Consider the following 56,487-nt stretch of genomic DNA (forward strand, 5'->3'; position numbering starts at 1 on the left):
CGCGGCGAGCAGGGGCCGGCCGAGCGCGCTGGCGACCGCGGCGGCGAGCGCGGTGGCGGCGCTGACCGAACCGGCGATCCGGATCAGCTCCAGCGAGGCCGCCGCGCCAGGCCGGCCCGGCCGGGCACCCCGACGCCGACCGGGCGCCGGAGGCCGCGGCCGCCGGCTGGGCGCCACAGAGCGCGGACAGCGACTGGGCATCGCCCGGCGGGAACGCCGACTGGACCGTGCACGGCGGACCCGACGACCGGACGGCCCCGGCCGGGGACGCCGGGTGGGCGCCGCACGGCGGGGACGCCGACTGGACGCCGCAGGGCGGACCGGCCGGTCACGGTGGCTGGGGGCCGCCGGCCGGTCCCGGCCCGGAGGCCGGCTGGGCCGGGGGCACGGCCGCCACCGCCACCCTGCCCGGGCCGCCGCCGGAGGGGGTGCGGATCGAGCCGCGTACCCGGCCCGGCGCCGGTGGCGCCGATCAGCCGCCGCCTCCGCCGGTCGCGCCGACCCCGACGCCGCCCGGTGGTTCCCCGCGGCGCTGGCGGATCGCCGTCGCCACGGCCCTCGTGCTCGCCGTCGCGGGCGGCGGTGTCGCCGTGGCGGCCCTCCGTCCCGACGAGACCCGGCAGGCCGGCGAGGCGACGCCGACCGGCGGGCCGGCGCTGTCGGCCGGCCCGAGCGGCGCGGCCTCGCCCGGCGCCGCGACCCCGAGCGCCGAACAGGGCCTCGGCGGCAAGCCGGCCGTGTCGCCGTCGACCTCCGCCGGCTCCGTCCCGGGCTTCGCCGGCACCCGGCTGACCCTCCCCGGCGCGTCGATCGGCGTGCAGAACGGGGAGACCTTCGGCCAGGCACTGAGCCGCTCCGACCGGACCTTCGGCAAGCTGCGGATGGCCCGGGTCTTCTTCCCCGGACTCCCGCCGGCGTGGAACGGCAGCCGGGCCGACGTGGTGGACCGGACCGTGGTGGTCTCCTTCAAGGCCTCCCCGCAGGAGATCAACTCCGGCAAGCACGACTCCCGGCTCGCCTCGTGGTTCGCCTCGATCCCGCGCGAGCACAACGTGTACTGGTCGTACTTCCACGAGCCGGAGGACGACGTCGAGCGCGGCGCCTTCACCACGGCGGCGTACCGGACGGCCTGGAAGCGGGTCGCCGGGCTGGCGAACCGGGCGAACAACCCCAAGCTGATCAACACGCTGATCCTGATGTGCTGGACGCTCGACCCCAAGTCCGGGCGCAGCTTCGACGCCTTCTACCCCGGCGGCGACGTGATCGAGACGCTCGGGTGGGACTGCTACAACTGGGGCGCCAAGTGGAAGCGGTACGCCTCGCCGCAGGAGATCTACGGCGAGATGATCAGCAAGTCCAAGGCGCTGGGCAAGCCGTGGGGCGTCGCCGAGACCGGCAGTGACCTGGTGCCGGGCGACTCCGGCAGCGGCCGGGCGACCTGGATCCGCTCGATGACCGGCTTCCTCAACGGCCAGCGGCCGGAGTTCGTGGCCTACTACAACCAGGTGGTCAGCCAGGGCGACTTCCGGCTGCTCGACCAGCCGAGCATCCAGGCGTGGAAGTCCTTCTGCGTGGCCTGACCCCACGCACGGAGACGGGCGGGCGACCGGCTGGTCGCCCGCCCGTCGCGCGTACGGCTCAGATGCCCCGGCCGCGCTTGTGCAGCGTGCGCAGCACCCGGTCGGCCTGCACGGCGCGGCTCGCCACGGCCAGCGCCAGGTAGGCGCGCGGCTCCCGCGGGTTGCGGGCCAGGGTGCGCCGGGCCCAGCGCACCGCGTCCCGCCGGTTGCCCATGGCCGCCTGGGCGAAGGCGATCTGCCCGGCCACCCGGGCCTCGCCGTGCGGCACCGTGGCGAACTCGGGGTAGCGGCGCAGCAGCCACTGCAACGCGGTCGAGATGGTCTCCCAGCGCTGCGCGAAGTAGGACCGCTTGTGCCAGCGGACCAGCACGTACGGGCTCTCCACGTTGACCAGCGGGGCGTACCGGGCGGCCCGGAGCAGGAACTCGTAGTCCTCCGCGTAGCTGCCCGGGATCTGCTCGTCGACCAGCCCGATCGCGTCGAGCAGGGCGGCCCGGCGGATGAGGAACGTGGACGGGTGCAGCTCGGTGAGCCGGTCGCGGAGCAGCGCCTCCAGCGACACCCGGGACCGGTCCAGCGAGCGGTCCACCGTGCGGTCGTCGTAGCTGACCCGGATGCCGCAGCTGACCAGCGCGCCGTCCGGGTGCACGTCGAGCGCGCCGAGCTGGGCGGCGAGCTTGCCCGGCAGCCACTCGTCGTCGTCGTCGCAGAACGCGACCAGGTCGCCGGTGGCCGCCTCGATGCCGGTGTTGCGCGCCCCGGCCAGCCCCGGGCTGCGGGTGTTGGTGATGACCCGGACCCGCCGGTCGCCCCGGTCCAGCTCCAGCGACCGGTCCGGCTCGGACTGGTCGTAGACCACGACGGCCTCGATCAGGCCGGGGTGCGCCTGGCTGAGGATCGCGTCGAGCGCCGCGCGCAGCAGCTCCGGACGGTCCCGCGTCGGTACGACGACCGAGATGCTCGGCCCACTCATGCTTTCTCCACGGACTCGTCGGATCCCCGCTGGCCCAGGTAGCCGTAGCGGACTCGGAAGGGGAGCGTGGCCAGGCTGACCACGGCCCGGCTGCGGCGCGGCAGGCGGCTCCGCCACGCCTCGTCGCGCCGCACGGTCAACGGCCCACCACTGAACCGCAGCGGGTTGCCGGCGATGCTGTGCGCCCGGAAGGGGGCGGCGGGAGGATCGGTGAGGACGCGCAGCGCCTCCGGGTCGTCCGGCAGGTCGGCGAACTCGCGCAGCCGGCGGACCGTGCCGGCCGGGTCGGCGGTGAAGTCCTCGTAGCGCAGCCGGAGCACCTGCGCCCGGGTGGCGAGCAGGTGGAACGCGGCGTTCTGCGCGGTCCACAGCTTGCTCACCTCGAACGGCGAGAAGGTCGGCATGAAGTCCTCGCCGTCGACCACCTCGGGCCGGCGCACCTGCTTGCCCCAGGAGTAGGCCACCGCCCGGCTGTCCCGGACCAGGTGCAGCACCCGCAGGTCGAGCCCCTCGGCCCAGCGCAGCGCGAAGGCGAGCGAGGCGTGCTTGCTGGAGTCGACCACCACCCGGGCGCCGGTCGCCGCCAGGGCGGCCCGGTAGATGCGGGTGTAGAGGTCGGCGTAGCGGCGGACGTCGGCGAGCTGTTCCGCGGAGAGCGAGTTCTTCGCCAGCCGGGGGATGTGCCGGGTGCGGTCGACCCGGTCCTTGAGCGCCAGCACGTCGTCCCGGTCGACGGCGGACCAGCCGCCGAAGGCCTGCTCGCCCACCTGCTGCCAGAACGGGCAGGCGGTGAAGCGTTCGCCGCAGCCGCACCGCTCGTCGGCGCCGAGCGCCCGCTCCCAGAGGTGCACCACCTCACCGACCGCGCACACGTCGGCACTCTGCGCCAGCAGCAGCTCAAGCAGGGTGGAGCCGCTGCGGCCCAGGCCGCCGACGAAGAGGACGCGGGGCTCGGCCGGCTCCGCGGCGCTCACCCGCGCCGCCCGCCAGCGCGCTGGCGGACCCGGCGGGCCACCAGGTTGTCGATCACCGCGCCGACCCGGGCCACCGCCTCGGCGCGCGGATCGGGCCGGCCCGGGTCGGCGGCGAGGACGAACCGGGCCGGGTCGGCCAGCCCCTCGTCGAGGGCGCCGACCAGTTCGGCCTCGGACTCGCAGAGCCGGACCATGCCGGCCGCGCCCAGTCGCCGGGCGAAGAGCTGCTGGTGGTTGTCGACGTGCTCGTCGTGGATCGGGTCGCGGGGCACCACGATCGGCAGGTGGCCGGTGCGCCGGGCCTCGGTGATGGTGGCCGGGCCGCCGTGGCTCACCACGAGGGTGGCCTCGGCCATCGCCCGCTGGAGCTCCTCGTGGCCGAGGAACGGGGTGGCCTCGGGCAGCGCCGGGGTGCGGCTGTGGCCGTACTGCAGGACGAGCCGGACGCCGGGCCGGTCGGCGTGCCAGCGCTCCAGCCAGCCCACCAGCCGGTCGAACCGGTGCACGTCGGTGCCGACGACGACCAGCACGAACGGCGCCCGCCGGCCGTCGCGCTGCCGGGGCAACTCAACGCTCACAGCAGGTTCCCCACGACGGTCGCCTCCGGGTACATGCGGCGCTGCTCCTCCCACTGCACGAGCATCGCGGAGAGGAAGGGGCGGCAGAGCCGGGCGGTCAGGGTCGCGCTGTCGATGCGGTCGTAGACCTCGATGTAGACCGTCGGGATCCGGCGCAGCCGGGCGGCGACCACGAACGGCAGGGCGACCCCGGCGCCGGTGGTGACCACGGCGTCGACCCGGCGCCGGCGGATGACCTTCAGCGCGAGGAAGGCGTTGCGGACCAGGTTGCGGACGTTGCGCGTGGTGGGGTGGTGGGCCCAGACCACGTCCTCGCCGGCGAGCAGCGAGCGGGCGTCCGGGGTGTCGAAGGTGACCCACGCCCGACGGCGCCCCTGGTACCACGGCTCCAGCGCCAGGAGCTGGGCGAGATGCCCACCACTGGAGCCGACCAGCAGGACCTCACCCGAGCCATCGATTGACCCGCTCACAGAACGTCCCTCCCGTACGCCGCGACCGCGCCCGGATTTTCGTGAGTGACCGTCGGGCGCGTCATGACAACCTACTGGCGCGGGGGTGGACAACTGAAGGGGGCCGTTGGATGGATCCCGCCCACGGGTCGGATCACCCGGGAATCCCGTCACCGGGATCCAGCCGGGCGCGCGACAGCCGAGGTCAGCCGGGGTACGAGCGGCATGACGGGCCGGGCCGACCGCACCGGGGGTCATGTGTCAGGATCTCGTCACCGCTCCGCACGAGGATCGACGGCGACGTCGATCCCGGGGGCAGGTCGGGCCCCACGCCGGGAAACCCGCCGAATGGCCAGCGCCGATCGGCCATATCTACGCGGGCTGCCTACACGTGGGCAGGCTTACCGGAACGGGAGCAGACTTTCCCTCATCGTTCGGATCGGGGACACTCAAGGTCACGGTCAGGTCCAGCTGTGCCGTGGACTGCCCGGCTCGGTCGAAAGGGAGCGACAGACTCTGATGCCCTCACCCCGTTTGGCCGAGAGCGACTCCGACGGTCTTGCCCTCATGGCCTACCTGGGCTGGCTGCGCCGCCGTTGGTGGATCCTGCTCCTCGCCGCGGTCCTCGGCCTGGCCGGCGGCCTGGCGGTGAGCCAGCTGCAGCACGCGCGCTACACGTCGAGCACCTCGCTGCTGGTCCGCCCGCTCAGCGCCGGCGCGGAGAGCAACCCCAACGCCAAGGTGAACCTCGACACCGAGGCGCAGGTGGTCCGTTCGCTGGTCGTGGCCGAGCGGGCCAAGGGCCTCATGAAGGTCGGCACCGGGTCCGACCAGCTGGTGAAGTCGGTGACCGTCACCGTCCCGCCGAACAGCCAGATCCTCCAGGTGGCCTACGAGGCCGACAGCCCCGCCCAGGCGCAGTCCGGGTCGCACGCCTTCGCGCAGGCCTACCTCGACCTGCGCAAGGCCACCGCGCAGAAGGCGCTGGAGAACGAGACCACCGCGCTCAAGCAGCAGATCGCCGACGTCAACAAGCAGCTCAGCGCGGTCGCCGGGCGGATCGCCGCGGCGCCGGCCAACAGCCCCGAGCGGGAGCGTGCCGAGGCCGACCGCAACGTGCTGACCAACCAGCTCACGTCGCTGAACAACCGGCTCAGCCCGCTGCTCTCCGCCGAGAGCGATCCGGGCGAGATCATCTCGGACGCCCGGCTGCCGGAGAGCCCCAGCTCGCCGAACCGGACCTTGAACCTGGCCAGCGGCATGGGCGCCGGCCTGCTGCTCGGCATCGTGCTGGCGCTGGTGCTGGACCGGCTCGACACCCGCATCCGCCGCGGGCGGGACATCTCCGACCGGGTCGGCCTGCCGCTGCTGCTGGAGCTGCCGGCGCGTACCCCCTCGCTGGCCGTGCTGCCGGCCACCCACAAGATCTCCCGCGAGCTGGGCCGGCTGCGCAACGTGCTGCTCTCCGCGGTGCCCGAGCCGGCGCAGGCCGGTCGCGGGCGTCAACTGCTGCTCTGCGACGGCTCGGCCGGCTCCGCCGCCGGGTTCGTGGCGGCCAACCTGGCCGCGGCGTACGCCCGCACCGGCCAGCAGGTCGCGCTGATCACCACCAAGCCCGACTCAGCGCTGAGCAGCATCACCGGCGTGGCCGAGGGGCGGCACAGCCTCGCCTCGGTGCTCCGCCGCGACGTGCCGGCGCTCAAGGCGCTGGCCCCGCTGCCGGGTCTCGGCCAGCTCCGGGTGCTCGTCCCGGGCGACCTGGACGCCGAGATCGAGCTGCCGGTGTCCGGCCTGCTGGAGATCCTGCACGAGCTGTCCGCGCGCTTCGACCACGTGCTGATCGAGACCGCCCAGCCGACCCTCGCCGTGGAGGCCCAGGCGCTGGGCCGGCACGTCGACGCGGTGATCGTGGTGGCCGAGACCGGGCGGACCCGCAGCGGCGAGATCACCGCCGCGCTCCAGCAGTTCGAGCAGGTCAACGCCCCGGTGATCGGCGCCGTGCTGGCCCCGCGCCTGCCCGCCCCGGCCCCCGCCACCAACCGCCCGGCGGCCCCGGCCAACCGGCCCAAGCCCCGGCCGGGCCCCGGCCAGTCCGCCGAGTCCACCATGGTGCTGCCGCGGATGCACCCGTCCGAGTCCGGCGCCTCCGCCGGGACGGCGAAGCCGCCCGCACCGGGCAAGGCGTCGGTCAAGCCGCCGGTGCCGGGCAAGCCGATGCCGGTCAACGGCAGCGGTGGCACCTACCGGTCCCGGGGCGACGGCGACGGCCGCAGCTACGCCCTCGACTCGGGCGAGGACCTGGGGTGAACCGCCGGCAGATGCTCCGCTCCGCCCTCGCCCCGGCCCTCCTCGTCGGCCTCGGCACGGCGTGCAGCGAGCCCCAGTCCAGCACGGGCAGCGTCGACGTGGTCGACCCGGGCAACGCCCCGGCGACGCCCGCGCCGAGCCCGACCCCGAGCCTGCCGGCCGGCCCGCTGACCGGCGCGCCGGTGAGCGCGGCGCCGCTGGCCGGCCGGCAGGCGGTCGCCGTGCCGCTGCGGGTCGGCCCGTCGACCACCCCGGCCGGGCTGGACGCGGCTGACCTGGTCTACGCCGAGTTCGCCGAGTCCGACACGCTGCACCTGACCGCGGTGTTCCAGTCCCGCGACGCCGCCAAGGTCGGCCCGGTCACCGAGATCCGCCCGGTCGACATCCGGTCGGTCGCCGTGCTGCGTCCGTTCGTCGGCTACGCCGGCGGCCCCACCGGCTTCCTCACCCAGTTCGAGAAGTCCGGGCTGGCCGGGGTCACCCCCGACGACGGCGACGCCATCGACGACGGCTACACCTCGACGGCCGCGCTGCTCAAGGCCGCCCCGAAGGGCGGCCAGCCGCCCACGCCGGCCCTCGACCACGCCACCGACGGCGCCGCGCTGGCCGGGCGGGACCTCGTCCCGGCCACCGAACTGTCGGTCGGCGTCTCCGGCGGCCCGCCGATGGTCTGGCGGTACGACCAGCAGAAGTCGCTGTGGGTGGGCAAGGTGGGCACCGCCACGGTGACCGCCGCCTCGGTGATCGTGCTGACCATGGAATACCGCACGCTCGACGTGCGGAACCCGTCGCCGCGGTCGCTGCCGTCCGCGAACGTCTTCGGCGAGGGCGCGGTGGTCGCGGTCTCCGGGCCGACCAGCGCGAAGGGCCGGTGGCGCAAGCCGGGCCTGGGGATGGTCTGCACCATCGCCGACAACGGCGGCGACCTCATGCACCCGCAGCCCGGCAACGCCTGGGTCATCTACGCGCCGACCACCGCCAAGGTCAGCGTGAAATGAGCACCGTCACCCCGCCCCGCCCGGCGCGCGGGTCGGCCCCGTTCGGCGCGGCGGTCCCGCCGCCCGCCGGGACCCGGCTCGCGCCGGTCGTGGTGCGGCCGAAGGGCTGGTCACTGCGGTTGCCCACGGCGTGGCCGCTGATCGCGCTCTTCGTGCTCTACCCGCTGTGGTGGGCGCTCGGGGTGTCCAGCTTCGTCTTCGTCATCTTCGCGCTGCCGATGCTGGTGCAGTTGCGCCGCCGGAGCCCGGTCCGGGTGCCGCCCGGCTTCGGGATCTGGCTGCTGCTGCTGCTCTGGGTGGTCCTCTCCGCCGCGATGCTCGGCCTCACCGCGCCCAACACCCTTCCGCCGGGCGGCGGCGGCCGGTACATCGGCTGGGCCATCCGGCTGGCCAACTACGTCGCCATGACCGTGGTCATGCTCTACGTCTACAACCTCAGCGAGCGGGAGCTGTCCCGGCGCCGCATGGTCCGGCTCTTCGGGTTCATGGGCGTGGTCGTGGTGATCGGCGGCTGGCTCGGCTCGCTCTTCCCGACCTTCGGGTTCATCGCGCCGCTCCGGTTCATCCTGCCGCACTCGATCGCCAGCCAGCCCTTCGTCGCCTCGCTGATGGACGTCAAGTTCGCCCAGGTCCAGCAGGTGCTGGAGGGCGAGGCCAGCTCGCCGCGGCCGTCCGCGCCGTTCGCCTACACGAACTCGTGGGGCGAGAACACGGCGATCCTGCTCATCTGGCTGATCGTCGGCTGGGTGGTGCTGGGCAAGCCGCTGCGCCGGGTGGCCGGCGTGGCGATCGCGCTGGCCGCGATCTTCCCGATCATCTACTCGCTCAACCGCGGCCTCTGGATCGGCCTCGGCATCTCCGCGGTCTACGTGGCGGTCCGGCTCGCCCTGCGCGGCCGGATGGTGGTGCTCGGCGGGCTCGCCCTGGCGATCGGGCTGATCGGGGTGCTGATCGTCGCCACACCCCTGAGCCGCACCTTCGACGAGCGATTGCAGAACGGGCACAGCGACGACATCCGCACCACCCTCTCCGAGGGCGCGGTCGCCGCGGCCAACCACTCGCCGGTGCTCGGCTACGGCGGCAACCGGGCGTTGATCGGCAGCAACCGGTCGATCGCCATCGGCAAGTCCGACGACTGCAAGCAGTGCGGCAACCGGGAGCTGGGCAGCAACGGCCAGCTCTGGGCGCTGCTGGTCGGCCAGGGCTACGTCGGCGCCATCGCCTACAACGGCTTCTTCCTCTTCTGCCTCTGGCGCTACCGGCGCGACCACAGCGCCATCGGGATCGCCGGCAGTCTCGTGCTCATCCTCATGCTCTTCTTCCAGTTCACCTACGGGGCACTGGAAGCCACCCTCGCCTACGGCCTGATCTCGGTCGCCCTGCTCGCCCGCAACGACCGGCTCCGCCGGGCGCTCGCGCCGGCGCCACCTCAGGGCACCGTGGCCGGGCTGCGGGCCCGACTGGAAGCAGCCGGTAATCACTGATGGTGTTCCGCGTACCTCCGGACGGCGACGGCCGCTCGGCCTACCTCGGTGAGCTGGCCGGGCTGATCTGGCCCGAGCCGGCCGAACCCGCCCTGCGCAAGGGGGGCGGTGGCTGGGTGGTGGTGCCCTCGGCGTCCCGCCCCCGGCTGCTGGTGCCCACCGGCTCCGGCCGGGCCGCGGCGAGCGCGGTCCGGCACTCGACCGAGGCGGTCGGCCGCAAGGCCAGGCTGGTCCGGCAGGGGCTGGCCACCGCGTTCCGGCTCGGGCTGGGGCCGCTGGTCTTCCGCGACCGCCTGGTGGTGACCGGCGGCGGGCTGGACGCGTACCTGGCCGAGGTGCTGGGCGAGCCTGCGCTGGTCAGCCTGCACATCGGGCCGGCCCGGGCGAACCGCAAGCCGGTGCTGCAACTGCTCGCCCCGGACGGCCGGGCCCTCGGCTACGCCAAGCTCGGCGTCGACCCGCTGACCCGCGCCCTGGTCGACGTGGAGGCCGCCGCGCTGCGCCGGCTGGCCGACCTGCCGCTCGGCCCGGTCACCGTGGCCGGGGTACGCCACCACGGCGACTGGCACGGGCACGCGCTGCTGGTGCAGGAGGCGCTGCCGGTGCGGCTGCCCCGGGCCACCCCGGCCGCCGCCGGGGTGGCCGAGCGGGCGGCCATGGTGGCGGTCGCCGGCTGTCTCGGCGTACGCCGGCGGTCGTGGGCGGGGAGCGAACACGCGGCCCGGCTGGCCCACGCGGTGGACGCGCTCGGCGCGCGACCGGAGGCCGGGCGGCTGCGCGCGGTGCTCAAGACGGTCGCGGACGTGGACCCGACGGTGGCCTTCGGCACCTGGCACGGCGACTGGAACGGCGGCAACGCCGCGGTGCTGGCCGACGGCCGGGTGCTGGTCTGGGACTGGGAGCGGTTCGAGGCGGACGTGCCGGTCGGCTACGACGCGCTGCACCGGGCGGTGCAGACCGCCATCGGCAACGACGGGGTGGAGCCGACCGAGGCCGCGCGGGCACTGATCGCCGGGGCGGACCGCACGCTCGCGCCGTTCGACTCCGAGGGCCGGAGCGCCGACCTGGTCGCCGTGCTCTACCTGGTGGAGCTGGCGGCACGCTATCTGCGGGACCGGCAGGCGGAGGCGGGTGCGCGACTGGGGCACGTCGACGCCTGGCTGCTGCCCGCCGTGGAGGAGCACCTGGCCCGTCGGGCCGGGTGAAAGTGAGGAGTGGGGACGTGACGGTGGCCAAGGAGCAGGCGCTCCGCGCGGTGAAGTCGGTGAGCCGGACGGTCGGTCGGTTGACCGCCGGGTCGCGGATGGTGCCGGGATTCCTGATCGTGGGGGCGCAGCGCTGCGGCACCACCTCGCTGTTCAAGACGCTCTCCCAGCACCCCGGGGTGCTGCCGCCCGCCTACCACAAGGGCGTGCACTACTTCGACATGGACTACCGCCGGGGGATGAACTGGTACCTCGGGCACTTTCCCACCACCGCGAAGGCGGAGGCGGTGAAGGAGCAGGTCGGCGTCCGCGGGATCACCGGCGAGTCGAGCCCTTACTACATGTTCCACCCGCTGGCCGGGCGGCGGATCGCCAGGGACCTGCCCGGGGTGAAGCTGCTGGTGCTGCTCCGCGACCCGGTGGAGCGGGCATACTCGGCGCACTCGCACGAGCTGGCCCGGGGCTACGAGACGGAGCCGGACTTCGAGCGGGCGCTGGCGCTGGAGGAGGAGCGGACGGCGGGCGAGCGGGAGCGGATGACCGCCGACCCGACGTACGCCAGCCACCACCTGCAGCACAACGCGTACCTGGCCCGGGGGCGGTACATCGAGCAGGTGGAGCGGCTGGAGGCGCTGGTCGGCCGCGACCGGCTGCACGTGATCGACAGCGACGACTTCTTCGCCGACCCGCGGCCCTCCTTCGACGCGGTCTGCGACTTCCTCGGCCTGCCCCGGTGGGCGGACATCGCCTTCGGCAAGCACAACTCGCGGTCCCGCTCGCCGATGTCGCCCGAGCTGCGGGCCCGGCTGGAGGACCACTTCGCCCCGTACGACGAGCGGCTGGCCACCTGGTGGGGACGCGTGCCGTCGTGGCGGCGGTGACCCGGGCGGACGCCGGCGGCACCCCGACGCTCACCGCACCGGCCGGCGGGCCCGGCGCGGGCCTGGGCGGCGCGGCGCGGCAGGGCTTCGCCAACCTGGTCGGGGTGGGCCTGGCCGCGGTGGCCGGCTTCGGGCTGAACATCGTCATCGCGCGGGGCTGGTCGGTCCGCGAGGCCGGCATGTTCTTCGCGGCCACCAGCGCCTTCATGATCGCCGCCTCGGCGGCCCGGCTCGGGACCGACGTGGGGACCGTCTACTTCGTCAGCCGGCACCGGACCCTCGACCAGCGGGACCGGATCCGCGGCACGATCCTGGCCGGGCTGCTGCCGGTGCTGGCGGTCGGCGCGCTGCTCGGCCTGGCCGGCTGGCTGGCCGCCCCGGCGCTGGCCGAGGCGACCATGCCGGAGGCCGGCCCGGGCGGGGTGACCGCGCTGCGCATCCTGCTGGCCTTCGTGCCGCTGGCCGCGCTGAACGACTACGCGCTCGCCGCCTGCCGCGGCTTCGGCCAGATGCGGCCGCTGCTCACCGTGGAACGGCTCGGCCGCACCCTGGTGCAGTTCCTGGCCGTGGCGGTGGCCGCCTGGCTCGGACTCTCCGCCACCGTCGCGCTACCGCTGGCCTGGGTGGTGCCCTACCTGCTCGCCGCGGCGGTCGCGCTGGCCTGGCTGGGCCGACTGGTCCGCCGGGCCGGCCGGCACGTGACCCGGCCGGTGCCGGCGGGCGAGCTGGTCGGGCCGTTCTGGCGGTTCACCGGGCCCCGCGCGGTCAGCAGCCTGGCCGCGATCGTGGTGCAGCGCCTGGACATCGTGCTGCTCAGCGCCCTGCGCGGGCCGGCCGACGCGGCGATCTACACGGCGGCGACCCGGTTCCTGGCGCTCGGCCAGCTCTCCAGCGTCGCGCTCTCCAGCTCGGTGCAGCACCGGCTGGCCGCCGCCTTCGCCCGCGACGACCGGGCCGAGGCGCGGCAGCTCTACCAGGCCGCCACCGGGTGGCTGGTGCTGCTCTCCTGGCCGGCCTACCTGATCTTCGCGGCGTTCGCCACGCCGATGCTGGCGCTGTTCGGCTCCGGCTACGGCGGCGGTCGCCGGGTGGTCGTGCTGCTCGCGCTGACCATGCTGGTGGCCACCGGCTGCGGCATGGTCGACATGGTGCTGAACATGGCCGGCCGGACCGCCTGGACCTTCTACAACGCGATGGCCGGCACGGTGCTCAACGTGGCGGCCAACCTCCTGCTCATCCCGCGCTACGGCATCCTCGGCGCCGCCCTGGCCTGGACCGTCTCCATCCTGGTCACCAACCTGGTGCCGCTGGCCCAGCTCTGGTGGTCGATGCGGCTGCACCCGTTCGGGGCCGGCACCCGGGCCGCGATGGCGCTGGCCGTCGCCGCGTTCGGCCTGCCGCTCGGGGCGGCCCGCCTGCTCGACGCCCCGGTGCCGGTGCTCGCCCTGGTGGCGGCCGGCGGCGCGGCGGCGTACCTGGCCGGCGCCTGGCGCTGGCGGACCACCCTGCACCTCGACGCGCTGCGCGCGCTGCGGCGGGGCCGCAACCGCGCCGGCGCGAACCCGGCCGCCCAGTCCTGACCCGTTCCTGCGTACCGATGGGACCCCGATGACCAGCAGCACGCCCCTCTCCCCGCACTCCGGCCTGTCGACCGTGAAGGCCGCGAAGCTCGCCGCCGTCGGTCTGCTGGCCGACCGGAAGGAACGCCGGGAGCTGGAGCGGCCGGTGGAGGCCGCCAACCGCAGGCTCAGCCTGAAGGTCGAGCGGCCGATCTTCATCCTCGGCGCGCCCCGCTCCGGCACCACGTTCCTGGGCAGCTGCGTGGGCGCCCTGCCGGACGTCTCCTACCACTTCGAGCCCCGGCTCACCAAGGCCGTGGCCCGCTGCGTGTACGAGGGGAGCTGGACCCCGCAGCGGGCGGCCCGCTACTTCCGCGGCTACTACGGCGCGCTGCTCGCCGCCTCCGGCCACGGCGGGCTGCGGTTCGCCGAGAAGGACCCGGAGAACTGCTTCATCGTGCCGTTCCTGACCGAGGTCTTCCCGGACGCGGTCTTCCTGCACGTCTACCGGGACGGCCGGGACGTGGCGGTGTCGCACGCGGAGCAGCCGTGGCTGAACGCCGCCTCGACGGGCACCGGCCGGAGCGGCCGGGGCGGCACGCCGTGGGGCGCCGCGCCCCGGTTCTGGGTGGAGCCGGAGCGGCGCGAGGAGTTCAGCCGGGTCTCCGACCTGGGTCGCTCGGCCTGGATGTGGCGCCGCTTCACCAGCAGCGCGCTGGCCCAACTCGCCGACCTGCCGGCGGAGCGGGTCCGGCACCTCCGCTACGAGGACATCGTGAGCCGCCCGGCCGAGGCGGCCGAGGTGGTCGCCGACTTCCTGGAGGTCGGCGACCCGGCGGGGCGGGAGGCGCTGCACGCCCGGTTCGCCAAGGCACGGCCGAACTCGGTCGGTCGCTGGCGGCAGCGACTGGCCGAACAGGACCTCGCCGACGTGCTCGCCGAGGCTGGGCCGCTGCTCAGGGAGCTCGGCTACACCGTGTGAGGGCCGTCGCGCCGGTAGAGTGCCAGGGGTCGCCCGCCCGTCCCGGCGCGCCGCCCCGCTGACGCGGGGCCGCCGGGGCCGACGACCGTGGGGCCGGCGACCATCCTGGGGAGAGGTTGCGGTGGTACGACGGTTACGACGGACGATGGCGGCCGTGTTCGCCCTGGCCTGTCTCGTTCCGACGCTGACGGCCTGTGACTTCGGCTCGACCGACGGGCCGAAGGGTGGCACGACGGCGGCGGCGCCGCCCCCGCCCACGGTGACGCCCCGGACCGCCCCGGTCCGGACCACCGGGCGCGGGCCGGAGCTGCCGGAGAAGGGCGCCTGGGTGGGCGCCTGGGTCAAGCCGCAGTTCCACAACGCCACCGGGCGGGCGGCCGCGTTCGACCAGTTCAACCGGGCGGCCGGCGGCGAGCTGACCATCGCGCACATGTTCCACGAGTGGAACGAGGCGTTCCCGGGCGCCACCGAGCGGGCCTTCCAGTCCCAGGGGAAGCTCCAGATGATCTCCTGGCAGGGCACCGACACCCGGTCGACGGTCAGCGGCGTCTACGACTCGCTGATCCGGCAGCGGGCCGCGGACGTCAAGGAGTTCGGGGTGCCGGTGCTGCTGCGCTACCGGTGGGAGATGGACCGGCCGAACCTGGCCGCCAGCATGCACTCCCCGGAGGACTACGTCGCCGCCTGGAAGCACGTCCGGGCCATCTTCACCGAGGTCGGCGTCACCAACGCGGCCTGGGTGTGGTGCCCGCACGCGGACGGCTTCGCCGAGGCCGACCGGGACGCCGCCGCCTACTATCCCGGCGACGACCAGGTCGACTGGCTCTGCGCCGACGTCTACCCGGGCCCGGAGTGGAACAGCTTCACCGACCGGATGGACCACTTCATGGCCTTCGCCCAGAAGCACCCGCGGCCGGTGGTGATCGGCGAGTTCGGGCTCACCCAGGAGGGCCGACCGGGGCAGCGGGCCGACTGGATGCGCGAGGTCGGGCCCTACCTGAAGAAGCACCCGCAGATCAAGGCGGCCGTCTACTTCGCCGCCCGGCAGACCACGAAGCCGTTGTACGACAGCACCTTCGGCAACGACCCGGAGAGCGAGGCGGTGTTCCGCGAGATGGCCACCGACCCGTACTTCAACCCCCCGCCGCCGGATCTCAGCGTCTCCTCGGCGCCACCCTCCGTACCGGGTCGATGATCTTCCCTCGTCTTTTCGTGTGACCTGGGGCGTTTGCTCGGTCAAAAAGGCCGATCCCGGGTGGACGGGCGACGGCCGGATGCGAGAAGGTATTGCTCTCTCGTCTGCGGTCGGCCGAGCGGCGCCCCACCTCGCACCGACATCGGCCACGACCGCAGCGCCTCCGACGTTTCCCCCGGAGTAGCCTGTGGCTTCCTCGATACTGAGACACCGCTCGGTGTCCGCCCTCGGCGCCGCCGTGCTCGGCATCGCCACCCTCTTCACCCCCGTGCCGGCGCTCGCCGCGCCCGCCCCCGACCACACAACGCTGGTCAGCGAGGTGCCGACGGACAAGACGCCGAACATCAACGACGGCAACGTCGTGGCCGTCTACGACGCCGGCACCAAGGTGATCGTGGGTGGCTCGTTCACCAAGGCGCAGAACCGCGGCTCGTCGACCACCGAGGTCACCCGGAAGGGCGTGCTGGCCTTCGACAAGGCGACCGGCAAGCTCGACGAGGCCTTCGCCCCGGTGCTCGACGGCGAGGTGACGGCGATCATCGCCGGGCCGACTCCCGGCACCGTCTACCTGGCCGGCACCTTCAACCAGGTGAACGGCACCAACTTCCGGAAGATCGCCCTGCTCAACGTCGCGGACGGCACGCCGGTCGCCGGCTTCAAGGGCCCGGCGTTCAACGGCACGGTGAGCGACATCGCCCTGGTCGACGGGCGGCTCCTGGTGGGCGGCATCTTCACCACGGTGACCGCGACGACCACCCGCAACGGGCTGGCCTCGCTGAACCCGACCACCGGCGCGGTGACCGACTACCTCACCGTGGCGCTGACCGAGCACCACAACTGGACCAGCACCAACGGCGGCGCCTCGGCCGGCGTCGGCGTGGAGAAGCTGGCCGTCTCGCCGGACGGCAAGCACCTCGTGATCATCGGCAACTTCAAGAAGGCCAACGGCGTCGTCCACGACCAGATCGTGCGGATCGACCTGGGCGACACTGCGGCGACCGTCGCCGACTGGAACACCGACGGCTACTCGGGGGCCTGCAAGTACACCGCGTTCGACTCGTGGGTGCGCGACGTGCAGTTCGCCCCGAGCGGCAAGTACTTCGTCGTGGTGACCACCGGCGCCTCGTACCCGGGGACGCTCTGCGACTCGGCGGCCCGCTGGGAGACCGACGCGACCGGCGCCGGCCAGCAGCCGACCTGGACCAACTTCAGCGGCGGCGACACCTTCCTCTCCACCGGCATCAGCGAGGAGGCCGTCTACGTCGGCGGTCACTTCCGCTGGTCGAACAACCCGCTGGCCCGCGACAAGGCCGGCCCCGGCGCGGTGCCGCGGGCCAGCATCGCGGCCCTCGACCCGGCCAGCGGCCTGCCGCTGTCCTGGAACCCCGGCCGCCACCCCCGCGGCTACGGCGTCACCGAGATGCTGGTGACCCCGGAGGGCCTCTGGCTGGGCAGCGACCAGGAGTACATCGGCAACTTCGACTACCAGCGGAAGCGGCTCGCCTTCTTCCCGCTGAGCGGCGGCAACGCCCCGCACTCCACCAGCACCAAGGGCCTGCCCGGCAACGTCTACCAGGCCGGCCGCGCGGCGCAGAGCGAGGTCCTCTACCGGGTCAACGCCGGTGGTCCGGCCATCCCGGCGACCGACGGCGGCCCGGACTGGGCCGGCGACAGCGCCACGGCGCCCAGCCCGTACCACAACACCGGCAACAGCGTCTCGACCTACACGACCAACGCGACGTTCGACGCCACGGTGCCGGCGAGCACCCCGGCCACCCTGTTCAACACCGAGCGGTGGGACCAGTCGACCGCCCCGGACATGCAGTGGGACATCCCGGTCGCCGCGGGCACCCGGATCGACGTGCGGCTCTACCTGGCCAACCGCTACGGCAAGACCGGCGTGGTCGGCGCGCGCAAGTTCGACGTCAGCATCGACGGCGTGCTCAAGCTGAACGACTTCGACCCGGTGGCGAGCGCCGGCGGCACCGACCGCGGCACCATGCGGTCCTTCTCCGTAGTCAGCGACGGCGTGGTCGACATCGACTTCGGCCGCGTGCTGGAGAACCCGCTCGTCCAGGGCATCGAGATCGTGAAGACCGCGCCGACGCCGGACGCGGCGGACGTCCTCTACCGGGTGAACGCCGGTGGCGACCAGCTGGCCGCGCCGAGCGGGCCGGCGTGGGCCGCGGACACGGCGGCGGCGCCGAGCACCTACCACACCACCGGTAGCAACGTCTCGACGTACACCACCAACGCCGCGTTCGACGCGACCGTGCCGGCCGGCACCCCCGCCACGCTGTTCAACAGCGAGCGCTGGGACCTGTCGACCGCGCCGGACATGCAGTGGAACTTCCCGGTCCCGGCGGGCACCCCGGTCCAGGTGCGGCTCTACCTGGCCAACCGGTACTCGGGCACCGCCACGGCCGGCAAGCGGAAGTTCGACGTCAGCGTCGACGGCGTGCTCAAGCTGAACGACTTCGACCCGATCGCCGCCATCGGGGCCACCAACAAGGGCACCATGCGGGCCTTCGCGGTGACCAGTGACGGCAACATCGACATCGACTTCGGTCGGGTCCTGGAGAACCCGCTGGTCCAGGGCATCGAGATCGTCAAGCTCCCGCCGGTGCCGCCGGCCACCACGGTGGACAGCGTCACCAAGCGGTCGTACGACGGCGCGACCGGGGTGGGCAACGCGTCCTCGGTGGCCAACCCGGACAACACCAAGTGGTCCACGGTGAAGGGCGCGTTCTGGGTCGGCGGTGACCTGTTCTACGGCGTCAACGGCGACCTCTACAAGCGCTCGTTCGACGGCAGCGCCTTCGGCACCCCGAAGAAGCTCGACCCGTACCACGACGCCAAGTGGGACCTGGTCGTCACCGGCTCCGCGCCGGAGGGCCAGACCTACGCGGGCATGACGGTCAACTTCTCCGCCGAACTGCCGAACGTGACCGCCATGTTCTACACCGGCGGCCGCCTCTACTACACGCTGGCCGGCCAGAGCACGCTGTTCTGGCGCGGGTTCGCGCCCGACACCGGCACCGTCGGCGCCGAGCGGAACACGGTCACCGGCACCACGGCCTTCGCCGACGCGGGCGGCCTGTTCCTGGACGGCGAGACCCTCTACGTGGTCTCCCGGGCCACCGGCAACCTCTCCTCGATGGCGTGGTCGGCCGGCGCGCCGACCGGCTCCGCCACCGTGCGCAGCGGCCCGGGCGTCGACAACGTGGACTGGCGGGCCACCGCGGTCTTCGTCGGGCCCTGACCCGAGGCGGTACGACACGACGATGGCCCGGCCGGTATCGGCCGGGCCATCGCCCTTTCCGGGTTCAGACCCGGGGCGCCGTGTGCTCCCGCGCCCAGACCCGCATCAGGTCGCGTACCGAGATCACCCCGGCCACCTCCCGGCCGTCGAGCACCACCAGGTGCCGGAAGCCGCCGCGGGCCATCGCCGCGGCCGCCTCCTCCACCGTCCAGTCCGGGCCCGCGTAGACCACGTCCCAGGTCAGGTGCGCTCCGGTGCGTTCGACGTCCGGGTCGAGCCCGGCCCCGATCGCGTTGAGCACGTCGCGTTCGGTCATGATCCCGACTCCCTCGGAGTCCGGGTCGATCACGACCGCCGACCCGATCCGGCGGGCCGACATCATCCGGGCCGCCTGGCGGAGCGTGTGCTCCGGGCCGACCACGAGAACCTCACTGGACATCGCTTCCCGTACCTGCATCACGCATCACCCCTGTGGGACGGCGGCCTCGGTACGGACATGGTGGGCCATCGATGCGGAACGGGACAAGACCGGGCATCGCCACGAACGGCGCGGGATCGCTACTGTCGTGAGGTGCCCACCGAGCCCCTCCGCTGCGCCGGCGCGCTGATCGTGGACGACGACGGCCGCATCTTCATCCAGCGCCGGTCCCCCGAGCGGCGTCTCTTCCCCAACTGCTGGGACATCGTCGGCGGCCACCTCGAACCGGGCGAGGAGGTGGAGGACGCGCTGCGCCGGGAGGTCACCGAGGAGACCGGGTGGACCGTCTCGCACGTGCTCGGCCAGGTCGGCGAATACCGGTACACCGGCGACGACGGGCTGAGCCGGGTGGAGACCGACTTCCTGGTCCGGGTGGACGGCGACCTGAGCCGGCCCCGGCTGGAGGCGGGCAAGCACACCGAGTTCCGCTGGCTGGCGGAACAGGACGTCGACCTGCTCGACGAGCACCGCGACGTCAACGACGGGCTGATCCGGCGGATCGCCGAGAACGCCTTCGCCGCCCTCCGTTCGATCGGCCTGTGACGGCGACCGTTCCGGGTCGCGGCGCGCCGCGACCTCCGACGCTCCGCACCGTAGTGGCCGACGGCGTCGAGCTGCCGCCGCACCGGTTCGCGGGGCTGGTCGCCCCGGCGGTCGACCGGGCGTTCGTGGCCGGCATGCTCGCCGGCCGCGACGGTGGCGGCGCGGAGCTGAGTTCCCGGTACGGCGGGCCGGCCGCCACCGGCTTCCTGGTGGAGTTCCGCACCCGGCTGGCGGTGCCGGGCGGCACGGTGGACGCACCGGGCTTCGCGGCGGTGACCCGCTACCGCGACCCGGCCGCCTGCCAGCGGGCACTGGACAAGCAGGTCGCGTACGGGATGATCCAGCGCTTCCCGGACGGCGGCTTCTGCGCCACGGAGCGCGGGCTCGCCTTCCTGGCCGAGCTGTTCGGCGTGCACGCCGAGGTGACCGAGGAGCTGTGGGCGGGGCACGACGATCGGGTGGCCCGGCTGGTTCCGGCGCTGGGCCGGGTGCTGGCGCACGCGGTCGGGTCGGCCGAGCCCGGCGCCCTCGCGACCATGGCCCCGCCGCACGAGCCGGAGGGCACCTCGCCCGGGGTGCTGCTGCTCAACCGGCTGGGCACCCTGCGCTACCACCGGGCGGACGCGCACGCGGCGGCGTGGACCGCGGCGGGGCACACCGCGGTGAGCGTGGCCGAGCTGCCCGCGGGGCCGGAACGGCTCGCGATCGAGCAGGAGACGGACCGCCGGGCGGCCGGCCCGTGGGCCGTGCTCACCGCCGAGGAACGGCTGGAGATGCTGGCCAACCTGGCCGCCCTGCCGGGCTGAACCACGGCCGGCGGCGGCGCGACGATATCCTCCCCGGGTGGAGCGGAGTCGAGAAGAGGATGGTGCCGGCATGATCGGGATGGTGCTCGCGGCCGGTGCGGGGCGCCGACTGCGCCCGTACACCGACACCCTGCCCAAGGCCCTGGTGCCGGTCGACGGGGAGACCACCATCCTCGACATCGCGCTGCGCAACCTCGCCGAGGTGGGGCTGACCGAGGTCGTGATCGTGGTCGGCTACGCGGCGGACGCGGTCCGGCAGCGGCAGGCCGCGCTGGAGCAGAAGTACGGCGTCACGATCACCCTCGTGCACAACGACAAGGCCGAGGAGTGGAACAACGCATACTCGCTCTGGCTGGCCCGGGAGCACTTCGCCCGGGGCGTGCTGCTGGTCAACGGCGACACCGTGCACCCGGTGAGCGTGGAGAAGACCCTGCTGGCCGAGCGGGGTCCGGGCATCCTGCTGGCCATCGACAACATCAAGGTCCTGGCCGAGGAGGAGATGAAGACCACCTTCGACGCCGCCGGCCAGCTCACCCGGATCACCAAGCTGATGGACCCGGGCGAGGCGTACGGGGAGTACATCGGCGCGACGCTGATCGAGCCGCAGGTGGCCGGCGCGCTCGCCGACGCCCTGGAGGCGACCTGGCGGCGCGACCCGAACCTCTACTACGAGGACGGCTACCAGGAGTTCGCCGATCGGGGCGGCGAGGTGCGGGCGGCGCCGATCGGCGACGTCTCCTGGGTCGAGGTCGACAACCACGCCGACCTGGCCCGGGCGCGGGAGATCGCGTGCCGCTACTAGCCCGGACGGTCCTCACCCCGCTGCACATCGACGTGCGGCGCGGTGCGGTGGCCGACCTCGCCGCGATCCTGGCCGACGGGCGGATCTCCGCCGGAGGCGACGTGGCGGTGGTGGTCGGGCCCGGGCAGGGCGAGCAGATCGCCGAGCTGATCCGCCCCTCGCTGCGGTCGGCGGACGTGTTCACCGTGGCTGGCGGCACCCTGGACGCCGCCGACGACCTGGGCGCCAAGCTGCGCAGCCGGTCCTACGACGCGGTGGTGGGCATCGGCGGCGGCAAGACCATCGACGTGGCCAAGTACGCGGCCACCCGCCGCGGGCTGCCCATGGTCACCGTGGCGACCGCGCTGGCCAACGACGGCATCGCGTCGCCGGTGGCCAGCCTCGTCACCGGCGGGATCAAGGGCTCCTACGGGGTGCACATCCCGATCGCCGTGATCGTCGACCTGGACTTCGTGGAGGCGGGGCCGGAGCGCCACAACCGGGCCGGCATCGGCGACGTGGTGAGCAACATCAGCGCGCTGGCCGACTGGGAGCTGGCCCGCGAGGTGCGGAGCGAGCCGTTCGACGGACTGGCCGCCTCGCTCTCCCGAGCGGGCGCGGAGGCGGTGCTCAACCACCCGGGCGACATGAGCGACGAGGTCTTCGTCACGGTGCTGGCCGAGGCGTTGATCTCCAGTGGCCTGGCCATGGCGATCGAGGGCACGAGCCGCCCGGCCAGCGGCGGCTGCCACGAGATCATGCACGCGATCGACTCGCTCTACCCGGGCACCGCCTCGCACGGCGAGCTGGCCGGGCTCGGCGCGCTGTTCTGCACCTTCCTCCGCGGCGACGAGCGCCGGTTCACCGAGATGTCGGCCTGCCTGGCCCGGCACGGCCTGCCCCGGCTCCCCGCCGACGTGGGCCTGACCGACGAGCAGTTCGTGGAGGCGGTGCAGTTCGCTCCGGCCACCCGGCCGGACCGCTACACCATCCTCGAACACCTGGCGATGTCGCCTACCGAGACGCGGAAGCGGCTGGCAGACTACGCCGGTGCACTCCGCGACCACCTCGGCTGAGCCGTCCCGCCCCTCCGTCGCCGACTTCCACCGGGTCAACCGGGGCGGCGGCCTGTTCAGCGAGTCGATCAGCCAGTGGATCGGCGCGGTCTTCGCGCTGGTCGCCCAGCGCCTGGGGCTGCGCCCGACCGCGCTGACCCTCACCAACCTGGTGCTCGGCCTGGCCGCCTCGGCGACCGTGGTCGCGCTCGCCCCAAAGGTCGCCGCCGGCTCCGTGCCGGCCTGGTCGGTCGGTCTGCTCGCCCTGGTCGCCTGGCAGATCGCGTACGCGCTCGACTGCGCGGACGGTCAGCTCGCCCGGGTGACCAAGCAGAACAACCCGGCCGGTGCCCGGGTCGACGTGCTCTGCGACGTGGCCGCCCAGATCGCCCTGGTCACCGCCCTCGGGGCGACCGCCGTGGCGCAGCGCCCGTCGACGCCGACCTGGCTGATCGCGGTCTTCGCGGGCACCTGGATGGTCAACCTGGTCACCTCGGTGATGCAGGCCGGCCCGAACGCGGCCAGCATGGTCACCTCGACCTCGCTCCCGGTCCGCCTGGCGAAGCTGGTCCGCGACTACGGCGCGGTGATCTTCCTGGCCGGCCTGGTCCTGACCGTCGCACCCGCCCTGACCGTCTGGGTGATCGTCGCCTTCACGATCGTCAACGGCGGCTTCCTCCTGGCCAGCATCGCCTTCTCCGCGCGCGCCTCGCTCCGCTGACCCCGCCCGCGCCACCTCCCGCCCACCTCGCGCCCACCTCGCGCCCACCTCGCGCCCACCTCGTCGATCATGAAGTTAGCGGCAGCGGAAAGCGCGTTCCCAGACGCTAACTTCATGATCGACGCTGAGGGCGGCGCGCCCGGGTCAGCGGGCCGTGCTTGCGACGTCCGTGTAGATGTCGATCAGGCGCTTTGTGACCACGTCGGGGTGGAAGGTGCGTTCGTAGCGGGTGCGGGCGGCGGGGGCGAGTGTTGTCGCGCCGGCCCGGGCCACCGGGAGGGCGGCGGCCAGCGCCGCCGGGTCGGGCGCGACCACCCAGCCGGCCTCGCCGCGCTGCACCCCCTGCGGCAGGGAGACGTGCCCGTCGCCGGGCGCCGCGGTGGCCACCTCGGCCGGGCCGGTGCCGGCGGGCTCCCGGGGATCGTCCGCGCCGACCAGGTAGGGGATGCCGCCCAGCGCGGTGCCGAGCACCGGCCGGCCGCTGGCCAGCGCCTCGATGATCACCGTGGGCAGCACGTCGTGCCAGGTGGAGGTGGCCAGCACGACGGCGCTCTCGGCCAGCGTGGCGCGTACCCCGGCCCGGTCGAGCTGGCCCAGGTAGACCACGTCGGGCCGCTCGGCGGCGGCCGCCTCGGCCAGCGGGCGCAGCTCGCCGTCACCGGCGATCCGCAGCGGGCCCAGCGAACCCACCGGGTGCCGCCGCCACGCCGTCAGCAGCAGGTCGAGCCCCTTCTCCGGGCTGAGCCGGCCCATGAAGAGAAACCCGTCCCCGGGCGGCGCCGGGGTGCCCGGGTCGGGCACCGCGTTGGGCTTGACCACGATCCGCTCGTCCGGGATGCCGTAGTCGCGGAGGTGGTCGGCGACCGCCGTGGTGAGCGCGATGTACCGGTCCACCGACTTCCAGGTGGGGCGGTGCACGGCGAGCGTGGTGGCCATCAGCGCGCTCTGCGCCCGGGAGCCCCGGTAGCAGCGGTGCACGATCGCCGGCACGCCCAGCGCCCGGCCCCGGCAGTCCTGGCAGATCACGCCGTCCCGGAAGTAGAGCCCGGAGGAGCAGACCTGCCGGTAGTTGTGCACCGTCTGCACCACCGGCACGCCCCGCTTGTGCGCGGTCCGCACCACCCAGGGCGAGAGCAGCGGGTACGGGTTGTGCAGGTGCAGCACGTCCGGGCGGTGCTCGGCGAGCAGGCGGTCCAGGTCGTGCTGGGCCTTCGGGGCCCAGATCGGCGAGATCGGCAGCAGCGCCTTGGCCGGCTTCGACATCGAGGGGATCTCGTCGGAGCTGCGCAGGAACGGCAGCACCTCCACCCCGGCCGCGGTCAGCTGGGCGATCTCCGCGTCGACGATCGTGTTTTCGCCGGAGGGCTGGGCTTCCCGATACCGGTTGTGCGCCACCACGATTCTCACGGGAAAGAAGGCTACCGTTGTGGCGTGCCTGAACTACCGGAGGTGGAAGCGCTCGCCGGCTACCTGCGCGAGCGGGCGGTGGGCCGGCGCGTCGACCGGGTCGAGGTCGCCGCGATCAGCGCGCTGAAGACGTACGACCCGCCGCCGAGCGCGGTCGCCGGCCGGACGGTCACCGGCGCGGGCCGGCACGGCAAGTTCCTTGATGTCCAATTCGACGAGGGCCTGCACCTGGTGGTCCACCTGGCCCGGGCGGGCTGGCTGCACTACCGGGAGGCGTTCCCGTCGGCCGCGCCGCTGCGCCCCGGCAAGGGCCCGATCGCCCTGCGGCTACGCCTCGACGACGGCTCCGGCTTCGACCTGACCGAGGCGGGCACGCAGAAGAAGCTGGCCGCCTACCTGGTGACCGACCCGGCCCTGGTGCCCGGGGTGGGCAAGCTGGGCCCGGACGCCCTGGCGGCCGACCTGGCCACCTTCGGCGCCCAACTGCGCACCCGCCGGGGACAGGTCAAGGGCGTGCTGACCGACCAGTCGGTGCTGGCGGGCATCGGCAACGCGTACTCCGACGAGATCCTGCACGCGGCGAAGCTCTCCCCCTTCGCGATCACCGACCGGCTCACCGACGACCAGCTCGCCACCCTGCACGCGGCGACCCGGGCGGTGCTCGGCGACGCGGTCCGGCGCTCGATGGGGCAGCGGGCCGCGGAGCTGAAGGGCGAGAAGCGCTCCGGGCTCAAGGTGCACGCCCGGAAAGGGCTACCCTGCCCGGTCTGCGGCGATCTGGTGCGGGAGGTCTCGTTCGCCGATTCGAGCCTCCAGTACTGCCCCACCTGTCAGACCGGCGGCAAGCCGCTGGCTGACCGACGGTTGTCCCGCCTCGTACGGTGAGTAATTGCACTCCACGATTACGGAGAGGAATCGGCCAGGGATCGCCGAAGGTCCCAGTGCGCACCTCTACCGGGGCCGCCATCCATCGGTATAGTGGCTCGGTCCCCGGCTTCACAACCGACTCGGAGCCGGCCAGATCCCCACGAGCACCATCTCGGACGGCTTCTCCCTCGGGGGGCGGTCCGGGCCGGGCCCGCGTGGGAGACTGGGACGGTGGGCGACCCGGGTCCTCACGGCGAGTGAGGGCGCGTGTCATGCGGGAGGACACTGGTTGAGGTGACGACAAGCCTCCAGCGCCCGGTAACCAACACAGGCCGGAGCAAGAGCGTGCGGCACGTCGACAGCTTCGAGATCCAGCCGCCGACTCCGCCGTCGCACAACGGCGTACCCCGGTCGGCGTGGGCACGCGCCCGACGCAGGGTGTCCCGCTGGCACCGTCCCTACATCGCGGTGCTGCTGTTGCTGGACTTCGGGGCCGCCGCCCTGGCCAGCCTCATCGCGATCAACGTCTTCGAGCAGGCCTCCGCCGGCTTCTACGGCGCCGAGGAGAACCCGACCTGGTTCCACACGGTCGCGTTCGGGCTGCTGCCGCTGGGCTGGCTGCTCATCCTCTGGGGCAACCGGGCCTACGACCGGCGCTACCTGGGCCTCGGCCCCGACGAGTTCAAGCGGGTGATCCGGGCCGGGGTGGCGGTGGCCGCCACCGTCTCGTTCCTGGCCTTCGCCACGAAGACCATGCTCTCCCGGTGGACGGTCGGCTTCGCCCTGCTCGGCGCGATGCTGCTGATCCTGCTGGTCCGGATGGTGGCCCGGATGGCGCTGCACGCCGTCCGCCGCCGGGTCGGCCAGGCCGGGCACCGGATGGTGCTGGTCGGCACCCTGCCGGAGTGCCTGGAGGTCTACACCGCGGTCACCCGCAACCCGGGGGCCGGCCTGGTCCCGGTGGCCATCCACCTCACCGACGGGTACGCCGCCGCTCGCGGCATCGAGACCCCGGTGCCGGTCTACGCCGGCCGGGACGTGCTCGCCCTGGTCCGCGAGGTCGGCGGGGACACCATCGCGGTCTGCGGCTCGGCCAGCGCCGAGCCGGGCGAGCTCCGCCGGATGGCCTGGCAGCTGGAGGGCTCCGGCGTCGACCTGGTGGTCGCGCCCCAGCTCACCGACATCGCCGGCCCGCGGGTGCACATCCGCCCGATCGAGGGCCTGCCGCTGCTGCACGTCGAGGAGCCGACCCTGTCCGGGCCGGCGCTGCTGGCCAAGAACCTGATGGACCGGGTCGCCGCCGGGCTGGGCCTGGTGCTGCTGGCCCCGCTCTTCGCCGCGGTCGCGATCGCCATCCGGATCTCCGACCCCGGGCCGGTCTTCTTCCGGCAGCCCCGGGTCGGGCACGAGGGGCGCACCTTCCGGGTCTGGAAGTTCCGCACCATGTACGTCGACGCCGAGGAGCGACTGGCCGGCCTGGTCGACCAGAACGAGACCGACGGCATGCTGTTCAAGATGAAGCAGGACCCCCGGGTCTTCCCGGTGGGCCGCTTCCTGCGCGCCTCCTCGCTCGACGAGCTGCCCCAGCTGATCAACGTGCTCTGGGGCGAGATGTCGCTGGTCGGCCCGCGCCCGCTCCCCGCCGACGACGGTGACTTCCTGGGTGACGTCCGGCGCCGGCTGCTGGTCCGGCCGGGCATGACCGGGCTCTGGCAGGTCTCCGGCCGCTCCGACCTCTCCTGGGACGAGGCGGTCCGGCTCGACCTCTACTACGTCGACAACTGGTCGCTGGCCTACGACCTGAGCATCCTCTGGCGGACCGTCGGGGTGGTGCTCGCCCGCAAGGGCGCGTACTAGCGTTCCGGGCCGCCACCCGTCAGGATCGCGGGCGTGGGTGGCAATCTCTCCGCCGTGTTCGGCGTGGTCTCGCTGGTCAGCGCGCTCGCCGCGGCGCTCTGGGCGGTGCTGCGGCTGCGCGGCCGGCGGGGCATCGCGACGGCCACCCAGCGGGCCACGTACGAGGTCCTGCACACCGCCGGCCTCGCCGCCGAGCCGCTGCGGGCGGGGTTGAGCACCACGGGAGCGGCGAAGGCCGTACGCCATCTGCGGGCCCTGGTGGGCGCGGCCGGGCTGGCCCTGACGGACCGGGACGCCCTGCTCGCCCTGGACGGGCACGGCACGCACCACGGCGACCAGCTGCTCGCGGCGGCCCGGAAGGCGGTCGGCGCCGGGCGCTCGACCGTGCTGCGCGAGTCGGAGCTGCACTGCGACCTGGTGGACTGCCCGGTCCGCGGCGCGGTGGTGGCCCCGCTGAGCGCGGACGGCCGGGTGGTCGGGGCGCTGGTGGCGGTGGCCGACGAGCGGCCGGCCCCGGGCCTGGTGCAGGCGACCCTGGAGACCGCGCACTGGGCGGGCGACCAGCTCGCCCTGGCCGAGCTGGACTCCTCCCGGGAGCGCCTGGCCCGGGCCGAGGTACGCGCGCTGCGCGCGCAGATCAGCCCGCACTTCATCTACAACGCGCTGACCGCGATCGGCTCGTTCGTCCGGACCGACCCGGAGCGGGCCCGCGAGCTGATCCTGGAGTTCGCCGAGTTCACCCGCTACTCGTTCCGGGCGCACGGTGAGTTCACCACGCTCGCCGAGGAGCTGCGCTCGATCGACCGCTACCTGACCATCGAGCGGGCCCGCTTCGGCGAGCGGCTCCAGGTGCGCCTCCAGATCGCCCCGGAGGTGCTGCCGGTGACGCTGCCGTTCCTCTGCCTCCAGCCGCTGGTGGAGAACGCGGTCCGCCACGGGTTGTCCCGAAAGCCGGGCACCGGCATGGTGAGCATCGAGGCCCGGGACGCGGGCGCCGAGTGCCACATCACGGTGGAGGACGACGGGGTGGGGATGGATCCGACGACGCTGACCGCCGGCATGGCCGAGCTCTCCGTCGCCGGCAGCGACCCGGCGGACGACCCGGGCCAGCACGTCGGCCTCTCGAACGTCGACGAGCGGCTCCGGTCCGCCTTCGGGGACGGGTTCGGCCTGGTCGTGGAGACCGGCCTGGGTTCGGGTACGAAGGTCAGCATGCGGGTGCCGAAGTTCCATCCCGGGGTCCGGGCGACCTCATGAGCGCCACGGGATTCCTCCGCGTGCTGGCGGTCGACGACGAGCCGCCGGCCCTGGACGAGCTGGCCTACCACCTGCGGGCCGATCCCCGGGTGGCCCGGCTGCACACGGCCGGCGACGCGACCGAGGCGCTGCGCGTGCTCCGCGACGGCGACGTGGACGTGGTCTTCCTGGACATCCGGATGCCCGGTCTGGACGGCATGGAGCTGGCCCGGGTGCTGCGCCGGTTCGCCCGGCCGCCGGCGATCGTCTTCGTCACCGCGTACGACGACGGCGCGGTGGACGCCTTCGACCTGGGCGCGACGGACTACGTGCGCAAGCCGGTGCGCGCCGAGCGGCTGGCCGAGTCGCTGCGCCGGGTGATCGGCTCCCGGGTGGTCCCCTCGCACCCCGCCGCGCTGGCCCGGGCCGAGGAGGACCCGACCATCCCGATCGAGCTGGCCGGGACCACCCGGATGCTGCCCCGTTCGGCGGTTCGCTGGGTGGAGGCGCAGGGCGACTACGCCCGGCTGCACACCGCGGACGGCTCGCACCTGGTCCGGGTCTCGCTGGCCACCCTGGCCGAGCGCTGGGCGGACGCGGGGTTCGTCCGGATCCACCGGTCCTACCTGGTGCAGCTCAAGCTGATCGCCGAGCTGCGGCTGGTCAACTCCGGCTACGTGGTGGTGATCGACGGGACCGAGCTGCCGGTGAGCCGCCGGCACAACCGGGAGCTGAAGGACAAGCTGGTCCGCGCGGCCAAGCAGGACTGGAACCGCTGATCCGGAAATTCTTCCGCCGGTCGGGAATAGGCGCCCCTTGTCGTACGCTGTACGGGACGCCGTACGACAGAGTGGAGGCCGCATGCCCGACAGCCGCTACGACGCCGCGACCGAATTCGACCGGCAACTCGACCGCCTCGTCCAGCTCGGCTACCCGGCGCTGGCCGGGCTGACCGAGGACGCCTTCCGCGACCTGCTCGCCCCGCTGCGCCCGGCGGCCGTCGCCGGGGCGGCCGACCTGGCCGCGCCCACGGACGGGCGGGTGCCCTTCCTGCTGGTCGCCACCCGCGAGCTGGTGCCCGTCCAGGAGCGGATCGCGCTGACCACGCTCGCCGGCAAGCGGAAGCCCGGCATCCTCGACCGGAACTTCCCGGCCGCCGACCTCCCGGCGTTCGACCCGATCAAGGAGCTGGAGGTGCCGGCCGGGCCGGCGTACCTGCTGTTCGACGTCGACCGGGGCGATGAGTACCGGAACCTGCCGCCGTCGACCGCCCTGGCGGAGATGACCGCCCGGGGCCGCCTGCCGATCACCATCGACGAGGGCCTCGCCTTCGTCACCCTGCACCCGCCGGCGCTGGCCAGCAACCGGTGCTTCTCGCTGGTCGGCTCCCGCTGCGGCGACAAGCGGGTGCCGGCGCTCTGGATCAGCCAGGGCGCGCCGAAGCTGGGCTGGTGCTGGTTCGGCAACCCGCACACCTGGCTCGGCTCCGCCACCGCCGATCCGGTTCGGGTCGGACTCGGCTGAGCCATGGGGGCGGGACCGCCTGGTCCCGCCCCCGGCACCGCTCAGGGTGAGGCGAGGAGAAACTGTCTCCAGATGCGCCCGTCCTGTGTCAGGACCAGGTAGTCCGCCTCCGCCTCTGGACCGCCGCCGCCCCCGAAGAGCCATGCGTAGCCCGGCACGACGCAGACCGAGGCGACGGGCATCCCGTCCCCTCGCGCCACCGAGAAACTCCGACCGTCATCCCGGCTCACGAGCACTTCCGCTGTGCTGTCGTCGCCCCGGCTGGTCTGGGTGATGGCCAGCAGGGACCCGTCCGATCCCACCGTCAGGTCCCAGTGCGCCACCTCCGGCAGGCCGGTCAGGGTGGTGGACCAGCTTCTCCCACCGTCCTCGGTCCGCTCCAGCGTCACCGCCCCGTCCGCGCCGGAGACGAGCTGGTAGCCCTTCCGCCGGTCAACTGCCACCAGCGCCAGAACGCCCTTCCCCGTCGGTGGCGTCCAGGTCGTCCAGGTCACGCCCCGATCGGTGCTGCGGGCCCCGACCGTGGCCTCGTTGATCCCGTACGTGGTCCAGATGCTGCCGTCCGATGCGGGGTAGAGGCTGAAGAACGGAAGCAGTGACGGCGGCGGTCCGCTGAGCCGGTAGACGCCTCCCGTCGACGGGTCCACCGCGAGCGGTTGGTCCACAGCCCGGCACAGGAACTGACAGAAGACGGGCCGGGCGGTCGGCGGGAAGGACCGCACCGCGGTGATCGCCTCGTGCGCGTCCTGCCAGGTGCGGCCATAGTCGGTGGAGAGGCGACGCAACCCGCCGTCGTAGACCAGATAGGTGCGGTCCCCCAATACGGAATACTCCAGATTTGCCCCACTCGCGGCCGGTCCGGGCTCGCATCTGGTGGCCTGGTACCGGGCGTCGTCCCAGTCGGACCAGGTCCGGCCCCCGTCGGTGGTGCGGGCGAAGCGCAACACGCAGCCGTCGACGCGCACATCGACCCCCGACTCCGGGCCGGTCAGCGTGAAGTCGCCGGGCTTCCCGGGCAGAGTCGGACCCGGTGACGGCATGGGCTTCGCCGTCGGCCCGTGTCGCTCGAGTTGGGCCATCATCGGCACCATGAGCACGCCCGTCAGCACGGCCAGAGCGGTTGCCGCCACTGCCGCCGACCGGCGCCGCCGCGACCGAGCCACCGCACGCAACTCGTGCAGCGGCGGCTGCCGGACCGCACCGGCGATCGTGTCGACCTCGAAGCCGGAGAACTCACGAACGGACATCGATCCTCCCGGTGCTGGTGCTGCCGCTGACGTCGGAATCCGTGAGCAGCGCTGCGAGGGCCTGCCGCCCGCGGGAGAGCCGGGACTTCACCGTGCCGGCGGACACGCCGAGGGTCGCCGCGATCTCGTCCACCGGAAGATCGACCAGGTAGTGCAGCGCCAGCGCGGTCCGTTGCCCCTCGGGCAGTTCCCGCATGGCGGCCAGCAGGGCCAGATGGTCCGGCGAGCGGTCGGCGACGGCGGGCGGCGGACCGATCCGGAGCAGCAGCCGGTCGAGGACGCGTCGCCGCCGGTGCCGGCTGCGGGCGACGTTCACCGCGACCCGCCGCAGCCACGCCTCCGGGTTGTCCAGCCGCGCGAAGCGTCCGGGCGCGGCCAGGGCTCGGGTGAATGCCTCCTGGACCGCCTCCTGGGCCTCGCTCAGGTCGCCGGTCACGGCATAGAGCTGGACCACCAACCGCCGGAAACAGCCGGCATAGAGCTCGGAGATCAGATCACCGTCGGACACCGTCACCTCCCTTCACACCTCTCCCACTCGTCGCGTGGGCGGAAGGTTCCCGGAGAGACGATCACAAGTCGTCGCCGACGCGCAGCACCCTGACATCCCGCTCCGTCGTCCACAACGAGGCGGCCGTCGTCCACCGGGTTGTCCACAGGAGTGAAGCGTTATCCACAAGTTGTGCACAGGCCGTCCCCGGCACCCTTGACATTCCCGGTGAGCAGGCAAGACTGCCGGGATGACCGGAGCGGAGGAGCAGGACGTTCCGGGGCGGCCCGACCGGGCGGCTCCGGTCCCCGCCCCGCGCGCCCCGCAGCCGCCCCGGCGGACCCGCGTCGTGCTGGCCGAGGTCTCCCGCCCGCGCAGCCGCGCCGAGCGCACCCGCTCCGAGCTGACCCAGCAGACCCGGGTCGGCGAGACGCTGGTGCAGGGCCTCATGCGGGCCCAGCTCTCGCTGGCCCTGCGGCTCAGCCTGCTGGTGCTGATCGGGCTGGGCGGCCTGCCCTGGCTCTTCGCCATCGCGCCCTCGGTCGGCCGCGTCACCCTGCTCGGCGTCAACCTGCCCTGGCTGCTGCTCGGGGTGGCCGCCTTCCCGTTCCTGATCGGTGTCGGCTGGGCCTACGTGCGGCTGGCGGAACGGAACGAGCAGGACTTCACCGACCTGGTCCAGCGGCCGGAGCGCTGATGGGCAACGGCTACGTGGTTCCCGCGATCGTGGCGGTCACCCTGGTCACCGTCGGCATCGGCTTCTACGGGCTGCGGCTGGCCCGGACCACCTCCGACTTCCTGGTCGCCTCCCGCGCGGTCAGCCCGACCTGGAACGCCGCCGCGATCGGCGGGGAATACCTGTCGGCGGCCAGCTTCCTCGGGGTGGCCGGGCTGATCCTCAAGTACGGCGTCGACGTGCTCTGGTACCCGGTCGGCTTCGCCGCCGGCTACCTGGCGCTGCTGCTCTTCGTGGCCGCCCCGCTGCGCCGCTCCGGCGCCTTCACCCTGCCCGACTTCTGCGAGGTGCGGCTCGGCTCGCGGCGGCTGCGGAAGCTGGCCACCGTCTTCGTCATCTTCATCGGCTGGCTCTACCTGGTGCCGCAGCTCCAGGGCGCCGGGCTGACCCTGGCCACGGTGGCCGGCTCGCCCTACCCGGTGGGGGCGCTGCTGGTCGCCGTGGTGGTGACCGCCAACGTGGCGCTGGGCGGGATGCGCGCCATCACCTTCGTGCAGGCGTTCCAATACTGGCTGAAACTCACGGCGCTCGCCGTACCCGCGATCTTCCTGGCGTTGCAGTGGCAGGCCGACGCCCGCCCGGCGGTGACCCCGCCCGACGGGCCCGCGTTCCGGACCGCGACCACCGTGGTGGTCGAGCACCGCGCGACGCTCACCCTGCCCGGCGGCGACACCCGGGAGGTACGCCCCGGCGACCGGCTCGAGTTCGCCGCCGGCGACCCGGTGCCCGAGGTCTCCGGGGCGGCCACCGCCGCCACCGACTGGCTGCTGCCGGACACCGCGGGCGACGACGACCGGGGGCTGTTCGCGACATACTCGCTGATCCTGGCCACCTTCCTCGGCACCATGGGCCTGCCGCATGTGCTGGTGCGCTTCTACACCAACCCCGACGGCGCCGCCGCCCGGCGCACCACGCTGGTGGTGCTGGCCCTGGTCGGCGTCTTCTACCTGCTGCCCACGATCTACGGCGTGCTGGGCCGGATCTACACGCCACAGTTGCTGGTCACCGGGCAGACCGACGCGGTGGTGGTGCTGCTGCCCGGTGCGGCGCTGGGCGACGGCACCATTGGCCGGCTGCTCGCCGCGCTGGTCGCCGCCGGGGCGTTCGCGGCCTTCCTCTCCACCTCGTCCGGCCTGCTCACCAGCGTGGCCGGGGTGATCTCCACCGACGTGCTCGGCCGCGGCTCGGTACGCGGCTTCCGGCTGGCCACGGTGATCGCCGGCGGGGTGCCGGCGGTGCTCGCCCTCAACGTCTCCGGGCTGGACGTCTCCCAGGTGGTCGGGCTGGCCTTCGCGGTGGCCGCGTCGAGCTTCTGCCCCCTGCTGGTGCTCGGCATCTGGTGGCGCGGCCTGACCGACCTGGGCGCCGCCGCCGGGGTGCTGGTCGGCGGCGGCGCCGCGATCGGCGCGGTGCTGCTCACCGTGCTCGGCCCGCCGCTGTCCGGCTGGCCGGCCACGCTCACGACCCAACCGGCCGCATGGACGGTGCCGCTGGCGTTCACCGTGATGGTGGCGGTGTCCATGGCGACCCGGCGGCGGCTGCCCCGCGACGTCGGCGTCACGATGCTCCGCCTGCACACCCCGGAGACGCTGCGCCTCTAGCGCCTGGCCGTACGGCTCAGGTAGGACGAGAAGATCATCCTCCGGCCGGATCGATCGCTGGCCGCGGCGGGCTACGGTCGGGGGCATGACCGATCAGCACCCGGCGCTGTCCCTCCGTGGCCTGGCCAAGCGGTTCGACACCAAGGTGGCGGTCGCCGGCGTCGACCTCGACGTGCCGACCGGCTCGTTCTACGGGCTGCTCGGCCCGAACGGGGCCGGCAAGACCACCACCCTGTCCATGGCCGTCGGCCTGCTGCGGCCCGACGCCGGCCAGGCCCGGGTGCTCGGGTACGACGTCTGGGCCGACCCGGTGCGCGCCAAGGGGCTGCTCGGCGTGATGCCCGACGGCGTGCGCCTCTTCGACCGGCTCAGCGGGGCGGAGCTGCTGGCGTACCACGGTCTGCTGCGCGGCATGGACCCGGCGGTGGTCGACCAGCGCGCGGCCGAACTGCTCGACGTGCTGGCGCTCACCGACGCCGGCCGCACCCTGGTGGTCGACTACTCGGCCGGCATGAAGAAGAAGATCGGCTTGGCCTGCGCGCTGCTGCACGGCCCCCGGCTGCTGGTGCTGGACGAGCCGTTCGAGGCGGTCGACCCGGTCTCCGCGGCGCTGATCCGGGACATCCTGCACCGCTACGTGGTGGGCGGCGGCACGGTGATCTTCTCCAGCCATGTCATGGAGGTGGTCGAGCGGCTCTGCTCGCACGTGGCGATCCTGGCCGACGGCCGGATCAAGCAGGTCGGCACGCTCACCGAGGTGCGCGGCGACCGGTCGCTGGAGGAGGTCTTCGTCGAGGTGGTCGGCGGCCGGACCGCGACGGGCGAGGAGCTGTCGTGGCTGTCCCGGTGACCGACGCCGAGCGGGCGCCCCGGGCCGTCTCACCCCGGCACTTCGTCCGGCTCAAGCTGCGGGTGCTGCGCAACAACTTCCGCGGTCAGGCCTGGCGGATCGCGCTGTTCGTGGGCGGCGTGCTGTTCGGGCTCTGGTTCGCCGCCGGCGGCTTCTTCCTGCTCGCCGCGCCCGGCCTGGCCGGCGAGTCCCGGTACGCGGTGATGACCGCCGCCTTCGGCGGCGGCCTGCTGACCCTCGGCTGGCTGCTGGTGCCCCTGGTCTTCTTCGGCGTGGACGAGACCCTGGACCCGGCCCGCTTCGCGCTGCTCCCGCTGTCCCGCCGCACCCTGGTCACCGGCCTCTTCGCGGCCGCCCTCGTCAGCGTCCCGGCGCTGTCGACCCTGCTCACGGCCGCCGGGCTGGTGGTCACCGCCGGCGCGCTGGGCGGCTGGTCCGCCGCGCTCGTCGGGGCGCTCGGGGTGGTGCTCGGCCTGCTGCTCTGCGTGGCCGCCGCCCGCGCGATGACCAGCGCCTTCGCCACCATGCTCCGCTCCCGCCGGGTTCGCGACCTGGCCGCCGTGCTCCTCGCGGTGCTCGCCGCCCTGCTCGGCCCGCTGCAGTTGCTGGTGCTCGGCGCGGTCCAGCAGGCCGACTGGGACCGGCTGACCGGCGTGGCCCGGGTGGTCGGCTGGACCCCGTTCGGGGCGCCCTGGACCATCGGCGTCGACGTGGCCGAGGGACGCGCCGGGGCGGCCGTGCTGAAGCTGCTGATCACCGTGGCCGCGATCGGCGTACTCCTGCTCTGGTGGTCGCGGTCGCTGGAGTCGGCGATGGTGGGCGCGGCGAGCGCCGGGCCGTCCCGGGACCGGCGCGGCACGGCGGCGGGCGGGGCGGTCGGGCAGCTCTTCCCCCGGGCGGTCGGCTGGGCCCGAAGGGACCGGTTCGGCGCGCTGGTCGCCCGGGAGTGCCGCTACTGGTGGCGGGACGCCCGGCGGCGGGCCAACCTGATCACCGTGGCGGTGGTCGGCATCTTCGTGCCGGTGATGGTCAACCTGGGCGGCTCCCGGCTCGCCACCGAAGGCGGGGCCGCGTTCGGCCAGGCCACCGCCAACTCGTCCCCGGTGCTGGTCACGCTCTCGATGGTCTTCGTCGGGGTGCTCGCCTCGGTGACCCTGGCCAACCAGTTCGGCTTCGACGGCAGCGCGTACGCCGCCAACGTGGTGGCCGGCGTGCCCGGGCGGGTGGAGCTGCGGGCCCGGATGGCCGCGTTCTCGCTCTACGTGGTGCCGATCCTCGGCGCGGTGGCCGTGGTGCTGGCCGTCGTGCTCGGGCGACCCGGCTGGCTCGGCGTGATGGCCGGCGCGCTGTTCGCCGCGTACGGGTGCGGGCTGGCGATCAACGCGTCCGTCTCGGTGCTCGGCGGCTACTCGCTGCCGGAGACCAGCAACCCGTTCGCCATGAACACCGGCGCCGCGATGGCGAAGAGCCTGTACGCCCTGCTGTCCATGGTGGCCTCGGCGGCGGCCGCCGTGCCCCTGGTGGTGGCCGCCGCGCTGCTCGGCGACGTCTGGCTCTGGCTGGCCCTGCCGGTCGGGCTGGCGTACGGGCTGGGCGGCGCGCTGCTCGGCGCGTACTTGGCCGGGGACGCGCTGGACCACCGGCACCCGGAACTGCTGGCCGCGGTCACCCCGAGGCGCTGATGCCGGTCGTCGAGGCGGTGACCACCGTTCCGGTCCCCCCGGAGCTGGCCTTCGCCGTGTCGCAGACCGTGGCGCCGGTCCGCTACCGCTGGGACCCGTTCGTCCGCGAGCAGCACTTCGTCGACGGGGCGACCCGTCCCGGCAGGGGCGTGCGCACCTTCACCCGTTCCCGGCACGGCCTCGTCATGGTCAGCGAGTACGTCTCCTGGGCGCCGCCGACCAACGTGGGCATGAAGATGGTCCGCGGGCCGTGGTTCTTCGAGCGGTTCGGCGGCGGCTGGCGGTTCGCCCCGGGCCCGGAGCCGGGCACCACCGTGGCCACGTGGCGGTACAACTTCCGGTGCCGGCCGGCGTTCCTGCGCCCGGTCACCGAGCGGATCGGGGTGTGGCTGCTCGGCCGGGACATCCGCCGCCGGATCGCCGGCTACGCCGCTGGATGCGCCGACCCGGAAGTGCTGGCCGCCGCCCGCCGCTCCCTCACCGCATAAGTCGATTCGCGGCTCAGGCCGGGCGGCCCTCAGTCGAGCCCGTGCCGGCGGAGGCCCTTGACCAGGGAGCGCCAGGCGTCCGGGGTGAAGGCGAGCGTCGGGCCGGACGGATCCTTGCTGTCCCGGACCAGCACCACCCCGGGCAGGTTGTCCGCCACCTCGACGCAGTTGCCACCGGAGTCGGTCGATCGGGACGACGTACGCCAGTAGGGCTCGGCGGTGGTCATGGCGTCACCTTCAATTTCCGGATCAGCTCCAGTGAGGCTCCCGTGGACAGCGCTTCGCCGAGGAGGCTATCCCACTTCCGCTCGATCAAGCCGATGGTCTCGGGGTCGTCGATCACGTGTCCCCGCGCGGCATTCTCCAGGTAGAGCACCCGCTCGGAGTCCGGCAGCTCGGCCAGCACGAAGCCGCCACCGAGCCCGGCATGCTCTCCGACGGCGAGTGGGACGACATGCAGCCGGACAGCCGGCAGCTCGGCCACCGCCAGCAGGCGCGCGAGCTGAGCATCGAGTACCGCCGGCCCACCGACAGGCCGTCGGACAGCGGTTTCGTCCAGCAGAAACACACAGTGCGGCGGCTGGTCACGATGCAGCAGTTGTTGCCGCTCCAGCCGGACGGCCACCAGCTCGTCAACGGTGCAAGGCGGATGCAGGCCGCCGGTCGAGATCACCGCGCGGGCGTAATCCTCCGTCTGCAACAGGCCCGGAACCAGGCATGCCTCGAAGGCGCGAAGCCTGACCGACTGCTGTTCATAGCCGCGCCAGGGCACGAACCATGACGGGCCGCGTTCCTGGTCAGCGGCCTTCAGTAGTTGGGCAAGGAGGCCGCCGGTGCCGAGGGCCTGGTCGGCGGCGACCGCGAACTCCATGGTCGGCCGGCGGCGCCCGGTCTCGATGGCGGCCACCGTGGACGGGCTCCACCTGATCTCGGCGGCTAGCCCCTCCTGGGAGACGTCCGCACCGGCCCGTGCGGCCTTCAACGCCCGGATCCACACCTCGATGTTCATCCTTACCTCTCCGGTAAGTACGTGATCGCGCTGTGTAGTAAGCCCTGGCATCCTCCCCTGCCCGCGCCGCCGCGTCCAGGGTGGAGAGGCGCGGCCCGGCTGGTGGAGGCGACGACCCGGCGGCCGGTCCTGCGGCAGGTCGCCCCGGCCATCCCCCGGCCGGGGCGACCCCTTCCCGGGGAGGCGCTGATGAGAGACGACCGCCGAGATCTTGGATGGAAACGGCCCTCCGAGGGGTCGAATTCGTCCAAGATCTGGAAGAGGCCGGGCCCGACGAGGGCGCACGTGGCGATGCGGCCGGCGTGGCGGTGTCGGGGGTGCGGGGCGCACTGGCCGTGCCAGCCGGCCCGGCTCGCGCTGCTGGCGGAATATCGGCACGACCGGCCCGCGCTGCTGCTCTTCCTGGGTCGCCTCATGGCGGAGGCCGCCGAGCAGCTTCCCGGCACGCGGGACCTGCACCAGCGCTTCCTGGGCTGGGCGCGGGGGCGGGGCGGCACAATGTTTCACGTGAATCATGAGCCGGGCGCCGAGATCCACCACACCGACCCGTTCGCCGTTCCGGCCGGGCAGCGTTCGCCGGTCCGCCGACTGCGCGGTCGGCTGGCCGCCCCGGTGACGCTCTGGACCGCGCCCGGCCCGGCCGGGCTGACCGTCTCGTCCACGCTGGTGGCCGAGGGGGAGCCGGACCGGCTGCTCGGGCTGGTCGACCCGGAATCGGACCTGTGGGCGGCGGTCGAGGAGGCGGGCCGGTTCGCGGTCGCCCCGCTCGGCCCGGGGCACCGGCAGCTCGCCGACCGGTTCGCCGGCCTCTTCCCGTCCCCCGGCGGCCTCTTCGCGCTCGACTCCTGGACCGACACCCCGTACGGGCCGGTGCCCGCGGACGCCGGCGGGTGGGCCGGGTGCCGGCTCGACACCGCCCGGGAGTACGGCTGGGGCCTGCTGGTCGAGGCCACCATCGAGGCGGTCGACCTGGCCGAGGAGACCACGCCGCTGCTGCACTACCGCGGCCGTTACCGCGGACTCACCGACTGATCACCGACCGCTGGGCGGAGTGACCTGAGTCACTCGGCGCAGCCGGACCGCCGTTCGGCGCAGCCCTCGACCGTCGCCGATCCGAGCCTTCCCCGGCGGGGAGCGCGCTCTCTACCGTGCGCGAAAACTCCCCACGCCTGCGAAGGTGGTGATCCACAGATGTCCACGGACACACCCGCGTCCGCACCCGCCGAGTCGGCGGCGGAACGGTACCTCGCCGTCCAGCGGTCGGACGAGTTCGCCGGGTTGCGGCGCGCGTTGCGCGGCTTCGTCTTCCCGATGACCGTCGCGTTCTTCCTGTGGTACGCGCTCTACGTCATCCTCTCCGCGTACGCGCGGGGCTTCATGGGGACGAAGCTGGTCGGCAACATCAACGTCGCCCTGGTCTTCGGCCTGCTCCAGTTCGTCTCCACGTTCGTCATCGCCTGGCTCTACTCGCGGTTCGCCGACCGGAAGATCGACCCGGTCGCCGACCGGATCCGCGCCGAGATGGGGGAGGTGACCCATGAGCACGGTCCTCGCGGCTGAGGCGGGCAGCACCACCGCCCGGAACCTGACCATCACGCTCTTCCTGGTCTTCGTGGCGATCACGCTGGCCATCACGGTCTGGGCCAGCCGGCAGACCAAGACCGCCACCGACTTCTACGCCGGCGGCCGGTCCTTCTCCGGTTTCCAGAACGGCATGGCCATCGGCGGCGACTACATGTCGGCGGCGTCCTTCCTGGGCATCGCCGGCCTCATCGCCCTGTACGGCTACGACGGCTTCCTCTACTCGATCGGCTTCCTGGTCGCCTGGCTGGTGGCGCTGCTGCTGGTCGCCGAACTCCTGCGCAACTCCGGCCGGTACACGATGGCCGACGTGCTGGCGTTCCGGATGCGCCAGCGCCCGGTCCGGACCGCGGCCGCGGTCTCCACCATCACGGTGTCGATCTTCTACCTGCTGGCCCAGATGGTCGGCGCGGGCGCGCTGGTCGCCCTGCTGCTGGGCATCAAGCCGGGCACGACCTTCCTCGGCATGAACGCGGACACCGCCAAGGTGGCCACGATCATCCTGGTCGGCGCCCTGATGATCATCTACGTCACGGTCGGCGGGATGAAGGGCACCACGTACGTCCAGATCGTCAAGGCGTTCCTGCTGATGAGCGGCGCGCTGGTGATGACCCTGCTGGTGCTGGCGAAGTACAAGTTCAACCTGTCCTCGCTGCTCGGCGACGCGGCCGACGCCTCGGGCAAGGGAGCGGCCTTCCTCGAACCCGGGCTCCGCTACGGCGTGGAGACACCGGGCGACGCGCTGAAGACCTTCTACAGCAAGATGGACCTGCTCTCGCTGGGTATCGCGCTGGTGCTCGGCACCGCCGGCCTGCCGCACATCCTGATCCGCTTCTACACGGTGCCGACCGCGAAGGCGGCCCGGAAGAGCGTGCTCTGGGCGATCGGCATCATCGGCACCTTCTACCTGCTCACCCTCGCCCTCGGCTTCGGCGCGGCGGCGCTGGTCGGCGGCCAGGCGATCACCGCTCAGGACAAGGCCGGCAACACGGCCGCCCCGCAGCTCGCCGAAGCGCTCGGCATCGACTTCCTCGGCGGGAACCTGGGCGGGGCGACGTTGCTGGCGATCATCGCGGCGGTCGCCTTCGCCACGATCCTGGCGGTGGTCGCCGGGCTCACCCTGGCCTCGTCGTCCAGCCTGGCGCACGACTTCTACGCCAACGTGATGAAGAACGGCCAGGCGTCGGAGCGGCAGGAGGTGAACGTCGCCCGGATCTCCGCCCTGGTGATCGGTGCGATCTCCATCGTGCTGTCGATCTTCGCGCAGAGCTTGAACGTGGCGTTCCTGGTGGCGCTGGCCTTCGCGGTCGCCGCCTCGGGCAACCTGCCGGCGATCCTCTACAGCCTGTTCTGGAAGCGGTTCAACACCTCGGGCGCGGTCTGGGCGATCTACGGGGGCCTGCTCGCCGCCGTGGTGCTGGTCTTCTTCTCCCCGGTGGTATCCGGGGCGCCGACGGCCATGTTCCCCGACCACGACTGGCACTGGTTCCCGCTGTCGAACCCGGGCATCATCTCGATCCCGTTCGGCTTCCTCTGCGGCTGGATCGGCACGCTGGTGTCGAAGGAGCACGACGAGGAGAAGTACGCCGAACTGGAGGTGCGCTCGCTCACCGGCGCGGGCGCGCACTGACCGCACCCCCCACCCCGGTGGGCCGGAGCCGACGGCGGCTCCGGCCCACCGGCTTGAGTAGGCTGGCCGGCATGAAGGTCGCTCCCCGCTTCGGCTCCGGACATCGCATCCTCGTCACCGGCGGCGCCGGCTTCGTCCCGTCGCACCTGGTCGACCGGCTCATCGAGCGCGGTTGCACGGTGGTGGTGCTGGACAACTTCGTCACCGGCTCCAAGGACAACATCGGTCACCTGCTCGAGAAGCCGACCTTCACGCTGATCGAGGCGGACATCTCCGAGGGGCTGCCGACCGACCACCCGGCGATGACCGAGCGGTTCGACGCGATCCTGCACATGGCCTCGCCGGCCAGCCCCACCGACTTCGAGAAGCTGCCGGTGGAGATCCTCCGGGTCGGCTCGGTGGGCACCCTGCACCTGCTGGAGCGGGCCACCGCCGACGGCGCCCGGTTCCTGATGGCCTCCACCTCCGAGGCGTACGGGGACCCGAAGGAGCACCCGCAGCGCGAGACCTACTGGGGCAACGTCAACCCGATCGGCATCCGGAGCGTCTACGACGAGGCGAAGCGCTTCTCGGAGGCGGCCACCATGGGCTACCACCGCAGCCGGGGCACCGACACCGCGATCGTCCGGATCTTCAACACGTACGGCCCGCGGATGCGCCCGGACGACGGCCGGGCCATCCCGACCTTCATCTCCCAGGCGCTGCGCGGCGAGCCGATCACCGTGCACGGCACCGGCAACCAGACCCGGTCGATCTGCTACGTCGACGATCTGGTGCGGGGCATCCTGCTGCTGCTCGACTCGACCGAGACCGGCCCGATCAACTGCGGCACCGAGCACGAGATGTCGATGCGGCAACTGGCCGAGACGATCGTGTCGCTCACCGGAAGCACCTCCGAGGTGAGCTACATCACCCGGGCTGCCGACGATCCGGAGATGCGCCGCCCCGATCTCACCCTCGCCCGCGAACTGCTGGGATACGAGCCGACCGTGACGCCCGAAGACGGCCTGCGACGCACGATCGAGTACTTCCGCGGCCGGCTAGGGTACTGAGTTCCGCTGGGAGGAGGCTGACACCCGCCTGTGCCTCAGGGCGTTGGTGGCCCCGCCGACCTACCCTCGGTTACATGTCAGCGACCTCGTCTGCCGGCCTCCCGCTCCCCGCACCCCTGAGCCGGAGCGCGGGCCGCGCCCAGGTTCCCGGCTCCGGCCGGGGTGCCAGCGGGCGCGCCCGCGCCACCGACGCCCGCTGGTACCCCTCGTACGACGAGGAGCCGCGCTCCGGCGGGCCCGGCGGACCGACCGGCCCGGACGGTCCGGGCGGTCCGGGCGGCGGCTCCGGCGGCCCCGGCCGGCGTGGTCCCCGGCCGCGCTGGGGACGCATCGGCCTGGTGGCCGGCGTCGCGGTGCTGGTGCTGGCGCTGCTCGGCGGTGTGGGCGCCTGGCTCTACGCCCGCAACCTCGACAACGATCTGGCCCGGACCGACCCCTTCTCGCAGATCACCGGTGGGCGGCCGACCAAGCAGGTCGACGGCGCGTTGAACATCCTGCTGGTCGGCAGCGACTCGCGGGACCCGGACGCCGAGGTGGACGCCGCCGGCAAGTGGCGGGCGGACACGCTGATCGTCATGCACATCCCGGCCGACCACAAGCAGGCCTACCTGGTCTCCATCCCGCGTGACCTGTACGTGCCGATCCCGGAGAACGCCGGCGCGTCCTGCGACTCGGGTTCGCGCAACAAGATCAACGCCGCCTTCGCGTTCGGCGGCCTGCCGCTCGCCGTGAAGACCGTGGAGTGCTTCAGCGACGTCCGGATCGACCACGTGATGGCCATCGACTTCGCCGGCTTCAAGGAGGTCACCGACGCCCTGGGCGGGGTGGACCTCAAGGTGGAGCGGACCATCACCTCGATCCACAAGCCGTACCGGACGTTCACCAAGGGCGTGAACCACATGAACGGGGCCGAGGCCCTGGACTGGGTCCGCCAGCGCAAGCAGTTCCCCGACGGCGACTTCGCCCGGATGCGCCACCAGCAGGAGTTCCTCAAGGCGCTGATGGACAAGGCGGCCAGCACCGGGACATTGACCAACCCCAAGAAGCTCAACGATTTCCTCAAGGCGGTCACCGCCGCCGTCACGGTTGACCAGGGATTCTCGTTGACCGACATGGCGCTGCAGTTCCGGAGCCTGCGCGGGGAGAACCTGACCTTCGTCACCAGCCCGAACCTGGGCGGCCAGACCGTCGACGGCCAGTCGGTGGTGGTCTCCGACCGGGAGAAGGCGCTGGCCATGTACAAGGCCATCGCCGCGGACACGATGGCCGACTGGGTGAAGGCCAACCAGAAGACGGACAGCGACGGGAGCGGCGGCTGACGCCACCCCCCGCGAGGCAGCACATCCGGTCGGCGGTCAAGGCTCGTCCCGCAGTGAGCCAACCGCCGACCGGATCTTTTCAATTGGCCGTTCGGCCACAACCCCACGCCGATGGCCGAGATTGACGGGAGTAGGCACCACAGGAGGTCGCGAGAACGGGAACGAATACGTACAGTGGTCCCGCCCCCGATCCCCGAGCTGGAGCACGCATGCCGGTTCAGACCAGCCGTCGCCCTCAGTCACTGGAGCCCGGAGCACCCGGGCGGGTTCCTCCGATCATCCCGACGCAGCCCGGCCCCGGCGGCCGCGGCCCCGGCGGCGGGAAGAAGCGCACCAAGCGCAAGGACCCGCTCTGGGCCAAGCTCACCGTGATCTTCGGTGCCGTCCTGATGATGACCAGCGGCATCGCGATCGTCGGCAGCAAGGCGGTGATCGGCCAGGCGACCAGCAGCATCGACCAGGGCAACCTGCTCGGTGAGGCGGGCAAGAGCGACGCCGAGGGTGGCAACAGTCTGGACGGCCCGATCGACATGCTGCTGCTCGGCGTGGACGCCCGGCAGCGCTGGGCCGCCGACGACGTCCGCTCGGACACGATCATCATCCTGCACATCCCGGCCACCCACGACCAGGCCTACCTGATCTCCATCCCGCGGGACACCGAGGCGCAGATCCCGGCCTTCCAGAAGAGCGGCTACCGGGGCGGCACCGACAAGATCAACGCCGCGTTCTTCCACGGCGCCCAGAACGGTGGCGGCTGGGAGGGTGGAGCCCAGTTGATGGCCAAGACGATCAAGCAGATGACCGGAATCAGCTTCGACGGCGCGGCGATCATCAACTTCGGTGGCTTCAAGAAGATCATCGACGCGCTCGGCACCGTCCGGATCTGCGTGAGCCACGAGGTCCCGTCGCACCACATGTCGATGGTCGATGGCAAGCCGATGTGGAACGCCGACGCGAAGAAGACCGGCAAGCCCTACAAGCCGGTGGTGCACAAGAAGGGCTGCAAGGAGATGGAGGGCTGGGAGGCCCTCGACTACTCCCGCCAGCGCTACGGCCTGCCCAACAGCGACTACGACCGCCAGCAGAACCAGCAGCAGCTGATCAAGGCGATGGCGAAGAAGGCCACCGACAAGGGCATGATGACCAACCCGATCAAGCTGAACTCGCTGATCAAGGCGGCCGGCACGGCCTTCATCCTGGACACCAACGGCGTGCCGATCGCGGACTTCATCTTCACGCTCAAGGGCGTCAGCGGGAACGACCTGGTCACGCTGCGCACCAACGGTGGCACCTACAGCCCGAACGCCGACCACAGCAAGGAATCGCTCAACGAGCTGAGCATGGACATGTTCAAGGCGGTGAAGAACGACAAGCTCGCCGACTTCGTCGTGGCGAACCCGAACGTCCTCTCCACCCGCAAATGACCTGGTAACCGGCCGGTAGCCGCGGCGAAAGCGGCACCCGCCCGGAGCTTCCCCCCGTAGCCTGACGTGAGCGGGTCTCATGTCGCGGCTACGGGGGGAATGTCACGTCCAGGCCAGCACGGAACGCACGCGGGCGGGTTCGATCCGCCCGCTGGTCCCGGTTCCTGCTCGGCGCCGGTCTCGCCCTGCTCCTGCTCGCCACTCTCGGCGTGGCCGGGCTGCACTGGCTCACCAACCGCTACGACCGCACGGTCAGCAAGGAACAGCTGCTCGACGAGGCGGCCAGGCAGTCGCGTACCGACCTCTCGGGGCCGCTCAACTACCTGCTGATCGGCTCGGACCACCGGCCGGGCGCGAACCCCGAGGACCAGCGCTCGGACAGCATCCTGATCGTGCACGTGCCGGCCGGGCTGCGGCAGGCGTACCTGATCTCCGTGCCGCGGGACCTGCTGGTCGCCATCCCGGCGGCGCCCGGCTTCGGCGGCGGCCAGGACAAGGTCAACGCGGCGTACGAGCACGGCGGCGGGGGCGAGGCCGGCGCCCGGCTGCTCAGCGCCACGCTGACCCGGCTCACCGGGGTCCGCTTCGACGGCGCCGCGCTGGTCGACTTCTCCGGCTTCAAGCAGGTCATCGACCTGCTCGGCGGCATCCGGATGTGCGTCGACACCCCGGTCCGGTCGATCCACACGAAGACCCGGTTCGACCCCGGCTGCCAGCAGATGAACGGCGCCCGGACGCTGGACTACGTGCGGCAGCGCTACGACCTGCCCGGCGGCGACTTCGACCGGCAGCGGCACCAGCAGCAGATGCTCCGGGCGGTGCTCGACAAGGCCGGGCAGACCCACCTGCGCAGCGACCCGGTGCAGCTGGACCGGGTGCTCCGGGCGGTCGGCGGGGCGCTGACCGTGGACACCAACGGCGTACCCCTGGAGGACCTGCTCTTCGCGCTCCGCGGGCTGCCCGCGGACGCCCTGCACGGGGTCCAGATCCCCTCCTACGCGCAGACCATCGACCAGGTCTCGTACGTGGTGCTGGACAACGGCGGCGGCGGGCTCTTCGACGCGCTGCGCGGCACCCGGATGCCGGAGTGGGCCGGGGCCCATCCCCGCTGGGTCAACCGGCTCTGACCGGAGCGGCCGTCTAGGCTTGGTAGCCGTGTTCGGACCCCAGGTTCCCAGCGTGCCCGCGTCGGCCGTGCCCGACGACATCTACCTGCTCGACGTCCGCGAGGACGACGAGTGGGCCGCCGGCCATGCCCCGGCGGCCCACCACCTGCCGATGACCGAGCTGCCCGCCCGGATCGCGGAGGTGCCGGACGACCGCGAGGTGGCCGTGATCTGCCGCTCGGGCGGACGGTCCGCGCAGGTGGTCGCCTACCTGATGCGCAACGGCTGGGACCAGGTGCGCAACGTCGAGGGCGGGATGGGCGACTGGGCCGCCGCCGGCCGTCCGGTGGTCACCGACGACGGGCAGCCGGGCCGGGTCGCCTGAGGCGCGACGCGGCCATGACCGACCCCCTGGTCTTCGCGCACCGCGGCGCCTCGTACGACCTGCCGGAACACACGCTCGCCGCCTACCTGCGCGCCCTCGACGAGGGCGCCGACGGGATGGAGTGCGACGTCCGGCTGACCCGCGACGGGCACCTGGTCTGCGTCCACGACCGCCGGCTGGACCGGACCAGCAACGGTCGCGGGCTGGTCAGCGCACGCACCCTCGCCGAACTGGAGGCGCTCGACTTCGGCTCGTGGCACCCCGGCGGGGCGGCGGCCGAGGGCGACGAACCGCTCGACGAGTCGCACACCCGGCTGCTCACGCTGGAGCGGCTGCTCGACGCGGTGCTGGCCGCCGGGCGGCCGGTGCGGCTGCTGATCGAGACCAAGCACCCCTCCCGCTACCGCGGCGACGTCGAGCGCCGCCTGGTCACCATGCTGGGCCGGTACGGCCTGGCCGAGCCCGGACCGGAGGACCTGGTCCGGGTCACCGTGATGTCCTTCTCCCCGCTGGCCGTACGCCGGCTCCGCGACCTCGCCCCGGCGCTGCCCACGGTGCTGCTGCTCGAGGTGCTGCCGCGCTGGCTGCGGCTGGGCCGGCTGCCGTTCGGCACCCGGATCGCCGGACCGGGGATCGGCCTGATCCGGGCCCGCCCGCAGCTCGTTCCCGCGCTGCGGGCCGCCGGCAACCAGGTCTATGTCTGGACGGTGAACGAGCCGGCGGACCTGGAGCTGGTGCTGGCCGCGGGGGTGGACGGCGTGATCACCGACCGGCCCGCCCGGACGCTGGCCCGCCTGGGCCGGTGAGGCCGGCCGGTCCGGCCGGTGGGCGGTCGCCCGGCCGGGGGTGTCCCCGGGACGGGCGGCGGGGCACACTCGGGACATGCCGGAGCGAACCGACTTCACCGCCCTGATCGCCGGCCACACCAGCGTGATCAAGATGATCAACTCGGGCGAGTCGGGCCTGCCCGTGCTCACCCGGCTGCTCCGCGCGGTCGAGCCGGCCATCGGCGCGGCCGGCCTCGTATTCGTGGAGTTCGCCCCGGCCGGCGGCCGGGTGATCGCGGCGACCGGCAGCGCCGAGTTCGCCACCGGTCACCCGCTGCCGGCCACCGACCCGGCCACGGTCTGCCTGCTCTCCGGCCCACCGGTGCGCGAGGTCCCGGTCGACGCGATCCCCGGCGCGGCCGCCGACGAGCTGACCGCGCGCGGGCTGCGCCGGATGATCCTGGCCCGCGCCGAGATCGGCGGCCTGACGGTGGGCAGCCTGCACGCCTTCTACCCGGAGGGCGAGCCGCTGGACGCCTCCCAGCAAGCCGTGGTCGGCTACGTGGCGGCCTGCATCGCCCACATGTACGGCGACCAGACCGGCCTGCCGGTGCACGGCGACGGCCCGGTGGTGGCCGCGCTCGCCGACGGCCTGGCGGTGGTGGACCGCGACAACCGCGTCCGGCTCTGGAACCCGGCTGCCGCCCAGGTGACCGGCCGCCCGGCCGGCGAGGCGCTGAGCCGGCCGCTGCCCTTCCCGCTCCCCCCGTCCGGGCAGGTGCTCGACCACCGGCTGCCGGACGGCCGCTGGCTGCGGATCACGTCCGGCGAGCTGCCCGGACCGGGCACGCTGCGGGTGGTCACCTTCCGCGACATCACCGACCAGCAGCGGCGCGACCACGACCGGGACCTCTTCGTCGCGGTGACCAGCCACGAGCTGCGCACGCCGGTCACCGTGATCAAGGGGTACGCGGACACCCTCACCGACCACTGGGAGTCGCTCAGCGACGACGACCGGCGGCAGGCCGCCCGGATCATCGGGCAGCGCGCCAACGAACTGGCCCGGCTGGTCGACCGGCTGCTCACCGCCGCCACCGAGAACCGCCCCGGCGGCGAGCCGGCCGCCCCGTTCGACCTGGCCGACGCGCTGCGGGCGGCGGTGCCCGACCTGCCGGCGGACGTCCGGCACCGGATCGTCCTCGACCTGCCGGCCGACCTGCCCAAGGCGCTCGGCGACCGGCACAGCCTGGCCACCGTGCTCACCGAGCTGGGCACCAACGCCGGCAAGTACTCGCTGCCGGACACCCCGATCGAGGTCTGCGCCGAGGCGAACGGGCGGACCGTCTCCTTCCGGGTCGCCGACCGGGGCATCGGCATCCGGCCGGAGCACGTGGAGCGGGCGTTCGACCGGTTCTGGCAGGGGGAGTCCGGCGACCGGCGTCGCTACCCCGGCGCCGGACTGGGGCTCTATCTCGTCCGGCAGATCGTTGAACAGCAGAATGGATGGGTATCCCTCCGACCGAGAGCCGGTGGGGGTACCGTCGCAGAGGTGCGGCTGCCACGGGGGTGAACCCGGCCCGCACGGGGGTGGAAGGAACGACGGTGGCGACGGGTTCGGCCGAACGATCATGGTGCGTGGTGGTGCCCCACCACGCCACCGGCGCGCGCCTCGCCCGGCACCGGCTCGCCGACGAGCTGGCCGACGTCGTACCCCCGGTCCTGCTGGCCGACCTGGTCGCGGTCCTCGCCGAGCTGGTCGGCAACGCCGTGCGGCACGCCGACCCGCTGCCCGGGGGCGTGGTCCGGGTGGCCTGGCGGTTGCGGGCGACGGCCGGCGGGCAGACCGTGCAGCTCCGGGTGACCGACGGCGGCTCCGCCTGCGGCCCGCTGATGCGGGTCGCCACCCCGGACGCGGTCGACGGGCGCGGCCTGCACATCGTCGCCGGGCTGGCGAGCCGCTGGGGGGTCGATCGGGACGGCCTGGGCCAGAGCGTCTGGGCGGAGTTCGACCCGACCGGCGCGACCCGGCCGGACCTGGTCGTGGCCGGTTGAGCCGACCGGGCAGGCGGGTTGCGCCCACGGCCGTCCGGTCCGGCATCTAGGCTGTCTCGCCATGAGCGAGCGCAGCGAGCGAATCATCGGGCACAGCGCCATGGAGCCTCATGCGGCTGCGGAGCGGAGCGGAGCGGACGCATGAGCAAGCGTCGAAAGAGCCAGCGGGCCGCCGAAGCCACCCCGAAGCGGGAGAAGGTGCGCGACATCTTCGTGCCCCGACCGTTCGAGGGCCTGGTCGACGAGCCGGAGTGGATCGCCCTGCGCGAGCTGGTGCCCGCCGCCTCCGCGCCGCTGCGGCTGACCCCCGAGCTGGTCGAGGAGCACGGCGACCGGCCGGTCACCCTGGCCACCGTGCTGCCGATGGCCGCCCCGGCGATGACCAAGCCGGACGGGCGGGTCTTCATCGGCCTCCAGCGGCACCAGCAGTCCGGCGACGTCTCCCGGGACCTGGCCGACGCGCTGCTCTGCGCGCTGCGGACCGAGCCGGGCGGCCAGGTGAGCGTGCCCCCGCTGCCCGGGCCGGGCCCCCGCCTCCAGGACATCCTGGTGGACGGCCCGCTGGAGATCAGCATGCACGACGGGTTCGAGTTCTGGCTCGACCCGGGCGCCGCCGACGACCCGGGCGTGCAGGCGTCCCTGGAGCGGGCCAACGCGGCGATCTACCCGACCGTGAAACTGGCCGCGGCACGGGCCGCGTACTGGTGCCAGGTGCCCGAGAAGGCGCACGTGCGCTGGGTGCTGCCGGAGGACGAGGACGTGGCGCTGGACGCGCTGTCCCGGCTGAGTGTGGCCGGCACGCTGACCCTGGGCGACGACACCCGGTTCGCCGGCATGTTCCGGGCGCACGGCCGCCTCGTGCCGGTCTGGGACCTGCCCGAGGACGTCCCGGCCGCCGACTGGGAGGAGCCGGTGACCGGGTTCGCCAAGCGGTACGCCGAGGCGCTGGAGGAGAAGGAGCCGCTGGACGCCGCCGGGCGCCGGGCCCGCCAGGGCCTGCTCGGCCGCCAGCTCACCCTGCGCTGAGCCGATCTTCGCCGCCGGCCCCGGTCGTCGACCGGGGCCCGTCGCGGTTCAGAGCCGCAGCGGCTCGCGGACCAGCGGGCAGGACATGCAGCGCGGGCCGCCCCGGCCGGAGCCCAGCTCCGACCCGGCGATGGCGATCACCTCGATGCCGGCCCGTTCCAGCTGGGCGTTGGTCTCCACGTTCCGCTCGTAGCCGACGCAGAGCCGGGGGGCGAGGGCGAGGGTGTTGTTGCCGTCGTCCCACTGCTCGCGTTCCGCGGTGACCGGATCCAGCCCGGTGTCGATCACCCGGAGCTGGTCGAGGTCCATGGCGTCGGCGGCGGCCCGCAGGAACGCCGCCGGGCCGTCGACCCGCGGATCCTCGCCGTCCGTGCCGGCGATGACCGTGTACGCGGAGAGCTCGCTGGCGATGTTCGGATACATCAGCACGGCGTCGACGTCGACCATCGTGCAGACCGTGTCCAGGTGCATGGTGGCCCGCTCCTGGGCGATCGGCACCACCAGGATGGTGTGCGCCAGCCCGGCGGCGAAGACCTGTCGGGCTAGCCGCTCCGCCCCGGCCGGCGTGGTCCGCTCGCCCACGCCGACGGCGAGCACCCCCGGCGCGAGCAGCAGCACGTCACCGCCCTCCAGGTGCTCCAGCTCCGGGTGGTAGACGAACCCGGTGCCGGCGAAGCGCGGGTGGTGGCGGTAGATCGCGTCGGTCAGCGTGGTCTCCCGCCGGCGGGCCGGCATGGCCAGGCTGGTCACCCCGACCCGGTCGCCGATCCAGACCGACGAGTCGCGGGTGAAGAGCAGGTTGGGCAGCGGGTCGATGACGAAGTCGTGCCGGTCCATCAGCGTCCAGACCAGACCGCCGGGGCGGTCCGGGCCGATCCGCAGCTCCTCGTGGGCCAGCCCGGCGATGAACACGTCGGCCAGCGCGGCCGGATCGAGGTAGGTGAGATGGTCGGCGACCCGGCGGCGCAGGGTGTCGCCCAGCCGGGGCGAGCGGAGCACGAGGTCGGTCAGCTCGGCCCGCGCGTCCGGCACGGCGAGGGTCTCGGCCAGCAGGGTCGCCAGGTAGAGCACCTCCACGCCGCGGGACCGCAGGGCCGCCGCGAAGGCGTCGTGCTCCTCCTGCGCTCTGCCCACCCATGGGATAGCGTCGAAGAGCAGGGAGTCGTTGTTGCGTGGGGTGAGGCGGGCGAGTTCCGGCCCCGGTCGGTGCAGCAGCACCGTGCCGAGCCGACCGACCTCGCTGTCCACATAGTGGGTCACCCTCGCAGCGTAGGGCAGGCTTCCGCATCATCCGGGAAAAGAAGTGTGAATGAATATGGCATTCATCCGCACTCATTCCGGCGCTCCAACTTGCCGAGCACCGGGGTGCGCAACGTAGGGTAGTGGAGACATAACTTCGAGAGACCTTTTGCCGGAGGTCGCGATGACTGTCTTTCCCGCTCGCCGAGCCGTACCGACCCGGGCACTGCCGCCCGTCTCGGTGCCGCACCCCCGGGTCGAGTCCACCCCCGTGCTCGAGCCGGCCCGACCGACTCCGCTGGAGTGGGCCCGCCGCCGGCGGGCCGAGCGCGGAGCCCGCCGGTTGGAGGCGGCCGGGGCCCGGGCCCTCGGTCAGCTCGACCACCTCGGCCCGGCCTGGCACGTCATCGAGTGGCCCCGCACGGACGCCGCGGACGTGCTGCTCGACCGCACCCAGGACGAGCGGGCCGGGTTCCTCGCCATCGGGCCGAGCGGGCTCTTCGCGGTCACCATCGCCGACCACGGCCGGGCCCGGGTGCTCGTCGCGGGCGACGTCGTGCAGATCAACGGCAAACGTCCGCCCTATGTGGCCGAGGCGCGCCGCGACGCCAAGCGGGCCAGCAAGGCCCTCTCCGATGCGGTCGGCCTGCCGATCCCCGTGACCCCGGTGCTGACCTTCGTCGGCTCCGGGGTCATCAGCGTCTACGGCCTGCCCAAGGACTGCCTCATGGCCACCCACCGGGAGCTCGACCGCCTGCTCGTGGCGGGCGGCAACCGGATCAGTCCGGCCACCGCCGAGAAGCTCTCCCGGGTCGCCCAGGCCCCGTCGACGTGGCTCAACGGCACGTACCGTCCAGCGGCCGACTACCGGTGGTACGACGAGGGCCGAACGGCCGCTGACAAGCGGGCCGCCCGCCGGTAACGTCTCCGGCGACGCCACGCGGTCCGCGGCTCCGCCCCGGTGGTTCCGCCGGCCCGCGCCGTCGCCGGCCACCTGACGCCGGGCACCCGTCGCCACCGACACCCGCCCCCGCCGAGCCCCGGAGCCCCCGAGCGACTCTGGCGGCCGGAGTCGCGGCGCGGTCGGGCGGTCGCCGCGACGACCGGCTAGCGTGGACAGACCGTCGGTGTACATAGGAGGCGCGGTGGCCCACGTCGAACTCTCGATCTCGGAAGTGTTCGTGCCCGCGGGCGGGACACCGACCGAGCAGGAGTCCGACAACTTCGGGCAATGGTCCGGCACGGTCTCCCGGGCCGCCGAACCGTGCCTGCTGATCGACGCCGACACCACCGTGGTGGCGATCTCCTCGGCCGGCTGCGACCTGCTCGGCCTCGGCGCCCCGGAAGACGTGATCGGCCGGCCGCTGCTGGAGGGCGGCCTTCGCCTGGTCGACTTCACCGCCAGCCCGAGCGAGCTGACCGAGCAGGAGACCGACAAGATCCCGCCGCTGCTCGCGCTGCTCTCCGGCCGGCTGGCCCGCGGGCTGCTCCGGGTCCAGGGTCCCGGCGCCGACGCCGGCACGACGGTCGACGCGATCTCCACGCCGGTGCTCACCGACGGCGAGGTGGCCGGCTCGCTCACCTTCTTTTCGGCGGTCTGACCTGCGACGACGTGTGGCAATCGCCGCACCGGCGGTGCTGGGGCACCGCCGCGTCGAGGCCGTAGGGTGCCCTCATGCTCGATGTCGCTCTGTTGCCGGGCGAGTACGCGATGTGCCGCCTGCCGGCCGGCGCCGTGGTGCCCCCACAGGTCTGGGGTGCGCTGGCCGGCGGCGACGTGGTGACGGTGAGCTGGACCGCCGACGGCGTCTCGCTGATCTGCCCCGCCGAGCGGGCGCCCGCCGGAGCGGACCTGGAGACCGAGTGGCGCTGCCTGCGGCTGGTCGGCCCGCTGGACGCGGCGGTCACCGGCACCCTCGCCGCGCTGGTCGACCCGCTCGCCCGGGCCCGGGTCAACGTCGTGGCCTTCTCCACGTACGACACCGACCACGTGCTGGTGCCCGCCGTACGGCTGGCCGACGCGACGAGCGCGTTGGAGCGGGCCGGGCACCGGGTACACAAGTGACCTTCACCCGATCGGGTGATCCTCCTACGATGGGCTCGGCCGACCGGCCATGACGACGTCCGTCGATGCCGAGGATCGCACCGTGCCCTGCACCCCACCCCGCCCCGCCCGCCGGCACCTCGCGGTGGCGCTGGCCGCCCTGCTCGCCCTCGCCGGCTGCGGCGCACCGCCCGAGCTGGGCGCCCCGACCGCGTCGGTCACCACCGCCCCGACCGCCTCCGCCACCCCCACGGCCAGCGCGACGCCGGCCGCGCCGGTCACCCCGACCGGCCCGGCACACACGGCGCCGGCCCCGGATCCGACCGCCACCCCCTGCCGGTCCGGCCCGTCCGGCGACCGGGTGGTCGCCCTGCTGCGCGGCCCGGCCCGGGTGCTGCCCCGGGACGTCCGGGTCACGGTGCGGATCGGGCCGCTCTGCGCCGAGGGCTGGCAGTACACCGTGCTGGCGGTGAGCGGGCACGAGGAGCTCCAGGTGGTCACCCGGGGCCGGCCCACCGCGCTGGAACTGGTCACCGCCGGCACGGACGTGTGCGGCGTGGAGGTACGCGCCGCCGGCCCGTCCGGCATCCGAACCCTGGCCTGCGACGGCACCCCGGGTGCGTAGTCTGGTCGGCATGCCGGGAACACCGCCGACCCGCTTCGTCTACCTGGGTCCCGAGGGCACCTTCGCCGAGCAGGCGCTGCGCACCGTCCCCGCCGCCGAGCGGGGTGACCGGACGCCGGCGCGCAGCGTGGGCGAGGCGCTGGACGCCGTACGGGCCGGGGAGGCGGACGCGGCGCTGGTGCCGCTGGAGAACTCCATCGGCGGCGCGGTCGGGGTGACCCTGGACGAGCTGGCCGAGGGGGAGCCGCTGGTGATCACCCGCGAGGTGATCCTGCCGGTCGAGTTCGTGCTCGCCAGCCGCCCCGGGGTCACGCTGGCCCAGGTGCGCGGCGTGGCGGCCCACCCGCAGGCGTCCACCCAGTGCCGGGGCTGGCTCCGGGACCACCTGCCCGACGCCACCGTGGTCGACGTGCTCTCCAACGGCGCCGCCGCGGCGGGCGCGGCGAGCGGCGAGTACGACGCCGCCATCTGCGCCCCGATCGGCGCCATCCGGCACCGGCTGACCGTGCTCGCCGACAAGATCGCCGACCATCCGGACGCGGTGACCCGGTTCGCGCTGGTCTCCCGCCCCGGCCCGCCCCCGCCGCCGACCGGCGACGACGTGACCTCGCTGGCGGTCTACATCGCGCACGACCGGGTCGGCGCGCTGCTGTCGGTGCTCACGGAGCTGGCCACCCGCGGGGTGAACCTGACCCGCATCGAGTCCCGCCCGACCGGCGAGGCGCTCGGGCGGTACGTCTTCTTCCTCGACTGCACCGGGCACGTCGCCGACGTCCGCCTCGGCGAGGCGTTGCAGGGGCTGCGCCGGGTCTGCGCGGACGTGCGCTTTCTCGGGTCGTACCCCCGGCACCGCTGGAACCCGGCGGCGAGCGACCGGCCGGTCCCCGCTCCGGCCGGCCTCTCCGACACCGACTACGCGGACGCGGCGGCCTGGCTGTCCCGGCTCCGCGCCGGCGAGCTGAACTGACGGTGCCGGGGCATCCGGACTGGGCCGCCCGCGCACCGGGCGGTCACTGCAGCAGGCCGCCGAGCAGGCCGCCCTGCTGCTGCTGGGCGCCGCTGCCCTGCACCGGGGGCTCCTCCGACGGCTGGACCACGACGAAGCCCTGGCCGGCGAAGCTCATCGTGAACGCCTCGCCGGTGCTGCGGCCGAGCAGCGTGCCCAGGCCGAGCTGCTCGGCCCGGTGGTAGCCGGTCTGGAGGTTGGCCGACCAGCAGACCGCGGCCTGCGGGTCGACGTAGGTGGGCTGGTCGACGTTGAGCACGACCGGGGTGCCCTTGGTGGTGATGGCGATCCGGCCGTGGCCGGTGAAGACGCAGTTGAACAGGCCGGACGAGGACGCCATCCCGGCGCCGCCGACCATCTTGATGTCGTACTGGAGGGTGGAGTCGAAGGCCAGCACGCTGGAGCCGTTGATGGACAGGGCGTCGCCGGGCTCCAGGTCGATGATGTGCACGTCCTTGGCCAACTCGGCGAGGAAGACGTCGCCCCGCCCGGAGAGCTTCATCAGCGGCACGCCCTCACCGGTGAGCCGCTGCTTGATGAACTTGCCGATGCCGCCGGAGCCCAGAGCCTGGAACTGCACCTGACCCTGGTACGCGACCATGGACCCGACCCGGGCCATCGCCTCGCCGTTCAGCTCGATCTTCAGCATCTTGGAGTTCTGCAGCCGCATGCCCGGCTGCTGGGACTCCTTCTCAAGGTTCTCCGCGGAGAACAGCGCGCTGCGCATGGGTTTCCTCCTGCATCGGGGTGTGCCTGCACCGGAGGTTAGGGGACCCGCGCAACAGCGGGGATCGGCCGAGCGGGGCGCAGCGCGGGCCCGGTCAGCCCCAGCCGAGGGCGTGCAAGCGGTCGTCGTCGATGCCGAAGTGGTGGGCGATCTCGTGCACCACGGTCACCGCCACCTCGTCCACGACGTCCTCCTCGGTGTCGCAGATCGCCAGGATGGGGTTGCGGAAGATGAGGATGCGGTCGGGCAGCACGCCGGCGTAGTCCCAGCCCCGCGAGGTGAGCGCGTACCCCTCGTAGATCCCGAGCAGGTCCTCGCCCGGCGGTGGGTCGTCCTCGACCAGGATGACCACGTTGCTCATCAGCCCGAGCAGCTCCTCGGGCACCTCGTCGAGCGCCTCGCCGACGAGCTCCTCGAACCGCTCCCGGCTCATCTGCACGGCCACGCGGCCCGGTCACCCCTTCACGATCGGCACGCGGCACGGCAAGGGCGCCCGGTAGGGGCACCCTTGCCGTGTCGGGCGTGTGGTCAGGCCAGGCGGGCGTTCAGCGTGATCTGCGCGCCCGGGGAGAGCAGCCGGGAGATCGGGCAGTTCTCCTTGGCCGCCTCGGCCAGCTTGGTGAACTCGGCCTCGTCCAGGCTCGGCACCTGGCCGACGGTCTCCAGGTCGATCCGGGTCACGGTCATGCCCGCGTCGGTCTT

56 protein-coding genes (1 of these 56 only partly in view) are annotated in these 56,487 nt (G+C 73.3%); 42 read left to right on the plus strand and 14 right to left on the minus strand.

The window, feature by feature from the left end; genetic code table 11:
- Positions 1-227: 227 nt before the first annotated feature.
- Positions 228-1,580, plus strand: coding sequence for a hypothetical protein (locus ABZV78_RS08610; protein WP_355636654.1), 1,353 nt, complete (start codon positions 228-230; stop codon positions 1,578-1,580).
- Positions 1,581-1,638: 58 nt separating this feature from the next.
- Here ABZV78_RS08610 and ABZV78_RS08615 read toward each other — a convergent pair whose 3' ends face one another.
- Genes ABZV78_RS08615 through ABZV78_RS08630 form a run of 4 tightly spaced genes read right to left on the minus strand, consistent with a single transcriptional unit; the run spans position 1,639 to position 4,575 of the window.
- Positions 1,639-2,553 (minus strand): glycosyltransferase family 2 protein, encoded by a 915-nt coding sequence (locus tag ABZV78_RS08615; protein ID WP_355636656.1) that lies wholly within the window; start codon positions 2,551-2,553, stop codon positions 1,639-1,641.
- Complete coding sequence (locus ABZV78_RS08620; RefSeq protein ID WP_355636658.1) at positions 2,550-3,527, minus strand: sulfotransferase; 978 nt, start codon at positions 3,525-3,527, stop codon at positions 2,550-2,552. The genes ABZV78_RS08615 and ABZV78_RS08620 overlap by 4 nt, the downstream gene beginning before the upstream one ends.
- Positions 3,524-4,057 (minus strand): glycosyltransferase, encoded by a 534-nt coding sequence (locus ABZV78_RS08625; RefSeq protein ID WP_355636803.1) that lies wholly within the window; start codon positions 4,055-4,057, stop codon positions 3,524-3,526. The genes ABZV78_RS08620 and ABZV78_RS08625 overlap by 4 nt, the downstream gene beginning before the upstream one ends.
- Positions 4,058-4,101: 44 nt before the next feature.
- The gene (locus ABZV78_RS08630) at positions 4,102-4,575 is read right to left on the minus strand and encodes a UDP-N-acetylglucosamine--LPS N-acetylglucosamine transferase (RefSeq protein WP_355636660.1); all 474 of its coding nucleotides are present in this window, start codon (positions 4,573-4,575) and stop codon (positions 4,102-4,104) included.
- Positions 4,576-5,073: 498 nt separating this feature from the next.
- Here ABZV78_RS08630 and ABZV78_RS08635 point away from each other — a divergent pair, with 498 nt between their 5' ends.
- The 9 genes from ABZV78_RS08635 to ABZV78_RS08675 all read left to right on the plus strand — a co-directional run bounded on the left by ABZV78_RS08635 (position 5,074) and on the right by ABZV78_RS08675 (position 18,427).
- A complete protein-coding gene (locus ABZV78_RS08635) occupies positions 5,074-6,861 on the plus strand; it encodes a Wzz/FepE/Etk N-terminal domain-containing protein (RefSeq protein ID WP_355636662.1) in 1,788 nt (595 codons plus the stop codon).
- Positions 6,858-7,859 carry a DUF3048 domain-containing protein gene (locus ABZV78_RS08640; protein WP_355636664.1) on the plus strand — a complete coding sequence of 334 codons (1,002 nt, stop codon included), beginning with the start codon at positions 6,858-6,860 and terminating at the stop codon, positions 7,857-7,859. Before ABZV78_RS08635 ends, ABZV78_RS08640 begins: the two co-directional genes overlap by 4 nt.
- Positions 7,856-9,343, plus strand: a complete 1,488-nt coding sequence (locus tag ABZV78_RS08645; RefSeq protein ID WP_355636666.1) for an O-antigen ligase domain-containing protein — start codon at positions 7,856-7,858, stop codon at positions 9,341-9,343. The genes ABZV78_RS08640 and ABZV78_RS08645 overlap by 4 nt, the downstream gene beginning before the upstream one ends.
- A complete protein-coding gene (locus ABZV78_RS08650) occupies positions 9,343-10,548 on the plus strand; it encodes a hypothetical protein (protein ID WP_355636668.1) in 1,206 nt (401 codons plus the stop codon). The genes ABZV78_RS08645 and ABZV78_RS08650 overlap by 1 nt, the downstream gene beginning before the upstream one ends.
- A 17-nt stretch (positions 10,549-10,565) precedes the next feature.
- Positions 10,566-11,429, plus strand: coding sequence for a sulfotransferase (locus ABZV78_RS08655; RefSeq protein ID WP_355636670.1), 864 nt, complete (start codon positions 10,566-10,568; stop codon positions 11,427-11,429).
- On the plus strand, positions 11,399-13,009 hold the full coding sequence (locus ABZV78_RS08660; protein WP_355636672.1) for a polysaccharide biosynthesis C-terminal domain-containing protein: 1,611 nt from the start codon (positions 11,399-11,401) through the stop codon (positions 13,007-13,009). Before ABZV78_RS08655 ends, ABZV78_RS08660 begins: the two co-directional genes overlap by 31 nt.
- A 28-nt stretch (positions 13,010-13,037) precedes the next feature.
- Positions 13,038-13,970, plus strand: a complete 933-nt coding sequence (locus ABZV78_RS08665; protein ID WP_355636674.1) for a sulfotransferase — start codon at positions 13,038-13,040, stop codon at positions 13,968-13,970.
- Between the two features lie 145 nt (positions 13,971-14,115).
- Entirely contained in the window at positions 14,116-15,165 is a 1,050-nt protein-coding gene (locus ABZV78_RS08670) for a glycosyl hydrolase (protein WP_355636676.1), read from the plus strand.
- Positions 15,166-15,382: 217 nt separating this feature from the next.
- Positions 15,383-18,427 carry a malectin domain-containing carbohydrate-binding protein gene (locus ABZV78_RS08675; protein WP_355636678.1) on the plus strand — a complete coding sequence of 1,015 codons (3,045 nt, stop codon included), beginning with the start codon at positions 15,383-15,385 and terminating at the stop codon, positions 18,425-18,427.
- 64 nt (positions 18,428-18,491) lie between these two features.
- On the opposite strand, the gene ABZV78_RS08680 is transcribed toward ABZV78_RS08675, so the two are convergent.
- On the minus strand, positions 18,492-18,884 hold the full coding sequence (locus tag ABZV78_RS08680; protein WP_355636680.1) for a CBS domain-containing protein: 393 nt from the start codon (positions 18,882-18,884) through the stop codon (positions 18,492-18,494).
- 114 nt (positions 18,885-18,998) lie between these two features.
- On the opposite strand from ABZV78_RS08680, the gene ABZV78_RS08685 reads away from it, so the two are divergent.
- The 5 genes from ABZV78_RS08685 to ABZV78_RS08705 all read left to right on the plus strand — a co-directional run bounded on the left by ABZV78_RS08685 (position 18,999) and on the right by ABZV78_RS08705 (position 22,811).
- Entirely contained in the window at positions 18,999-19,448 is a 450-nt protein-coding gene (locus ABZV78_RS08685) for an NUDIX domain-containing protein (protein ID WP_355636682.1), read from the plus strand.
- A gap of 53 nt (positions 19,449-19,501) precedes the next feature.
- A complete protein-coding gene (locus tag ABZV78_RS08690) occupies positions 19,502-20,254 on the plus strand; it encodes a hypothetical protein (protein WP_355636684.1) in 753 nt (250 codons plus the stop codon).
- Positions 20,255-20,324: 70 nt separating this feature from the next.
- Positions 20,325-21,056: a phosphocholine cytidylyltransferase family protein gene (locus ABZV78_RS08695; protein WP_355636686.1), complete on the plus strand. Its 732-nt coding sequence runs from the start codon at positions 20,325-20,327 to the stop codon at positions 21,054-21,056.
- Complete coding sequence (locus ABZV78_RS08700) at positions 21,044-22,111, plus strand: iron-containing alcohol dehydrogenase family protein (RefSeq protein ID WP_355636688.1); 1,068 nt, start codon at positions 21,044-21,046, stop codon at positions 22,109-22,111. Before ABZV78_RS08695 ends, ABZV78_RS08700 begins: the two co-directional genes overlap by 13 nt.
- Positions 22,086-22,811 carry a CDP-alcohol phosphatidyltransferase family protein gene (locus ABZV78_RS08705; RefSeq protein ID WP_355636689.1) on the plus strand — a complete coding sequence of 242 codons (726 nt, stop codon included), beginning with the start codon at positions 22,086-22,088 and terminating at the stop codon, positions 22,809-22,811. The genes ABZV78_RS08700 and ABZV78_RS08705 overlap by 26 nt, the downstream gene beginning before the upstream one ends.
- A 144-nt stretch (positions 22,812-22,955) precedes the next feature.
- Here the strand turns inward: ABZV78_RS08705 and ABZV78_RS08710 are convergent, their stop codons facing one another.
- On the minus strand, positions 22,956-24,218 hold the full coding sequence (locus ABZV78_RS08710) for a glycosyltransferase (protein ID WP_355636691.1): 1,263 nt from the start codon (positions 24,216-24,218) through the stop codon (positions 22,956-22,958).
- Positions 24,219-24,242: 24 nt separating this feature from the next.
- Between ABZV78_RS08710 and ABZV78_RS08715 the strand changes: the two genes are divergently transcribed.
- The 5 genes from ABZV78_RS08715 (at position 24,243) to ABZV78_RS08735 (ending at position 29,702) form a co-directional block, all read left to right on the plus strand.
- Complete coding sequence (locus ABZV78_RS08715; RefSeq protein ID WP_355636693.1) at positions 24,243-25,103, plus strand: DNA-formamidopyrimidine glycosylase family protein; 861 nt, start codon at positions 24,243-24,245, stop codon at positions 25,101-25,103.
- Positions 25,104-25,430: 327 nt separating this feature from the next.
- Positions 25,431-26,942: a sugar transferase gene (locus tag ABZV78_RS08720; RefSeq protein WP_355636695.1), complete on the plus strand. Its 1,512-nt coding sequence runs from the start codon at positions 25,431-25,433 to the stop codon at positions 26,940-26,942.
- A gap of 33 nt (positions 26,943-26,975) precedes the next feature.
- Positions 26,976-28,199 carry a histidine kinase gene (locus ABZV78_RS08725; protein WP_355636697.1) on the plus strand — a complete coding sequence of 408 codons (1,224 nt, stop codon included), beginning with the start codon at positions 26,976-26,978 and terminating at the stop codon, positions 28,197-28,199.
- Positions 28,196-28,957, plus strand: coding sequence for a LytTR family DNA-binding domain-containing protein (locus ABZV78_RS08730; protein WP_355636699.1), 762 nt, complete (start codon positions 28,196-28,198; stop codon positions 28,955-28,957). The genes ABZV78_RS08725 and ABZV78_RS08730 overlap by 4 nt, the downstream gene beginning before the upstream one ends.
- Before the next feature lie 82 nt (positions 28,958-29,039).
- The gene (locus ABZV78_RS08735) at positions 29,040-29,702 is read left to right on the plus strand and encodes a DUF5701 family protein (RefSeq protein WP_355636701.1); all 663 of its coding nucleotides are present in this window, start codon (positions 29,040-29,042) and stop codon (positions 29,700-29,702) included.
- Between the two features lie 41 nt (positions 29,703-29,743).
- Here ABZV78_RS08735 and ABZV78_RS08740 read toward each other — a convergent pair whose 3' ends face one another.
- Positions 29,744-30,811 carry a sialidase family protein gene (locus ABZV78_RS08740; RefSeq protein WP_355636703.1) on the minus strand — a complete coding sequence of 356 codons (1,068 nt, stop codon included), beginning with the start codon at positions 30,809-30,811 and terminating at the stop codon, positions 29,744-29,746.
- Between the two features lie 124 nt (positions 30,812-30,935).
- The gene (locus ABZV78_RS08745) at positions 30,936-31,457 is read right to left on the minus strand and encodes a sigma-70 family RNA polymerase sigma factor (RefSeq protein ID WP_355636705.1); all 522 of its coding nucleotides are present in this window, start codon (positions 31,455-31,457) and stop codon (positions 30,936-30,938) included.
- A gap of 229 nt (positions 31,458-31,686) precedes the next feature.
- Here ABZV78_RS08745 and ABZV78_RS08750 point away from each other — a divergent pair, with 229 nt between their 5' ends.
- The 5 genes from ABZV78_RS08750 to ABZV78_RS08770 all read left to right on the plus strand — a co-directional run bounded on the left by ABZV78_RS08750 (position 31,687) and on the right by ABZV78_RS08770 (position 36,793).
- Entirely contained in the window at positions 31,687-32,133 is a 447-nt protein-coding gene (locus ABZV78_RS08750; RefSeq protein ID WP_355636707.1) for a hypothetical protein, read from the plus strand.
- Positions 32,133-33,773, plus strand: a complete 1,641-nt coding sequence (locus tag ABZV78_RS08755) for a cation acetate symporter (RefSeq protein WP_355636709.1) — start codon at positions 32,133-32,135, stop codon at positions 33,771-33,773. Before ABZV78_RS08750 ends, ABZV78_RS08755 begins: the two co-directional genes overlap by 1 nt.
- An 85-nt stretch (positions 33,774-33,858) precedes the next feature.
- On the plus strand, positions 33,859-34,623 hold the full coding sequence (locus ABZV78_RS08760; RefSeq protein ID WP_355636711.1) for an ABC transporter ATP-binding protein: 765 nt from the start codon (positions 33,859-33,861) through the stop codon (positions 34,621-34,623).
- Positions 34,608-36,305: an ABC transporter permease gene (locus tag ABZV78_RS08765; protein WP_355636713.1), complete on the plus strand. Its 1,698-nt coding sequence runs from the start codon at positions 34,608-34,610 to the stop codon at positions 36,303-36,305. The genes ABZV78_RS08760 and ABZV78_RS08765 overlap by 16 nt, the downstream gene beginning before the upstream one ends.
- A complete protein-coding gene (locus tag ABZV78_RS08770) occupies positions 36,305-36,793 on the plus strand; it encodes an SRPBCC family protein (RefSeq protein WP_355636715.1) in 489 nt (162 codons plus the stop codon). Before ABZV78_RS08765 ends, ABZV78_RS08770 begins: the two co-directional genes overlap by 1 nt.
- A gap of 29 nt (positions 36,794-36,822) precedes the next feature.
- Here ABZV78_RS08770 and ABZV78_RS08775 read toward each other — a convergent pair whose 3' ends face one another.
- Positions 36,823-37,020, minus strand: a complete 198-nt coding sequence (locus ABZV78_RS08775; RefSeq protein ID WP_355636717.1) for a DUF397 domain-containing protein — start codon at positions 37,018-37,020, stop codon at positions 36,823-36,825.
- Positions 37,017-37,802 (minus strand): helix-turn-helix transcriptional regulator, encoded by a 786-nt coding sequence (locus tag ABZV78_RS08780; RefSeq protein WP_355636719.1) that lies wholly within the window; start codon positions 37,800-37,802, stop codon positions 37,017-37,019. The genes ABZV78_RS08775 and ABZV78_RS08780 overlap by 4 nt, the downstream gene beginning before the upstream one ends.
- Before the next feature lie 291 nt (positions 37,803-38,093).
- Here ABZV78_RS08780 and ABZV78_RS08785 point away from each other — a divergent pair, with 291 nt between their 5' ends.
- The 12 genes from ABZV78_RS08785 to ABZV78_RS08840 all read left to right on the plus strand — a co-directional run bounded on the left by ABZV78_RS08785 (position 38,094) and on the right by ABZV78_RS08840 (position 50,144).
- Positions 38,094-38,834, plus strand: coding sequence for a flavin reductase family protein (locus ABZV78_RS08785; RefSeq protein WP_355636805.1), 741 nt, complete (start codon positions 38,094-38,096; stop codon positions 38,832-38,834).
- 159 nt (positions 38,835-38,993) lie between these two features.
- Positions 38,994-39,362 carry a DUF485 domain-containing protein gene (locus tag ABZV78_RS08790; protein WP_091265236.1) on the plus strand — a complete coding sequence of 123 codons (369 nt, stop codon included), beginning with the start codon at positions 38,994-38,996 and terminating at the stop codon, positions 39,360-39,362.
- Entirely contained in the window at positions 39,340-41,013 is a 1,674-nt protein-coding gene (locus ABZV78_RS08795; RefSeq protein ID WP_355636720.1) for a cation acetate symporter, read from the plus strand. The genes ABZV78_RS08790 and ABZV78_RS08795 overlap by 23 nt, the downstream gene beginning before the upstream one ends.
- Before the next feature lie 71 nt (positions 41,014-41,084).
- Positions 41,085-42,065, plus strand: coding sequence for a UDP-glucuronic acid decarboxylase family protein (locus tag ABZV78_RS08800; RefSeq protein ID WP_355636721.1), 981 nt, complete (start codon positions 41,085-41,087; stop codon positions 42,063-42,065).
- A gap of 74 nt (positions 42,066-42,139) precedes the next feature.
- On the plus strand, positions 42,140-43,384 hold the full coding sequence (locus ABZV78_RS08805) for an LCP family protein (RefSeq protein WP_355636724.1): 1,245 nt from the start codon (positions 42,140-42,142) through the stop codon (positions 43,382-43,384).
- 209 nt (positions 43,385-43,593) lie between these two features.
- Complete coding sequence (locus ABZV78_RS08810; RefSeq protein ID WP_355636726.1) at positions 43,594-44,808, plus strand: LCP family protein; 1,215 nt, start codon at positions 43,594-43,596, stop codon at positions 44,806-44,808.
- 209 nt (positions 44,809-45,017) lie between these two features.
- Entirely contained in the window at positions 45,018-45,935 is a 918-nt protein-coding gene (locus ABZV78_RS08815; protein ID WP_355636728.1) for an LCP family protein, read from the plus strand.
- 28 nt (positions 45,936-45,963) lie between these two features.
- Positions 45,964-46,299, plus strand: coding sequence for a rhodanese-like domain-containing protein (locus ABZV78_RS08820; protein ID WP_355636730.1), 336 nt, complete (start codon positions 45,964-45,966; stop codon positions 46,297-46,299).
- Between the two features lie 14 nt (positions 46,300-46,313).
- The gene (locus tag ABZV78_RS08825) at positions 46,314-47,105 is read left to right on the plus strand and encodes a glycerophosphodiester phosphodiesterase family protein (RefSeq protein WP_355636732.1); all 792 of its coding nucleotides are present in this window, start codon (positions 46,314-46,316) and stop codon (positions 47,103-47,105) included.
- A gap of 76 nt (positions 47,106-47,181) precedes the next feature.
- Positions 47,182-48,636, plus strand: coding sequence for an ATP-binding protein (locus ABZV78_RS08830; protein ID WP_355636734.1), 1,455 nt, complete (start codon positions 47,182-47,184; stop codon positions 48,634-48,636).
- 65 nt (positions 48,637-48,701) lie between these two features.
- Positions 48,702-49,118, plus strand: coding sequence for an ATP-binding protein (locus tag ABZV78_RS08835; protein ID WP_355636807.1), 417 nt, complete (start codon positions 48,702-48,704; stop codon positions 49,116-49,118).
- A 141-nt stretch (positions 49,119-49,259) separates the two neighbouring features.
- Positions 49,260-50,144, plus strand: coding sequence for a DUF5926 family protein (locus tag ABZV78_RS08840; protein ID WP_355636736.1), 885 nt, complete (start codon positions 49,260-49,262; stop codon positions 50,142-50,144).
- Positions 50,145-50,192: 48 nt separating this feature from the next.
- Here ABZV78_RS08840 and ABZV78_RS08845 read toward each other — a convergent pair whose 3' ends face one another.
- Positions 50,193-51,404 (minus strand): arginine deiminase, encoded by a 1,212-nt coding sequence (locus ABZV78_RS08845; protein ID WP_355636738.1) that lies wholly within the window; start codon positions 51,402-51,404, stop codon positions 50,193-50,195.
- 163 nt (positions 51,405-51,567) lie between these two features.
- On the opposite strand from ABZV78_RS08845, the gene ABZV78_RS08850 reads away from it, so the two are divergent.
- The 5 genes from ABZV78_RS08850 to pheA all read left to right on the plus strand — a co-directional run bounded on the left by ABZV78_RS08850 (position 51,568) and on the right by pheA (position 55,019).
- Complete coding sequence (locus tag ABZV78_RS08850) at positions 51,568-52,305, plus strand: hypothetical protein (RefSeq protein WP_355636740.1); 738 nt, start codon at positions 51,568-51,570, stop codon at positions 52,303-52,305.
- Positions 52,306-52,528: 223 nt separating this feature from the next.
- Complete coding sequence (locus ABZV78_RS08855; RefSeq protein ID WP_355636742.1) at positions 52,529-52,984, plus strand: PAS domain-containing protein; 456 nt, start codon at positions 52,529-52,531, stop codon at positions 52,982-52,984.
- A 74-nt stretch (positions 52,985-53,058) separates the two neighbouring features.
- Positions 53,059-53,448 carry an ACT domain-containing protein gene (locus ABZV78_RS08860; RefSeq protein WP_355636744.1) on the plus strand — a complete coding sequence of 130 codons (390 nt, stop codon included), beginning with the start codon at positions 53,059-53,061 and terminating at the stop codon, positions 53,446-53,448.
- Positions 53,449-53,497: 49 nt separating this feature from the next.
- Positions 53,498-54,052, plus strand: a complete 555-nt coding sequence (locus tag ABZV78_RS08865; protein ID WP_355636746.1) for a hypothetical protein — start codon at positions 53,498-53,500, stop codon at positions 54,050-54,052.
- 10 nt (positions 54,053-54,062) lie between these two features.
- Positions 54,063-55,019, plus strand: a complete 957-nt coding sequence (gene pheA / locus ABZV78_RS08870) for a prephenate dehydratase (RefSeq protein WP_355636747.1) — start codon at positions 54,063-54,065, stop codon at positions 55,017-55,019.
- A 43-nt stretch (positions 55,020-55,062) separates the two neighbouring features.
- Here pheA and ABZV78_RS08875 read toward each other — a convergent pair whose 3' ends face one another.
- From ABZV78_RS08875 to ABZV78_RS08885, 3 genes are all read right to left on the minus strand, one after another.
- On the minus strand, positions 55,063-55,785 hold the full coding sequence (locus tag ABZV78_RS08875; protein ID WP_089011966.1) for an AIM24 family protein: 723 nt from the start codon (positions 55,783-55,785) through the stop codon (positions 55,063-55,065).
- A gap of 94 nt (positions 55,786-55,879) precedes the next feature.
- A complete protein-coding gene (locus tag ABZV78_RS08880) occupies positions 55,880-56,224 on the minus strand; it encodes a metallopeptidase family protein (protein WP_355636809.1) in 345 nt (114 codons plus the stop codon).
- Positions 56,225-56,313: 89 nt separating this feature from the next.
- Positions 56,314-56,487: the end of an OsmC family protein gene (locus ABZV78_RS08885; RefSeq protein ID WP_355636748.1), read on the minus strand. It continues 255 nt past the right edge of the window; the window shows 174 of its 429 coding nt (coding positions 256-429); the start codon falls outside the window, past its right edge; it ends in the stop codon at positions 56,314-56,316.

Origin of the sequence: Micromonospora sp. NPDC004540 (assembly GCF_040610095.1) — a bacterium.
Classification (GTDB): domain Bacteria; phylum Actinomycetota; class Actinomycetes; order Mycobacteriales; family Micromonosporaceae; genus Micromonospora.

What these genes read in the sequence shown, in the direction of transcription:
- ABZV78_RS08840 (WP_355636736.1), top strand. Translation starts at nt 49,260, where the DNA reads ATGAGCAAGCGTCGAAAGAGCCAGCGGGCCGCCGAAGCCACCCCGAAG.
- ABZV78_RS08730 (WP_355636699.1), top strand. Translation starts at nt 28,196, where the DNA reads ATGAGCGCCACGGGATTCCTCCGCGTGCTGGCGGTCGACGACGAGCCG.
- ABZV78_RS08645 (WP_355636666.1), top strand. Translation starts at nt 7,856, where the DNA reads ATGAGCACCGTCACCCCGCCCCGCCCGGCGCGCGGGTCGGCCCCGTTC.
- ABZV78_RS08615 (WP_355636656.1), bottom strand. Translation starts at nt 2,553, where the DNA reads ATGAGTGGGCCGAGCATCTCGGTCGTCGTACCGACGCGGGACCGTCCG.
- ABZV78_RS08805 (WP_355636724.1), top strand. Translation starts at nt 42,140, where the DNA reads ATGTCAGCGACCTCGTCTGCCGGCCTCCCGCTCCCCGCACCCCTGAGC.
- ABZV78_RS08665 (WP_355636674.1), top strand. Translation starts at nt 13,038, where the DNA reads ATGACCAGCAGCACGCCCCTCTCCCCGCACTCCGGCCTGTCGACCGTG.
- ABZV78_RS08775 (WP_355636717.1), bottom strand. Translation starts at nt 37,020, where the DNA reads ATGACCACCGCCGAGCCCTACTGGCGTACGTCGTCCCGATCGACCGAC.
- ABZV78_RS08735 (WP_355636701.1), top strand. Translation starts at nt 29,040, where the DNA reads ATGCCCGACAGCCGCTACGACGCCGCGACCGAATTCGACCGGCAACTC.
- ABZV78_RS08755 (WP_355636709.1), top strand. Translation starts at nt 32,133, where the DNA reads ATGGGCAACGGCTACGTGGTTCCCGCGATCGTGGCGGTCACCCTGGTC.
- ABZV78_RS08760 (WP_355636711.1), top strand. Translation starts at nt 33,859, where the DNA reads ATGACCGATCAGCACCCGGCGCTGTCCCTCCGTGGCCTGGCCAAGCGG.
- ABZV78_RS08780 (WP_355636719.1), bottom strand. Translation starts at nt 37,802, where the DNA reads ATGAACATCGAGGTGTGGATCCGGGCGTTGAAGGCCGCACGGGCCGGT.
- ABZV78_RS08635 (WP_355636662.1), top strand. Translation starts at nt 5,074, where the DNA reads ATGCCCTCACCCCGTTTGGCCGAGAGCGACTCCGACGGTCTTGCCCTC.
- ABZV78_RS08850 (WP_355636740.1), top strand. Translation starts at nt 51,568, where the DNA reads ATGACTGTCTTTCCCGCTCGCCGAGCCGTACCGACCCGGGCACTGCCG.
- ABZV78_RS08770 (WP_355636715.1), top strand. Translation starts at nt 36,305, where the DNA reads ATGCCGGTCGTCGAGGCGGTGACCACCGTTCCGGTCCCCCCGGAGCTG.
- ABZV78_RS08790 (WP_091265236.1), top strand. Translation starts at nt 38,994, where the DNA reads ATGTCCACGGACACACCCGCGTCCGCACCCGCCGAGTCGGCGGCGGAA.
- ABZV78_RS08695 (WP_355636686.1), top strand. Translation starts at nt 20,325, where the DNA reads ATGATCGGGATGGTGCTCGCGGCCGGTGCGGGGCGCCGACTGCGCCCG.
- ABZV78_RS08680 (WP_355636680.1), bottom strand. Translation starts at nt 18,884, where the DNA reads ATGCAGGTACGGGAAGCGATGTCCAGTGAGGTTCTCGTGGTCGGCCCG.
- ABZV78_RS08830 (WP_355636734.1), top strand. Translation starts at nt 47,182, where the DNA reads ATGCCGGAGCGAACCGACTTCACCGCCCTGATCGCCGGCCACACCAGC.
- ABZV78_RS08825 (WP_355636732.1), top strand. Translation starts at nt 46,314, where the DNA reads ATGACCGACCCCCTGGTCTTCGCGCACCGCGGCGCCTCGTACGACCTG.
- ABZV78_RS08800 (WP_355636721.1), top strand. Translation starts at nt 41,085, where the DNA reads ATGAAGGTCGCTCCCCGCTTCGGCTCCGGACATCGCATCCTCGTCACC.
- ABZV78_RS08650 (WP_355636668.1), top strand. Translation starts at nt 9,343, where the DNA reads ATGGTGTTCCGCGTACCTCCGGACGGCGACGGCCGCTCGGCCTACCTC.
- ABZV78_RS08875 (WP_089011966.1), bottom strand. Translation starts at nt 55,785, where the DNA reads ATGCGCAGCGCGCTGTTCTCCGCGGAGAACCTTGAGAAGGAGTCCCAG.
- ABZV78_RS08795 (WP_355636720.1), top strand. Translation starts at nt 39,340, where the DNA reads ATGAGCACGGTCCTCGCGGCTGAGGCGGGCAGCACCACCGCCCGGAAC.
- ABZV78_RS08670 (WP_355636676.1), top strand. Translation starts at nt 14,116, where the DNA reads ATGGCGGCCGTGTTCGCCCTGGCCTGTCTCGTTCCGACGCTGACGGCC.
- ABZV78_RS08810 (WP_355636726.1), top strand. Translation starts at nt 43,594, where the DNA reads ATGCCGGTTCAGACCAGCCGTCGCCCTCAGTCACTGGAGCCCGGAGCA.
- ABZV78_RS08785 (WP_355636805.1), top strand. Translation starts at nt 38,094, where the DNA reads ATGCGGCCGGCGTGGCGGTGTCGGGGGTGCGGGGCGCACTGGCCGTGC.
- pheA (WP_355636747.1), top strand. Translation starts at nt 54,063, where the DNA reads ATGCCGGGAACACCGCCGACCCGCTTCGTCTACCTGGGTCCCGAGGGC.
- ABZV78_RS08865 (WP_355636746.1), top strand. Translation starts at nt 53,498, where the DNA reads ATGACGACGTCCGTCGATGCCGAGGATCGCACCGTGCCCTGCACCCCA.
- ABZV78_RS08750 (WP_355636707.1), top strand. Translation starts at nt 31,687, where the DNA reads ATGACCGGAGCGGAGGAGCAGGACGTTCCGGGGCGGCCCGACCGGGCG.
- ABZV78_RS08860 (WP_355636744.1), top strand. Translation starts at nt 53,059, where the DNA reads ATGCTCGATGTCGCTCTGTTGCCGGGCGAGTACGCGATGTGCCGCCTG.